This window comes from Vreelandella lutescens (genome assembly GCF_014640815.1).
Taxonomy (GTDB): Bacteria; Pseudomonadota; Gammaproteobacteria; order Pseudomonadales; family Halomonadaceae; genus Vreelandella; species Vreelandella lutescens.
The window spans coordinates 455,094-512,764 of sequence record NZ_BMHM01000004.1 but is presented as its reverse complement, the minus strand read 5'-3'; the positions used below and the strand labels follow the sequence as shown (position 1 = coordinate 512,764).

50 protein-coding genes and 1 pseudogene (2 of these 51 cut by a window edge) are annotated in these 57,671 nt (G+C 57.0%); 32 read left to right on the top strand and 19 right to left on the bottom strand.

The window, feature by feature from the left end; translation table 11 throughout:
• The 4 genes in view from IEW65_RS13005 to IEW65_RS12990 are tightly spaced (at most 13 nt apart) and all read left to right on the top strand, a layout consistent with a single transcriptional unit that may run on beyond the window.
• Positions 1 to 438 carry the 3' portion of a TRAP transporter small permease subunit gene (locus IEW65_RS13005; RefSeq protein ID WP_188639886.1) on the top strand. It extends 84 nt beyond the left edge of the window, so 438 of the gene's 522 nt are visible here — the last part of the coding sequence; its start codon lies beyond the left edge, outside the window; it ends in the stop codon at positions 436 to 438.
• 2 nt (positions 439 to 440) lie between these two features.
• Positions 441 to 1,775 (top strand): TRAP transporter large permease, encoded by a 1,335-nt coding sequence (locus IEW65_RS13000; protein WP_188639885.1) that lies wholly within the window; start codon positions 441 to 443, stop codon positions 1,773 to 1,775.
• 13 nt (positions 1,776 to 1,788) lie between these two features.
• Positions 1,789 to 3,144: a malonyl-CoA decarboxylase gene (locus tag IEW65_RS12995; RefSeq protein WP_188639884.1), complete on the top strand. Its 1,356-nt coding sequence runs from the start codon at positions 1,789 to 1,791 to the stop codon at positions 3,142 to 3,144.
• Positions 3,141 to 4,664, top strand: coding sequence for a malonate--CoA ligase (locus tag IEW65_RS12990; protein ID WP_188639883.1), 1,524 nt, complete (start codon positions 3,141 to 3,143; stop codon positions 4,662 to 4,664). The genes IEW65_RS12995 and IEW65_RS12990 overlap by 4 nt, the downstream gene beginning before the upstream one ends.
• A gap of 144 nt (positions 4,665 to 4,808) precedes the next feature.
• On the opposite strand, the gene IEW65_RS12985 is transcribed toward IEW65_RS12990, so the two are convergent.
• Entirely contained in the window at positions 4,809 to 6,407 is a 1,599-nt protein-coding gene (locus tag IEW65_RS12985) for a solute:sodium symporter family transporter (RefSeq protein ID WP_188639882.1), read from the bottom strand.
• Positions 6,408 to 6,710: 303 nt separating this feature from the next.
• On the opposite strand from IEW65_RS12985, the gene IEW65_RS12980 reads away from it, so the two are divergent.
• Genes IEW65_RS12980 through IEW65_RS12970 form a run of 3 tightly spaced genes read left to right on the top strand, consistent with a single transcriptional unit; the run spans position 6,711 to position 8,929 of the window.
• On the top strand, positions 6,711 to 7,124 hold the full coding sequence (locus tag IEW65_RS12980; protein WP_044630035.1) for a DUF350 domain-containing protein: 414 nt from the start codon (positions 6,711 to 6,713) through the stop codon (positions 7,122 to 7,124).
• 9 nt (positions 7,125 to 7,133) lie between these two features.
• Positions 7,134 to 7,742, top strand: coding sequence for a DUF1190 domain-containing protein (locus IEW65_RS12975; protein WP_229755562.1), 609 nt, complete (start codon positions 7,134 to 7,136; stop codon positions 7,740 to 7,742).
• 20 nt (positions 7,743 to 7,762) lie between these two features.
• Positions 7,763 to 8,929, top strand: coding sequence for a glutathionylspermidine synthase family protein (locus IEW65_RS12970; protein WP_188639881.1), 1,167 nt, complete (start codon positions 7,763 to 7,765; stop codon positions 8,927 to 8,929).
• A gap of 24 nt (positions 8,930 to 8,953) precedes the next feature.
• Here the strand turns inward: IEW65_RS12970 and IEW65_RS12965 are convergent, their stop codons facing one another.
• Positions 8,954 to 9,913: a hypothetical protein gene (locus IEW65_RS12965; RefSeq protein WP_188639880.1), complete on the bottom strand. Its 960-nt coding sequence runs from the start codon at positions 9,911 to 9,913 to the stop codon at positions 8,954 to 8,956.
• Positions 9,914 to 10,196: 283 nt separating this feature from the next.
• Between IEW65_RS12965 and IEW65_RS12960 the strand changes: the two genes are divergently transcribed.
• From IEW65_RS12960 to IEW65_RS12925, 8 genes are read left to right on the top strand one after another with little or no spacing between them, the layout of a single operon-like run.
• A complete protein-coding gene (locus IEW65_RS12960; protein WP_188639879.1) occupies positions 10,197 to 12,239 on the top strand; it encodes a methyl-accepting chemotaxis protein in 2,043 nt (680 codons plus the stop codon).
• A gap of 10 nt (positions 12,240 to 12,249) precedes the next feature.
• The gene (cheB, locus tag IEW65_RS12955) at positions 12,250 to 13,317 is read left to right on the top strand and encodes a chemotaxis-specific protein-glutamate methyltransferase CheB (RefSeq protein WP_188639878.1); all 1,068 of its coding nucleotides are present in this window, start codon (positions 12,250 to 12,252) and stop codon (positions 13,315 to 13,317) included.
• Positions 13,314 to 14,696, top strand: coding sequence for a CheR family methyltransferase (locus tag IEW65_RS12950; RefSeq protein WP_188639877.1), 1,383 nt, complete (start codon positions 13,314 to 13,316; stop codon positions 14,694 to 14,696). The genes cheB and IEW65_RS12950 overlap by 4 nt, the downstream gene beginning before the upstream one ends.
• Complete coding sequence (locus tag IEW65_RS12945) at positions 14,696 to 16,867, top strand: hybrid sensor histidine kinase/response regulator (RefSeq protein ID WP_188639876.1); 2,172 nt, start codon at positions 14,696 to 14,698, stop codon at positions 16,865 to 16,867. Before IEW65_RS12950 ends, IEW65_RS12945 begins: the two co-directional genes overlap by 1 nt.
• 22 nt (positions 16,868 to 16,889) lie before the next feature.
• On the top strand, positions 16,890 to 17,246 hold the full coding sequence (locus tag IEW65_RS12940) for a response regulator (RefSeq protein WP_188639875.1): 357 nt from the start codon (positions 16,890 to 16,892) through the stop codon (positions 17,244 to 17,246).
• A 54-nt stretch (positions 17,247 to 17,300) separates the two neighbouring features.
• Positions 17,301 to 18,989 (top strand): GGDEF domain-containing response regulator, encoded by a 1,689-nt coding sequence (locus tag IEW65_RS12935; protein ID WP_188639874.1) that lies wholly within the window; start codon positions 17,301 to 17,303, stop codon positions 18,987 to 18,989.
• Positions 18,961 to 19,503 (top strand): chemotaxis protein CheW, encoded by a 543-nt coding sequence (locus tag IEW65_RS12930; RefSeq protein WP_188639873.1) that lies wholly within the window; start codon positions 18,961 to 18,963, stop codon positions 19,501 to 19,503. The genes IEW65_RS12935 and IEW65_RS12930 overlap by 29 nt, the downstream gene beginning before the upstream one ends.
• A 3-nt stretch (positions 19,504 to 19,506) precedes the next feature.
• A complete protein-coding gene (locus tag IEW65_RS12925; RefSeq protein WP_188639872.1) occupies positions 19,507 to 19,884 on the top strand; it encodes a hypothetical protein in 378 nt (125 codons plus the stop codon).
• Here the strand turns inward: IEW65_RS12925 and IEW65_RS12920 are convergent.
• The 11 genes from IEW65_RS12920 to IEW65_RS12870 form a co-directional block, all read right to left on the bottom strand.
• Positions 19,873 to 21,078: a molybdopterin molybdotransferase MoeA gene (locus tag IEW65_RS12920; protein WP_188639871.1), complete on the bottom strand. Its 1,206-nt coding sequence runs from the start codon at positions 21,076 to 21,078 to the stop codon at positions 19,873 to 19,875. The genes IEW65_RS12925 and IEW65_RS12920 overlap by 12 nt on opposite strands.
• On the bottom strand, positions 21,071 to 21,589 hold the full coding sequence (moaB, locus tag IEW65_RS12915) for a molybdenum cofactor biosynthesis protein B (protein WP_188639870.1): 519 nt from the start codon (positions 21,587 to 21,589) through the stop codon (positions 21,071 to 21,073). Before moaB ends, IEW65_RS12920 begins: the two co-directional genes overlap by 8 nt.
• Before the next feature lie 3 nt (positions 21,590 to 21,592).
• Positions 21,593 to 21,943: a DUF1244 domain-containing protein gene (locus IEW65_RS12910; protein ID WP_188639869.1), complete on the bottom strand. Its 351-nt coding sequence runs from the start codon at positions 21,941 to 21,943 to the stop codon at positions 21,593 to 21,595.
• Positions 21,944 to 22,061: 118 nt separating this feature from the next.
• Positions 22,062 to 23,156 carry a formate dehydrogenase subunit gamma gene (locus IEW65_RS12905; RefSeq protein WP_188639868.1) on the bottom strand — a complete coding sequence of 365 codons (1,095 nt, stop codon included), beginning with the start codon at positions 23,154 to 23,156 and terminating at the stop codon, positions 22,062 to 22,064.
• Positions 23,157 to 23,167: 11 nt separating this feature from the next.
• A complete protein-coding gene (gene fdh3B / locus IEW65_RS12900; RefSeq protein ID WP_074211440.1) occupies positions 23,168 to 23,782 on the bottom strand; it encodes a formate dehydrogenase FDH3 subunit beta in 615 nt (204 codons plus the stop codon).
• 70 nt (positions 23,783 to 23,852) lie between these two features.
• Positions 23,853 to 26,705 carry a formate dehydrogenase subunit alpha gene (locus tag IEW65_RS12895; protein ID WP_188639867.1) on the bottom strand — a complete coding sequence of 951 codons (2,853 nt, stop codon included), beginning with the start codon at positions 26,703 to 26,705 and terminating at the stop codon, positions 23,853 to 23,855.
• A gap of 24 nt (positions 26,706 to 26,729) precedes the next feature.
• Positions 26,730 to 26,933, bottom strand: a complete 204-nt coding sequence (locus IEW65_RS12890) for a twin-arginine translocation signal domain-containing protein (RefSeq protein WP_188639866.1) — start codon at positions 26,931 to 26,933, stop codon at positions 26,730 to 26,732.
• Positions 26,934 to 27,009: 76 nt separating this feature from the next.
• Positions 27,010 to 27,663, bottom strand: coding sequence for a TorD/DmsD family molecular chaperone (locus IEW65_RS12885; RefSeq protein WP_188639865.1), 654 nt, complete (start codon positions 27,661 to 27,663; stop codon positions 27,010 to 27,012).
• A 4-nt stretch (positions 27,664 to 27,667) separates the two neighbouring features.
• Complete coding sequence (locus tag IEW65_RS12880) at positions 27,668 to 29,383, bottom strand: 4Fe-4S binding protein (protein ID WP_188639864.1); 1,716 nt, start codon at positions 29,381 to 29,383, stop codon at positions 27,668 to 27,670.
• Between the two features lie 211 nt (positions 29,384 to 29,594).
• Positions 29,595 to 30,203, bottom strand: a complete 609-nt coding sequence (locus IEW65_RS12875) for a DUF3306 domain-containing protein (RefSeq protein ID WP_188639863.1) — start codon at positions 30,201 to 30,203, stop codon at positions 29,595 to 29,597.
• A complete protein-coding gene (locus IEW65_RS12870) occupies positions 30,200 to 30,640 on the bottom strand; it encodes a DUF3305 domain-containing protein (RefSeq protein WP_188639862.1) in 441 nt (146 codons plus the stop codon). The genes IEW65_RS12875 and IEW65_RS12870 overlap by 4 nt, the downstream gene beginning before the upstream one ends.
• Positions 30,641 to 30,786: 146 nt before the next feature.
• On the opposite strand from IEW65_RS12870, the gene IEW65_RS12865 reads away from it, so the two are divergent.
• From IEW65_RS12865 to IEW65_RS12845, 5 genes are read left to right on the top strand one after another with little or no spacing between them, the layout of a single operon-like run.
• Positions 30,787 to 31,644 carry a formate dehydrogenase accessory sulfurtransferase FdhD gene (locus tag IEW65_RS12865; RefSeq protein WP_188639861.1) on the top strand — a complete coding sequence of 286 codons (858 nt, stop codon included), beginning with the start codon at positions 30,787 to 30,789 and terminating at the stop codon, positions 31,642 to 31,644.
• Positions 31,641 to 32,261 carry a molybdenum cofactor guanylyltransferase MobA gene (gene mobA, locus IEW65_RS12860; protein ID WP_188639860.1) on the top strand — a complete coding sequence of 207 codons (621 nt, stop codon included), beginning with the start codon at positions 31,641 to 31,643 and terminating at the stop codon, positions 32,259 to 32,261. Before IEW65_RS12865 ends, mobA begins: the two co-directional genes overlap by 4 nt.
• Complete coding sequence (moeA, locus tag IEW65_RS12855) at positions 32,258 to 33,511, top strand: molybdopterin molybdotransferase MoeA (RefSeq protein ID WP_188639859.1); 1,254 nt, start codon at positions 32,258 to 32,260, stop codon at positions 33,509 to 33,511. Before mobA ends, moeA begins: the two co-directional genes overlap by 4 nt.
• Positions 33,508 to 34,500 (top strand): GTP 3',8-cyclase MoaA, encoded by a 993-nt coding sequence (gene moaA, locus IEW65_RS12850; protein ID WP_188639858.1) that lies wholly within the window; start codon positions 33,508 to 33,510, stop codon positions 34,498 to 34,500. Before moeA ends, moaA begins: the two co-directional genes overlap by 4 nt.
• A gap of 3 nt (positions 34,501 to 34,503) precedes the next feature.
• Positions 34,504 to 35,532, top strand: a complete 1,029-nt coding sequence (locus IEW65_RS12845) for a CobW family GTP-binding protein (protein ID WP_188639857.1) — start codon at positions 34,504 to 34,506, stop codon at positions 35,530 to 35,532.
• Here the strand turns inward: IEW65_RS12845 and IEW65_RS12840 are convergent.
• Positions 35,512 to 37,782, bottom strand: a pseudogene (locus IEW65_RS12840) (putative bifunctional diguanylate cyclase/phosphodiesterase); the annotation flags it as partial. The gene IEW65_RS12845 and the pseudogene IEW65_RS12840 sit on opposite strands and share 21 nt — an antisense overlap.
• Positions 37,783 to 38,704: 922 nt before the next feature.
• Here IEW65_RS12840 and IEW65_RS12835 point away from each other — a divergent pair.
• Positions 38,705 to 39,613: a LysR family transcriptional regulator gene (locus IEW65_RS12835; protein WP_188639855.1), complete on the top strand. Its 909-nt coding sequence runs from the start codon at positions 38,705 to 38,707 to the stop codon at positions 39,611 to 39,613.
• 64 nt (positions 39,614 to 39,677) lie between these two features.
• On the opposite strand, the gene IEW65_RS12830 is transcribed toward IEW65_RS12835, so the two are convergent.
• Positions 39,678 to 41,189: an NCS1 family nucleobase:cation symporter-1 gene (locus tag IEW65_RS12830; RefSeq protein ID WP_188639854.1), complete on the bottom strand. Its 1,512-nt coding sequence runs from the start codon at positions 41,187 to 41,189 to the stop codon at positions 39,678 to 39,680.
• A 609-nt stretch (positions 41,190 to 41,798) separates the two neighbouring features.
• Here IEW65_RS12830 and IEW65_RS12825 point away from each other — a divergent pair.
• From IEW65_RS12825 to IEW65_RS12790, 8 genes are all read left to right on the top strand, one after another.
• Complete coding sequence (locus IEW65_RS12825; protein ID WP_188639853.1) at positions 41,799 to 42,665, top strand: nitrilase-related carbon-nitrogen hydrolase; 867 nt, start codon at positions 41,799 to 41,801, stop codon at positions 42,663 to 42,665.
• A gap of 31 nt (positions 42,666 to 42,696) precedes the next feature.
• Entirely contained in the window at positions 42,697 to 44,136 is a 1,440-nt protein-coding gene (gene hydA, locus IEW65_RS12820; protein ID WP_188639852.1) for a dihydropyrimidinase, read from the top strand.
• Between the two features lie 40 nt (positions 44,137 to 44,176).
• Positions 44,177 to 45,556, top strand: a complete 1,380-nt coding sequence (locus IEW65_RS12815) for an NAD(P)-dependent oxidoreductase (protein ID WP_188639851.1) — start codon at positions 44,177 to 44,179, stop codon at positions 45,554 to 45,556.
• A complete protein-coding gene (gene preA / locus IEW65_RS12810) occupies positions 45,553 to 46,896 on the top strand; it encodes an NAD-dependent dihydropyrimidine dehydrogenase subunit PreA (protein WP_229755561.1) in 1,344 nt (447 codons plus the stop codon). Before IEW65_RS12815 ends, preA begins: the two co-directional genes overlap by 4 nt.
• Before the next feature lie 200 nt (positions 46,897 to 47,096).
• Positions 47,097 to 47,954, top strand: coding sequence for an ABC transporter substrate-binding protein (locus IEW65_RS12805; protein ID WP_188639850.1), 858 nt, complete (start codon positions 47,097 to 47,099; stop codon positions 47,952 to 47,954).
• Positions 47,955 to 48,306: 352 nt separating this feature from the next.
• Positions 48,307 to 49,611, top strand: coding sequence for a CmpA/NrtA family ABC transporter substrate-binding protein (locus IEW65_RS12800; RefSeq protein WP_188639849.1), 1,305 nt, complete (start codon positions 48,307 to 48,309; stop codon positions 49,609 to 49,611).
• A 24-nt stretch (positions 49,612 to 49,635) separates the two neighbouring features.
• Positions 49,636 to 50,487 (top strand): nitrate ABC transporter permease, encoded by an 852-nt coding sequence (ntrB, locus tag IEW65_RS12795; RefSeq protein WP_188639848.1) that lies wholly within the window; start codon positions 49,636 to 49,638, stop codon positions 50,485 to 50,487.
• A 15-nt stretch (positions 50,488 to 50,502) separates the two neighbouring features.
• Positions 50,503 to 51,354, top strand: a complete 852-nt coding sequence (locus tag IEW65_RS12790) for an ABC transporter ATP-binding protein (protein WP_188639847.1) — start codon at positions 50,503 to 50,505, stop codon at positions 51,352 to 51,354.
• Between the two features lie 52 nt (positions 51,355 to 51,406).
• Here the strand turns inward: IEW65_RS12790 and IEW65_RS12785 are convergent, their stop codons facing one another.
• The 3 genes from IEW65_RS12785 to IEW65_RS12775 are packed head-to-tail and all read right to left on the bottom strand — an operon-like array spanning position 51,407 to position 54,641.
• The gene (locus IEW65_RS12785; protein WP_229755560.1) at positions 51,407 to 52,294 is read right to left on the bottom strand and encodes an amino acid ABC transporter substrate-binding protein; all 888 of its coding nucleotides are present in this window, start codon (positions 52,292 to 52,294) and stop codon (positions 51,407 to 51,409) included.
• Between the two features lie 12 nt (positions 52,295 to 52,306).
• A complete protein-coding gene (locus tag IEW65_RS12780) occupies positions 52,307 to 53,206 on the bottom strand; it encodes an amino acid ABC transporter substrate-binding protein (RefSeq protein WP_229755559.1) in 900 nt (299 codons plus the stop codon).
• Positions 53,196 to 54,641 carry a GGDEF domain-containing protein gene (locus tag IEW65_RS12775; RefSeq protein ID WP_188639846.1) on the bottom strand — a complete coding sequence of 482 codons (1,446 nt, stop codon included), beginning with the start codon at positions 54,639 to 54,641 and terminating at the stop codon, positions 53,196 to 53,198. The genes IEW65_RS12780 and IEW65_RS12775 overlap by 11 nt, the downstream gene beginning before the upstream one ends.
• A 249-nt stretch (positions 54,642 to 54,890) precedes the next feature.
• Between IEW65_RS12775 and codA the strand changes: the two genes are divergently transcribed.
• Both codA and IEW65_RS12765 read left to right on the top strand, forming a co-directional pair.
• Positions 54,891 to 56,138, top strand: a complete 1,248-nt coding sequence (codA, locus tag IEW65_RS12770) for a cytosine deaminase (RefSeq protein WP_188639845.1) — start codon at positions 54,891 to 54,893, stop codon at positions 56,136 to 56,138.
• A gap of 51 nt (positions 56,139 to 56,189) precedes the next feature.
• Positions 56,190 to 56,666 carry a YbaK/EbsC family protein gene (locus IEW65_RS12765; RefSeq protein ID WP_188639844.1) on the top strand — a complete coding sequence of 159 codons (477 nt, stop codon included), beginning with the start codon at positions 56,190 to 56,192 and terminating at the stop codon, positions 56,664 to 56,666.
• Between the two features lie 18 nt (positions 56,667 to 56,684).
• Here IEW65_RS12765 and IEW65_RS12760 read toward each other — a convergent pair whose 3' ends face one another.
• Positions 56,685 to 57,134, bottom strand: coding sequence for a GNAT family N-acetyltransferase (locus IEW65_RS12760; RefSeq protein ID WP_188639843.1), 450 nt, complete (start codon positions 57,132 to 57,134; stop codon positions 56,685 to 56,687).
• A gap of 170 nt (positions 57,135 to 57,304) precedes the next feature.
• Here IEW65_RS12760 and pcsA point away from each other — a divergent pair, with 170 nt between their 5' ends.
• On the top strand, positions 57,305 to 57,671 hold the start of the coding sequence (gene pcsA, locus IEW65_RS12755; protein ID WP_422822615.1) for a phosphatidylcholine synthase. The gene runs 374 nt beyond the window's last position; the window shows 367 of its 741 coding nt (coding positions 1-367); its start codon is at positions 57,305 to 57,307; its stop codon lies beyond the right edge, outside the window.

Sequence of the window (57,671 nt, the reverse complement as noted above, 5' to 3'; positions counted from 1 at the left end):
GTTTCGGCATACCTTGCTTGCGCCATGTTTGTGGCAGGCGTTCTGGTGATCTGCCAAATGGTGTTTATCCGCTACGCCTTGGGCATGAGCACAAGCTGGCAGACCGAATTCACGATTTTCTCCGTGACTGGGGCCATGCTGATGGGCAGCCCTTATGTACTGATGACCGGTGGCCATGTGGCAATCACCATCGTGCCAGATGCCCTCGGCGGCCTGGCGCAAAAAGCCATGCGCTTAGTGGCCTCGCTGTTTGGCCTTTGCTTTTGCGCGGCGTTGGCCTACGCCTCTTGGGTATACGTCTTTGAAGCACTGCACGGCGAATGGACCACCGGCTCGGTGTGGAACCCGCCGCTCTGGCCCGCCATCTTGCCGATGGCCGTGGGGGCCACGCTGCTCTCGCTGCAGTACGTCGCTGAAATTATGCGTGGGGAGGGCTAATCATGGATCCCATTACGCTTGGCATTATCGTGGCCATTGGTTTAATCGTACTGATGGCGATTGGTACCCCGATTGCGTTCGCGCTTGGCGGTGTGTCACTGCTGGCGCTGCTGTACGACCGGGGCCTGCCGGAACTTACCTACTTTGGCGAAACGTTTTTTGATCGCATCGCGGAGTTTGGCTTTGTGGCCATCCCGATGTTCATTTTGATGGGCGCGGCGGTGGCCTCTTCCCCTACCGGGCGCGATCTTTACCGCTCACTAGACCTGTGGATGGGTCGCCTGCCCGGGGGTCTCGCGGTCTCTAATATCGGTGCCTGCTCTATTTTCGCCGCGCTCTCGGGCTCTTCCCCCGCCACCTGCGCCGCCATCGGCAAAATGGGCATCCCTGAAATGCGCACCCGTGGCTACCCGGATGGCGTAGCGGCGGGCTGTATCGCCGCAGGCGGCACGCTGGGGATTTTGATTCCACCCTCGGTCACCATGATTATCTACGGTATCTCGACCGAAACCTCGATTGGCCGCCTGTTTATTGCTGGGGTGGTGCCGGGCTTTATGCTCGCGGGTCTGTTTATGATTTGGACCATGATTGCCTGCAAGATGGCCGGTGGTTACAACAACCCGCTGGCGGCTTCTGCTGAAAAGCTGAAGGAGAACATCAAGCAGAACGTCGATAGCAACATGAAGGCGCTGGTGCGAGTGCTGCCCTTTTTGGGTGTGGTTGCGGGTATTCTGTTTGCCCTTTACGGCGGCGTGGCGACGCCCTCTGAAGCCGCAGGCGTGGGGGCATTTCTCTGCTTGGCGCTGGCGATTGTGATTTACCGCATGTGGCAGCTAGGCCCCATCAAGCTGATCATGCGCGACTCGCTGCGGGAGAGCGTGATGATCATGCTGGTGATCGCCACCGCCGAGGTGTTCGCCTACGCGCTCTCGTCGATGTTCATCACCCAAACCGTGGCCGCGGCCATTGCCGATTTAGAAGTGAATCGCTGGGTGCTGATGGGCGTTATCAACCTGTTCTTGTTAGTGGCGGGGTTCTTCCTACCCCCTGTTGCCGTCATTGTAATGACCGCGCCTATCTTGCTGCCGATTATTTTGGCGGCGGACTTCGACCCCTACTGGTTCGCGGTCATTCTCACCATCAACTTGGAAATTGGCCTGATCACGCCGCCGGTGGGGCTTAACCTGTTCATCATCAAAGGCATCGCGCCGGATATCTCGCTGCGGGATATTTTGATGGGCAGCCTACCCTATGCGCTGTGCATGGTGCTGGGCATTCTGCTGCTCTGCCTGTTTCCTGGGATTGCGCTATGGCTACCGAACCTGATCATGGGTTAAAGGGGGACGCATCATGAACATGACCTTTCTCCAAGAGATGTTTAACAGCATCACCCAACGGGACGCGCTGTTACGGCGCAAACATCCGGAAACGCTAACGCCCGACCATCATCAGCTGGTCAAGGCCTGCCAAGCGCTGTTGGCCAGTGACGGCGAAGCCTCCAGCATTGCGCTGGCCAGCCGCGCACTGGCGATTTACCAGCGGCTGTCGGAAGGAGAAAAACGCCAGTTTTTTAACCGACTAGCCGACGACTTTGCCGCTGAACCCCAACAGATTGATAGCGCCTACCAAGCCTATCAACAGGCCCGCGACAACCACACGCTGCAGGTACTGTTTGAAGCCTGCGAGCCGCGCCGCCAGGAGCTGTTTAGGCGTTTGAATCTCGCCACCGACGGCACTTACGACTTGGTTAAAATGCGCGAAGACCTGCTGCAACTGCTGCGCGAGGAGCCCAACTTAGCGCCCATCGACGATGATTTTGCGCACCTGTTTGGCTCCTGGTTTAACCGCGGCTTTTTGATGCTCAAGCGGATCGACTGGAATACGCCTGCTTCCATTCTAGAAAAAATCATCCGCTACGAAGCAGTGCATGAAATTCAGGACTGGAACGACCTGCGGCGGCGCTTGGATGCCCGAGACCGCCGCTGTTTCGCGTTTTTTCACCCCGCGATTGGCGACGAACCACTGATTTTCGTGGAGGTCGCACTCCACAAAGGGCTACCCAGCCGTATTCAACCCATTTTGGCAGGCGTTGAGGATGGCTTGGCAGACCCCGATGATGCCGATACCGCCGCCTTCTTCGGTATCAGCAACTGCCAAACCGGGCTGCGCGGCATTTCGTTTGGCAATTTCCTAATCAAGCAGGTGGTGCAGGAACTCAGCCAGGAACTGCCCCAGCTCAAGCACTTCGTCACCCTCTCGCCGGTGCCCGGTTTTGCCCAGTGGCTGGAAGAGCAGCAGCAAAATACCCAGTGGCCCGACACGATTCGCGAAGCGCTGGACGCACTAGCGACGCCCAACTGGCAGCAGGACAAGGCCCGCGAAGAGCGGCTCAAAACCGCCATTCGCCCGCTCGCTGCCCACTACTTGGTCGATCAGAAGAACCGCCATGGCCTGCCGCTGAACCCGGTGGCCCGCTTCCACTTGGGCAACGGTGCCGAGCTGCATCGCATCAACTGGCTGGGCGATGTGTCTGCCAAAGGGATGAAGCAAGCGGCTGGGCTGATGGTGAACTACCTCTACGTGCTCGACGATATCGAGCGCAATCACGAAAACTATACCGCAAAGGCCACCGTTGCCTGTTCAAGCGAGGTGCGCGACCTGGCTCGCCGCGCCCGCAAGCTGGCCAAGGGAGAGACCACCAAATGAACCACAACTTATTTGATACCTTTGCCGCGCGCATGCGCGAGCGTGGCAACGCCCCCTTTATTACCACCCGTGAGGGCCGCCACTACAGTTACCAAGACGCGCTGAATGAAAGTGCCCAGTTGGCCGGTGCGCTGACCGCGCTAGGCGTGAACGTAGGCGACCGCGTGGCGGTGCAGGTGGATAAAAGCCCGGAAGCCATTTTGCTCTACCTCGCCTGCCTGCGTATCGGCGGCGTCTATTTACCGCTCAATACCGGCTATACCGGCGATGAGATCCGCTATTTCTTGAAAGACGCCGAGCCCGCGCTATTCGTGTGCAGGCCTTCAGACATCGACACCGCCCGCGCCATTGCCCGCGATACCGGCTGCCCGGCGGTCGAAACCTTAGGCACCGATGCCGATGGCAGCCTGATGGAGAAAGCGCAGCAAAGTGACCCCAGAGACGACATCGTCACGCTGGGCGAGCGAGATTTGGCAGCGATTCTATACACCTCGGGCACGACAGGCCGCTCAAAAGGCGCGATGCTGACCCATCGTAACCTAGCCTCTAACGCGGAAACGCTGGTCTCGTCTTGGCACTTTAGCGCTGAAGACAGGCTGATCCACGCGCTGCCTATTTTTCATACCCACGGCCTGTTCGTGGCGTGCAACGTCACGCTGATGGCCGGGGCCAGCATGTGTTTTCTGCCCAAATTCGATGCCGATGTGATTTTCGATGAGCTGCCTAAAGGCAGCGTGATGATGGGCGTACCGACGTTCTATACCCGTCTGGTTCAAGACCCGCGCCTGACCCCCGAGATCACCGCCCATATGCGGCTATTTGTGTCAGGCTCGGCACCGCTCACCGCAGAAACCCACGAAACCTTTGAAGCCAAAACCGGCCACGCCATTCTTGAGCGCTACGGCATGACCGAAACCAATATGAACATCTCTAACCCCTACACCGGGGCACGCCGAGCAGGCACCGTGGGCATGCCGCTACCCGGCGTTGAAATGCGCATTACCAGCCGGGAAACCGGCGAAGAGGTGCCGCAGGGTGAGATTGGTATGCTGCAGATTCGTGGCCCTAACGTGTTTATTGGTTACTGGCGCATGCCGGAAAAAACCCGCGAAGAGCTTTTGGAAGATGGCTTTTTCATCACCGGCGATCTCGCCATGGTGGATGAGCAGGGCTACGTGCATATCGTGGGTCGGGATAAAGACTTGGTGATTTCCGGCGGGTATAACGTCTACCCCAAAGAGGTCGAGCAGGTGATTGATGAGCTGCCTCAGGTGGCAGAGTCTGCCGTGATTGGCCTGCCCCACCCCGACTTTGGCGAAGGCGTCACTGCTGTAGTGGTGCCCCAACCAGGGGAACAGGTGGATGAAGCCGCCATTCTGAATCATCTAGAGGGGCGGCTGGCCAAGTACAAACAGCCGAAGCGGGTCTTCTTTGTCGACTCGCTGCCGCGCAACACCATGGGCAAAGTGCAAAAGAACGAGCTGCGCAAACGCTTCGACACCACCTACCACGCCGCTTAGCCGATTCGTTAAAACGCCCCACCCAAAACAGCCACGCCCCGCAGAGCGGGGCGTGGCTGTTATTCTCGAACGCTGCTTTTAAACGCTGGCGTGATTAGGCTCTGCCTGAAAAGTCGGCGAGCGTAGCCAGTTTTCAGACAGAGCCTAGCCGCCTGCAAAGGAGGCGTACATGATCACCACCAAAACCACCAGCACGATACCGGTGGGCAAAGCGCCTTTCCAGGGGGTGAGGTCGACATCGCCGGAGTCTTCCTGCACCCAGTCCGTAGCGCGGGGGCGCAGCTTACCGATCACCAGCATCACCGCCACCAGCAGCACAAACACCGCCGCGACGAAGTGGAACTCGTGCATTACCATGGGCAGTTTGTTGAACGGCGGCACGAAGTAGCCCGCCGCAATCAGCAAACAGCCACCTACCAGCGCTACTTTCGCAGCCATGGGCGGTACGCGCTTCGTCAGCAGGCCTACCAGCACCACGGCGAGAATCGGGATGAAGTAGATCGCGTTCATCTTCTGCAGATAGCCGAACAGGCTATCCTGCCCCGCCAGCAGCGGCGCAATGATCATGGTGCTGACCGCCATAATCCAGCCAAACACCTTACCGGATTTCACCACCTGCTCTTCCGTGGCATCTTTTTTCAGCACGCCTTTATAGATGCCCAGACTGAAGATCGTCGTGGTGCTGTTCAGCGCGGAGTTAAACGAAGAGAGAATGGCCCCAACCATCACGGCGGCAAAGAAGCCCGTCAGGTAAGGCGGCAGCACGTTGAATACCAAGTGGCCATACGCTTCGTCGGCGCGAATACCCTGGTCGGCATACAGGTGGTACGCAATGATACCGGGCAGTACCAGGTACAGCGGCCCCAGTAGCTTGAAGAAACCGGTGAGCAGTACGCCTTTTTGGCCTTCAGCCAGGTTCTTGGCGGCAAAGGTGCGCTGAATAATTTGCTGGTTGGTGGTCCAGTAGAAGAGGTGCAGCAGCAGCACGCCGGTAAAGATGGTTGAGAACGGCACCTGCTGTTCCGGGCCGCCCATGGAGTTGAATTTGCTGGGGTCGCTCTCTTTCAAGATGCTCCAGCCTTCCATCACACCGGTGCCGCCGCTGACCGCCTGTAAGCCGAAGTAAACAATCACGAAACCGCCAATCAACAGGCCTACCCCGTTGAGGGTATCTGATACCGCTACGGTACGCAGGCCGCCAAACAGCGCGTAGACCGCACCAATCAGCCCCACCGCCCACACGGTCGCCCAGAGCAGCGCGGTATTGGACTCAATGCCGGTCAGGCCCTGTAAGTCCAGCATGCCCTGAAGACCGATGGCCCCGGAGTAGAGGATGATCGGCAGTAGCACCACTGCATAAGCAATCAGAAAGATAACGTTAGCGATCAGCTGCGTGCCTGTATCAAAGCGAATCGCCAGCAGTTGCGGCAGCGTGGCGATGCCGCTTTTCAAAAAGCGCGGCAGGAAGAACAGCGCCAGCGCCACCAGCGCAATCACGGCAATTACTTCCCAGGCCATCACGCTTAAACCATCGGTAAACGCGGACCCGTTCAACCCCACCATTTGCTCGGTAGAGAGATTGGTCATCAGCATAGAAGCTGCAATCAGCGGAAACGTGAGCGTGCGGCCCGCTAGAAAATAGCCACTGGTGCTGCGGTGGTCGTCGCGGCGCGTGATGCGCCAGGTGACAAAGGCCACCAGGCCCGTAAAGAACAGAAACGATGCCAGGGTTAGGGCATGCATGGGGGTGAGTCCTTCGATGCGGTCGCATTTGAAGCGGTGCCTAACACAGGCACGAAGAGCGGTATCAAGCGATACGACACGGTGAATTTAGGTAAAAATACCAAGCATCGCGGGATTCTAAGCAGGTGACACGTTTCATCTATTAGCCTTTAGTCGCATAAAAATATTAAAAAGACGTTTTTTAACCACAAGAAAAACAACATAAAGAAACACAGCCTGCGATTCTCGCTACTCCGCTAAGCTATGTCACAATGTCGACTGCTTATTGACCACACGTCATTAACTACAAGGATGCCCATCGCCATGCTGCACTATTTACAGGGATTACCGTCTTTCTTCGCCTACCTGCTGGGCGCGCTCGCGCTGCTGGTGGCCTTTATGTACTGCTATAGCCGCCTGACGCCCCACCATGAGTGGGCGCTGATTCGAGCAGGCAATGCGGCGGCAGCCACCGCCTACGGTGGCTCTATCTTGGGTTTTACCCTGCCGCTTTACAGCGCCATGGCTCACTCCATTAGCTATATCGATTTTATTCTGTGGGGCGTGGTGGCCTTCGGCGTACAAATCGCCACGTTCTTTGGCTTGAAACTGTTCCTGCGCCGTCAGGGAGAGAGTTTGTCCCAGCACATCACCGAAGGTCATCAGGCTTACGGCACGCTGGTGGGCAGCATCTCGATTGCCGTGGGCTTGATTAACGCGGCCTCAATGACCTGGTAACGGAGCGCCATGATGGAAAAGCAGACTCACCCTACTCACCTGCCACGCCGCAAACGCAGCGCGCGCCTATCACTTGCGATGATGGGAGCCAGTGCCTTTGGCTTAACCGCCTGCACCCAGCCAGCGGAAGATGAGCACTTAACCGACGTGCGCTTTGATGAGCCGCAAAGCTTTCAAAGCGTTGAAGATTGCGTGGCGGCCAACGTATACACCCGCAGCGCCTGCGAGGAGGCCTACGATGCCTCTCTGGAGTCTGTGCCGCGCTTCGATACCCTGGAAGCCTGCGAAGCCGAACACGGCGAAGGGGCCTGCGCGGCACCCACCGACGAGCAAGCCCAGGCCTCGGGCGGCGGCGGGGGTTGGTTTATGCCCGCTATGATGGGCTATATGGTCGGCAATATGCTGGCGAACACCAGCCGAGGGCGCTCGTTTGAGCGCGTGTACCAAGAGCCGGTCTATCGCAACCGCCAAAACCAGGGCAACTGGAACACGGCCACCAGCCAAGCAACCCAGCGCGTTAATCAGCGTAATGACGCCATGCGCAGCTCCGTGGTACAAAGCCGCCAAGCGGCCACTCGGCGCGGCCTGGGTACACGCTCTGCCTCTTGGGGATCCTAGCCACTCGTTGCGGAGCCGCTATGCTGCGAATCAACGTTCCTGAACGCCCGCAATGGAAAACCCTGGCCAAAGAGCTGGGGTTTCACTTCCATACCATTGATGGCGAACCTTACTGGAAAGAGAACGCCTACTACCAGTTTACCCTGGAGCAGGTGGAGCAAGAGATCGAAGCGCCTACCGAAGCCCTGCACGAGATGTGTATGGAGCTGGTCGATAAGGTCTGCCATTCCAATGCCTTAATGCAGCGCCTCGCGATTCCTGAGCATATGTGGGACATCATCCACCACTCCTGGCGAACCGGGCAGCCGCCGCTCTATGGGCGCATGGACTTTGCCTATTCTGGCAACGGCCCCGCGAAGCTTTTAGAGCTGAATTACGACACGCCCACCTCGCTTTATGAAGCGGGCTTTTTCCAGTGGGTATGGCTGGAGCAGGCCATTGAGCAAGGCATCCTGCCCCGCCATGCCGACCAGTACAACTCGATTCAAGAGCGCCTGCTCAATGCCATGGCGCATCTGGGCGACCGCTTGGAAAACCGCACCCTCTACTTCTCCTGTGTAAAAGGCAGCGACGAGGAGCGCGCCACGGTTAGCTACTTGCAGGATATCGCCCTGCAGGCAGGCTTACAGGCGCCGTTTATTTACATCGAAGACATTGGCGTTGCGCAGGGAGTCGAGCACTTTGTTGATCTAGACGACCAACCCATCACCGCGCTGTTTAAGCTCTACCCGTGGGAGGAGATGGCGGTAGAAGAATTTGGTGAGGCAGTGACGCAGCTCAACACCCACTGGTTTGAGCCACCCTGGAAAGCCGTACTTTCCAACAAGGGAATTTTGCCGCTGCTGTGGGAAGAGTTTGAAGGGCACCCGAATCTGCTGCCGGCATTTTTTGAGAAAGACATCCACTCGCCGCTGGATCCAGGCTGGGTGCGCAAGCCGTTTTTCTCACGGGAAGGGAGCAATATCAGTTTGGTAACGCCAACTGGGCAGCAAGAAAGTGTAGGCGGGCCTTACACCGATAGCCCATGGATACGCCAAGCGTACCACCCACTGCCGCGCTTTGGTGACAAACACGCATTGATAGGCAGCTGGGTAGTAGGCGACCGCGCCTGCGGTATGGGCATTCGAGAAGACGTGGGGCGTATTACTAAAGATACGTCGTGCTTTATTCCCCACGCCATTTTATAGATCGGTTGTTTGGCTATGCGCTACTTAAGCAGCGCTTGCCCCAGGCCGAGCGTCGTGAAAGGGCACACGCCATGCAGGAGACTCACTTAGCAAGCCGCTTTCAATCGCAAGCGAACGTTGTTCAAACGTCTCAGCACCATCGCTCGGCAGAAAGTGGCGTGCGCCTACCCAGCGCAAGCGTCGAACTAACTGCACCTCTTCAGGAACAGCACCCTTGATCAGCTTCAGCAGGTAGTCGTCGCTCTCGGTTGGATGCCAGTGCGACAGTAGTTCGAACGGGGCCTGCCGGGAGCGTCGCGCTGCCAAAATGCCAAAACCTGGCTGACAGTGCAGTTCAATAATATGAGCAACGCCTTTCGCCAATAGCGCACGGTAGGTGTGCTTATCTAATGGAGATGTCGCTACGGCCGTCATATTCATCGGCAACGAGGGCAACCGCTGCGCTAATTGACGCCAGCGATCTTCGCTGGTGACCATAATGTCGCCCGCATTGAGCTCCCATAGCGCGTTGGCATGGTCAAACAGCGAACGGGACTGCCAATTGGCTAGTTGCGGCAATAGCGCTCCCAGCATGAACCCCGTAGCGCTCTGCGCCGACAGCCAGCTCACCACGGTGCGGCTGGGTTGAGCATCGCCGACGAGCAGCGTTTTCAACGCCTCTGCTTCCTGCATCAGCGAGGCTTCACTATAGCGATGCTGGCGCTGTAACTGATGGCTAAACGCTCCACCTTCAGCATGCTCGAACAGATGGAGATGCGTTATACCACCGCACTCACTTAACGCATCAGCCCACTCTTCTAACGTAATCGATGAATCAGACAGCACAACATCGTCTGTTAATCCAAAGAAGTTTTTTACCGCGTACACAAAGCTATCTCGCTCAGGCGTACCTGCAGCAGGAAGCATATCGCTCTGGCTACTGCTGAAACGGGATGAAATACCGCGTAACACAGTAAGAATGGTGGGTGAGGTCAGTGACAACATGATGCTTCCTTAGCAAATCATCGTTCCATTTGGGTAATAGGCTACTTGCATGTATCACTTTTGTCAAAATATTGGCTCACATATGAGCTTATGAACAACGTTTGTACAAAGAAATTCATTGCGCCGGAAAAGCGTTGGTGTAAATAGTAGACACTCCCCCTAAAAGCCGCTGAAATCGTTGCTATCATGCCTTAGTTGGTAATGACTTAATGCGCCGCTCAAAAGCGTAGTAGATCTCACCCTCTTTACTAGAGTTTTCGTCTCACTTGGAGCAATAGCGATAATGACAGCGCGCTGGAAATCCCTGCCATTACGGCTACGACTGTTTATCTCGTTCGGCACGGTGCTGGCCCTGGCCATGCTCTTGGCGCTGTACTTACAAGCACGCACACATAGCCAGGCACGTCTGGACAACCTGCTGAACGTCGAGCTTCCTGCCCAAGTAGAAGGTCTCGCTAACCGTATCAACCTGCGTTTAAGCCCCGCCTTGGCGGTGTCTGAAGGGTTGGCCAACAGCTATTTTATTGAGCAGTGGGTACAAAATGGCTTTCCTGATGCCCAGCAGCCCGATATAGCGCGCTACCTAGAACGCCTGATGCATCAGCTAGATACCGAACTCTTATTTATCGCGGCTCAAGCCCAAGGGCGCAGCGTTTACTTTCAATACCGTGACGGCGAATTTTTACAGCGCCCGTTACAGCGGTCAGGCGGGGATGATGATTGGTACTATCAGTTCATCGATAGCAACGTCGGGCACAATCTCAATTTAGACAGCGACAATTTTTCTCCTGAAGAGGCCTTTGTATTTGTTAACTTTCGTGGGGATGAAAACGCGGCTAATGGGTTGCCGGTGGTGGTCGCGGGTGCAGGACTTAACCTATCACGCATGGCTCAGCTCATTAAGGATTACCGCCTAGGCGAAACCGGGCGAGCATCGATCTTAAGCGCTGAAGGCGCATTTTTGATCACTAGCAACGAAACGAACATTTCAGAACTACAAGCCCAGGAAACGGACACCCTGCTACGCCCTGACAGCGAGCTTCGCGTCAGAGAAATAGAGCGCGACGGTCAACGCTATTTCGTCACTACGCGCTGGCTACCTGAGCTACAGCGCTTTCTCATGGTGGAAGTCTCCAAAGAGGAGTACACCACGAGTATTCGCGACCGCTTCTTAACCTCTATTGAGCTGGGCCTGCTGATTTTGATCGCAGGGCTGATTCTTCTCTACCCGTTAACCGGCAGCCTGATTCGACCACTCACCCGTTTTCAGCGCCAGCTGAAAGAGATCACCCACAGCCTGGACCTCTCTCGCCGTGTGGAAACCGATGACCGTGCTGAGCTCGGTGACCTTGCTGACCAAACTAATCAGCTGCTGGAACGGCTCTCGCGCGCTATCGCTGCCGTCTCTACCAACGCGCTTGCGCTGACTCAGGTCGCCGACCGCTTAGCGCAAACAGCGGGGCTGTCTGGCATTCAAGGTGGCGACATTCGCCATGAGGCCAACCAAACCATGGCGGCCTCGGTGGAAGAAATGGCCTCTTCTGTAGCCGAAATCACTTCCACAATGGAAGAGCTCTCCACGTCATCCACGCAAATTGCTGACCATTCACAGTCGGTAGTGGATGTGGCCAACCAAACCCTGGAGCGTAGCCGCAAAGGCAGCACCGCCATGCAGCTACTGCAGGCGAAAATGCAGGATATTCGCAGCGACAGCGAACAGAGCCTAACGGAAATCATGACCTTGGGCGCGAAGTCCAAACAGATCAGTAAAGTGATGGAGCTGATCAATACACTGGCCGCCCAAACCAAGCTGATTGCTTTTAATGCGGCACTAGAAGCCTCTAGCGCAGGGGAGTCCGGCCGACGTTTTTCTGTAGTGGCCAATGAGATACGCCGCTTGGCCGATAGCGTGACCGACTCCACTCATGAGATCGAAGGACACACCGACGATATTCAGCAGGCGATTAACCGCCTGGTGGTGGCCTCCGAAAAAGGAGCTACGTCTATCGAGCAAGGCGTTGAGGCAAGCATTAGCACCACCCAAGACCTGGAAGCCGTTTTAAAAGCGGCTAGCCAAACCAGCAGTGCTGCCCAGCAAATTTCACTCTCCACACAGCAGCAAAAAACCGCCAGCAACCAGGTCGTCATCGCGCTTAGGGACATCGATACCGCCAGTGCACGCAACGCTCACTCCGTGCGTAGCATCACGGAAATTAGCCAGGATATGGTGCTGATGTCTGCCGAACTGAATGCGCTCGTACAAGAGTTCACCCTCGATCAGCAGCACGAACCTGCCCCCCAACATCATAAACAACGCCCCTCCTGAGGACGCTTCAATGAGTGTAATTCGGGTAGTGATGGCGGACGACAGTCAGTTAGCGCGGGAAGTATTACGCGAAATACTTACCCGTGATGGCGATATCGAGATTGTGGGCGAAGCCACGAATGGCCAGGAGGCCGTCGAGATGGCCAAGCGGCTGGCCCCTCAGCTTATCACCATGGATTTAACCATGCCGGTGATGGATGGGCTCAGCGCGATTGAAGAGATCATGTACACAAAAGGGGTGCCGATCGTCGTCATTAGTGACCGTTCGGACGCCCAAACCGCGTATCAAGCGTTGGAAGTTGGCGCTTTGGAAGTGCTGCCCAAGCCCGGCCTAGATGATGACGATGCAGAGCGGCTGTTGGCCCGTGTCCGCCTGCTGTCTGGGGTGTCCGTGATCACTCGTCTACGTCGCCGTACATCGGCCGCTCCGACCCCGGCACCGGTGAGGCTGCCAGTGGCAACGCCCTGCCCCAACACATCTCGGGGCTTTCAGCATGTGGTGGGTATCGCCTGTTCCACCGGTGGCCCTCAGGCGCTGGCACGGCTGCTTAGTAAGCTGCCCAAAGGCTTTCCTGCCCCGATTCTCATTGCGCAACATATTAGCCCAGGGTTTATCGATGGCATGGCCACTTGGCTAAGTTCACTGTGTGCACTGCCCGTCAGCGTCGCCCACAGTGGCGAGCGAATACTGCCTGGTCATATCTATCTCTCTCCTCCTGAGAGCCAAGTGGGCGTGACGGCCCAACACCGCTTGCTACTAACGCCAAGTCCATCCGATGCGCTGTATCACCCTAGCTGCGATGCCCTGCTACACAGCGTCGCGAGCATTTACGGCACCGATAGTATTGGGGTCATCCTGACCGGGATGGGGCGCGACGGCGTTAGCGGGCTGCGGGCAATTCAACTCGCAGGTGGCACCACCCTGGCACAAGATGAAGCAAGCTCGGTGATCTACGGCATGAATCAAGAAGCAGTGAACGCAGGCGTAGTACAACAAGTAATGGGGTTAGACGAACTCCCGGCTCGCCTGCTGCGTGAGGTGCGCTTCACGCCCTCCCCCTGGCGGGAGCCGCAATGAGCTCGCTGACACCGTTTAAACAGTGGGTGCATCAACGCTGTGGGCTACATCTCGAAGGCCTCGCAGAAGCACGCCTGATACGGGCAGTCGATGCCCTACAAGCCGAAATGGGCACGCTCAACAGCGAATTGCTCTTAGCGCGTTTAGCTCAAGACAACGCGCTGTTTGACCGTTTTATCAGCCAGCTAACGGTCAACGAAACCTACTTTTTTCGAGAGCCTGAGGCTATTCACTGGCTGGTCGATACCCATTTGCCCCGTCGCTTGGCAGATAAAGGCGGGCCGCTGCGTTTGCTGAGCGCCGGCTGCTCCTCAGGAGAAGAGCCCTACAGTGTGGCCATGGCACTACTGGAGCGCTACGGAGACCGAGCACAAACGCTTTTTCAGATTACCGGTGGCGATGTTGATCAACAGGTGCTGATGAAGGCCCAGACGGGCCTCTATAGCGGCATGGCGTTTCGCGCCCTTCATCCAGCGCTCAAAGAGCGTTTTTTCACACCCGTTGGGCGCAGTTTTCAACTTATCGACACGCTCCGTCAGTGGGTCGCGTTTCGCTCATTGAACCTACTGGCCACCACCGAGCACCCGGTGGGCGGCCCGTTTGATGTCATTCTATTCCGCAATGTCTCGATCTACTTTGATGAAGCAACGCGCCGTACCATCCAGCGCCAGCTGAAGCAGCTCTTGGCACCTAACGGTATTTTACTGTGCGGCGTTACCGAGACGTTAGGGAATGATTTAGGCGTATTCTCCCTCCGAGATGACCAAGGGGTGTTCTATTTTCAAGCCGACACGCCGCCGACAGCCCCCGATTCAGCCAGGAAGCCACCCTCAACGTTTCACACGGATCACGACGCCTATACCAGCGAGCTACCCAGCACCAGCACCTGTATAGAGATGCCCCTTCCAGCGGTTGCTCAGCAAGATACACCCAGCCCATCGCTAAACACGACGCACGAGCAGCTACAGCAGGCGCTGGAGGCGCTTAACCAGAACTGCTTCAGCGACGCCAACCAGCTGCTTGAACCGCTACTGGCTAATGACCCCTGGAGCGTTGATGCGCTGCTGTTAACAGGTTTAGTGGCGCGCTGGCAGCAGCAACCCCAGCAAGCGTTTGACTGCTTTAAACGTGCACTTTACGTTGCTCCCGAGTGCTGGCCTGCGCATTTTTACCAAGCGGAGCTGCTGCGACAAGGCGAATTGCCCGACAACCCCACCCAGCGACAGCGGGGTTATGCCGCCGTGGTGCGTCTGCTGGAAGCATCGCCCCAATCCAGCGGCGGCCTGAAAGCGATCCCGCCGCCGCTACCGCCTGGTGATGCCTGCTTTTTGGCAAAACGCTACGCCGCTGAGCAAACCGCCGCACAGGGAGTGGGCTAATGGCACTGGATATTCGTCGTTTTATTCAGCGGTTTGTGGAAGAGGCCGCAGATCATCTTCCCCGCTTACGCGCAGGTGTCAGCGCTCTGGAGCAGGGAGAGGCTGATAAAGAGCGTATTAATGAGCTGTTTCGTTCCGCGCATACGCTGAAAGGCTCTTCTCGGATGCTCAAGCTTGCGCCCATTACAGCGGTTGCCCACAGCACGGAAGAACTGCTCAGCGCCTTTCGTGATGGCAGCCAAACGCCCTCTCCTGCCAGCATCAGCCTACTGTATGAAGCCACCGACGCGCTGGCCGATTTCGTCAGCCAACTCGCTCAAGGAGCTGCTCCGGAAGCCCTTGCTGACGCAGACCCAGCCCTTTGCCAAGCGCTGGAAGCGGCTGCCTCAAATACCGCTGTAGAGGTCGTTGCCGAGCCTATTCCGGATCAGCCCGATACTGAATCGCCCACCACGCCTGAGCGCCTGCCACCCACCGTTCAGGCGGTGGTAGCAAGCGATAACGAGCCCACAGAAAAAACCACCAGCGCAACGCTGGCATTAAGCGATACCGTTCGTGTCCGTATGGACCGTCTGGATGATGTCATTCGTCTCATGGGGGAGGTGCTCTCAGGACACCATCACTTGCATAGTTTGGTGGAGCAGGCGCAAGGCTTGGAGAGAAGCTTAGAAACGTCGCTACCTGATGAGCATCGAGGCACCTTGCATGCGTTTAGTCGTGAATTTAAAGATAGCGTACTCAGCCATGACGCCCTGATGAGCGATCTGCACGAACGCGCGCTACAGATGCGGATGCTGCCTCTGAGCGTGGTCTTTGACCCGCTGGCCCAGATGGCCCGAGAGCTGGCTCACTCCTTAGGTAAGCGCGTAAACTGCCGGGTGCGGGGCAGCGAAATTGAGTTAGATCGCCAGCTCATTGACCGGCTGTCAGACCCGCTGATTCATCTATTGCGTAATGCCCTGGATCACGGTTTAGAGACCCCTGAGCAGCGACAAGCCGCTGGCAAATCGCCCAAAGGGCTGCTGGTCATAGAAGCGTGGCAAGATGGTAGCTGGGTGGTGGTGGAAATGCGCGACGATGGCGCGGGGATTCACTTGGAGGCGGTGCGTCAAAAAGCGCTGGCCAAACAGCTGCTCACTGAGGAGCAGCTCTTAGCACTGAGTGAGCAGGAAACGTTAGAACTTATCTTTCTCCCCGGTTTCTCAACCAAGACCATGATTACTGATTTCTCGGGGCGCGGCGTTGGCATGGACGTGGTCAAACGCACCATGATGGACGAGCTTAGCGGCGATATTCAGCTGGCAAGCGACCCGGGCAAAGGAACCCGCTTTACACTTCGACTGCCGCTGTCGCTTGCCATGATGCGGGTACTGCTCGTTAAAAGCGGGCAAACCATCTTAGGCGTTACCGCCCCACATGTCGCAGAGCTAGTGGAGTGCCCAACGGAAAATTTCATAGACGCCGCCGGACAGCCGACGCTTATTTTACGCAACGAGTTCGTTCCTGTGGTGAACCTAGCAGAGCTATTAGAGCTGCCCAGTTCCCCAACGCCGCCCACTAACGTGCTGCTATTGGTGGTTCATCAGCGCCAGCAAAAACTGGCTCTCATTGTGGATGCTCTGGTCGATGAGCGCGACATGGTGATTAAACCGCTGCCAGAGCATCTGCGCTATTTACCGCTGGTCTCCGGCATGGTCTCCCAGGGGCGCAATGCGCTGGTCAGCTTGCTGCATGTGCCAGCGCTGCTAGAGCGCGCCAAGCGCCATGCTCACCCGGTGATGAGTGGCGCTGAGCCCACTGATAAGCAGCACCGCGTGCTGGTCGTGGATGACTCGCTCAACACCCGAGAGATCGAAAAAGACGTGCTGGAAGCCTGGGGGTATCAGGTGACGCTAGCGGAGAATGGCCGCGATGGCTTGAACAAAGCGCTCGCTGAAACCTTCGATGCGGTACTCACCGACGTTGAAATGCCCGTGATGGATGGCTTTGCGCTGACCGCGAGACTGCGCGAAAATGACCTTTATCGTCATAAGCCGATTATTATTATCACCTCGCGTGAAAAAGAGGCCGACCGCCAGCGCGGCATGGAAGTCGGTGCCGATGCCTATATTGTGAAAGGCAGCTTTGATCAAAACAACTTAGTGGAGACGCTGAAAGCCCTGCTGGGCTAGGCCTCCCGACTAGAGGATTACCATGCGAATCTTGGTCGTAGACGACGACCCACTAGCTGGGGAAATGATCGGCGCATTATTAGAATTTCAGGGCTACGATGTCCTGTTGGCGAATGATGCCATGGAAGCCATCAGCCAGTTGGATGCTCATGACACTATTGCGCTGATTGTCAGCGACATGCACATGCCTCTGGTGAGTGGCATTGAACTACTGAATATGCTGCGCGAGCAGGGTGTCACGCTGCCGTTTATTTTGCTGACAGGCGACACGCCAGATGAAACGCTGCGCCAAACGCCAGGGCTTAGCGCTTGCCTGCAAAAAGACGCAGCGCTGGACACTTCTCTCGGGCACGCTGTTGCCCAAGCGGTCGGTGAGTAGCCCCATGCGGATTGATGCTCTTCGTACTGCTCGCCCACTCGCACAGGTAGCCTGATGTCACCCTCTGCTCCTTCGCTGCACGATAAACTTAATCAGCTGCGCCAGCGGTTCATCGAACAACTGCCCGCTCGTTTGCAGCATATCACCGAGCAGTGGCAACAGAGCCGTGCGTCAACAGAGGCAGAAGCCCGCCTTGGGCCAGAGCTGCATCGGTTTTTCCACAGCTTAAAGGGTACCGGGCGCTCATTGGGCTTTGAGCGAATTGCGCTGCTTGCCGACCAGGGTGAAACCGCCCTCAACGAGCCGACGCCTTCCGCCCACGTCATTGAGCGAGTGTTTGTTCAACTGGCAGAAGAGCAGCAGCGACTGCAATCTCTGCCTGGCCAACAGCGCGCTTTGGCAGCCCTCAACAGCGTCGAATTTGCCCCAACGCCGATCAAAACCCGCAGCAAGCGCCAGCGTTTAATTTACTTGTGCGATGATGAGCCGGACCAAGTCGGCCAACTTCTGCACCATCTGCGCTGCTTCGGACATGAAGTGGTCCACTTTGAAGATACTGACGCCTTCTTTAATGCGGTGATTAGCCGTCGTCCTGACGCAATTATTATGGATGTCCAGTTTCCTCAAGGGAACACGGCAGGCACCGAGACACTCACTAGCCTCAATAAACTGACCGGCGAGCGACTACCCGCTATTGTGCTTTCTGCCCATGGCGATTTTCACTCGCGACTAAGCGCTGTGCGAGCGGGCTGTAACGGCTACTTTACAAAACCGGTGAAGCCCCTGGATTTGATGTTGGCAGTCGATGAGCTGACAACCCCACTCGATGATGAGCCGTTACGCGTCTTGGTCGTGGATGATGAGCCAGAAGTCGCGGCCTACCACGCGCTCTTGTTAGAGCAAGCGGGCATGGTGGTACAACAGGTTAACCACCCATCAGATGCCTTAACCGCGCTGGAGCGCTTTAGCCCAGACTTGCTGCTGGTGGATGTGTATATGCCCGTCTGCTCGGGGGAAGAACTGGCTAACATTATTCGCCAACAGCCGGAACACGTGGGTCTGCCGATCATTTACCTCTCCAGTGAAACCGACAGCCAGAAACAGCTCTCGGCGATGACCGCAGGGGTCGAGGCGTTTATCACCAAGCCAGTGGTGCCTGAAGAGTTGGTATCCGCAGTCCAGCTGCGGGCCGAGCGCTTGCGCTTGCTGCGTTCGCTGATGACCCGCGACAGCATGACCGGGCTGTATAACCACAGCACCACCACCGACTTAATCAGTAAAGCGCTGGCTCAGGCTCACCGCGATAACACCCAGCATGCCATGGCGATGATCGACATTGACCATTTCAAAGCGGTCAATGATACCCACGGGCACTTGGCCGGTGATCAGGTCATTATCACCCTGTCCAGGCTGTTAAAAACCCGCCTGCGCATGTCAGATATTATTGGCCGCTATGGGGGGGAGGAGTTCGTGGTGCTGCTGAAAGGCGTCAGCGACGAACGGGCCAGCGAGCTGATCGACGGGCTTCGTCATGACTTTGCTCAGGTCGACTTTCACGCGGGGGGAGCACATTTTCGCTGTACCTTTAGCGCAGGGATCAGCAGCTTCCCCATCCAGCCTTCGACAGAGTCGCTGCGCCTAAGCGCAGACCAAGCGCTCTATCGCGCCAAGCATCAGGGGCGTAACCAGGTAGTCACTAGCACGGAGCAGGACGATGACGGATTCCCCACGGCCCGACTCTGAGTCACAGGGCATCACCTTTAAACAAGCGCTCAGCGAACGCAACGACGACTTAACGATTGTCGATGTGGACGAGCCGAGCCAACAGGTGGTGCTCTTTCAGCTATCGGGCCAGCCATTCGCGCTCCCTGGCCATTCCGTCAGTGAAATATTGAAAGGCGACACGCCCGTTTATTTTGTGCCTGGCCTCCCCTCCTCTACTGAAGGGGTCATTCACCTGCGCGGCAATATTGAGTCGCTGATCACACTTCAGCCACTGCTCGGCCTGCCCATTTCCCAGGGGGAGGGCATGCTGTTAATGGTGAAAGGCGCTGGCTTACGCAGCGCGGTACGTATCGACCGTCTTGAGGACGTTTGCGAGCTGCCTATCAGTGCCTTAAAGGTACCTCCAGAAACGCTGACCAGCACACTGCGCCCCTACGTGAGCGCGCTATGGCAAGCAGACGATGAACAGCGCGCAACGGCGCTACTTGACCCGGACGCGCTCTTTCAGGCGTACCAACAGGGGCTGGGCTAGGCCGTGAACTACGTCACCTGCGTCTGCTTTTATGCTGGCGGCTATCGATGGGCGGTGGAAGCGCGCCACGTAAAGCGCATTGATAGCGCAACCCTTCACCCTCGTCACACGGACATGGAGACCCTGCTGCTCAAGCCGCCTAGCCGACCAACGCGCTGGCTCACACTCCACGATGCGCATGGCCCGTGGCAGCTTGGCATTCCCGGCGACAGTGACATCATTCAGCTATCCAGTGCCGTGCTCTTTCCGCTTCCAGCGCTACTGTCTGCTCGCACCCACCATCCGGCGCTCTGCGGTGTCGCAATGGAAGAGAACTCGCTCACACTGTTACTCGACGGCGCACGAATGAGCCCCCCAAACGCCCATCATTCAGTTGGCTAACCATAAGCAGCGTACCAGACTGCCCTTCTCCACCTGGCTATGTGGGTCAATCACCGCCAGCGCATCGGCAGCAATACACGAAGAGAGCACCGCCGAGTTTTGGTCATCAAAGGCATCGGCCTCAATGCCTTTGGCGGTAAAGCGCAGCGCCACCCGCATATAGTGCTGGCGCGGGCCGGTGTCGGTGGCGAAGGTTGCCTTTGCTGTTAAGCACGGAAGCGACGCCAGCGCAGGACAGCCCAATAGCGCCCCCATCAGCGGGCGCAGAAACAGCCACGCGCCCACAAACCCAGACACCGGGTTACCCGGCAGCCCCACAAACCGAGCTTGGCTGCCATCGTCACGGGGCAGGCGGCCCAGTGCTAACGGCTTGCCGGGACGAATCGCCAGCTTCCACATATCAAGTTGGCCAAGGGATTCCAGCGCCGCTTTGACGTGATCCTCCTCGCCAACGCTGACGCCGCCCGTGCTCACCACCACATCCGCCTCAGCCGCCGCATGGCTTAACAGTGCGACCGTTTGGGCATAGTCATCGGGCACACTCACCAACTGCACTACCTCAGCACCGAACGTCTCCAGCAGCCGCTTGAGCATGGGGCGGTTGGAGTTATACAGCTGCCCTGGTTTCAACGGCGTGCCGGGGTCAACGATTTCATCACCGGTGGAAAGCAGCGCCACCCGTGGGCGACGGCGTACGCTCACATGAGTGATGCCTTGCCCTGCCAAATGCCCCAGCGCGGCGGCTTCCAGGCGCTCGCCTGCGTTGAGCAGCAGGTCGCCTTGGCGCACATCGCGGCCCTGTAAGCGAACGTTGTCGCCTTCCGGCACATCCGCTGGCATCAGCGCCTCGCCTTCCTCTTGGACAACCCGCTCCTGCATCACCACACAGTCGGCACCTGCGGGGATCTGGCCGCCGGTGAAGATCCGCGCGCAGGTACCCTCGGCCAGTGGCTGCGCGGTATCGCCTGCAGCAATCCGCTGGCTAATCGGCAGCCGCTTACCTGCATCCATAGCGCGCAGCGCATAGCCATCCATGGCGCTGTTATCAAACGGCGGAACGTCCAGCGTGGCCGTTACCGGTTCGGCCAGCACGCGGCCAGCGGCGTCCTTCAAGGCGACCTGCTCGGCAGAGAGCGGCGTCACGTCGGCCAGCAGCGCCTCCAGCGCCGATTCAATCGGCTGTAAGTCAGCCATGCTGCCCCCGGCCAGGGATCACCAGATTGGCAAAGTTGCAGGGCTTATGGCGACTATCGAGCTGTTCAGCCAGAATGCCGTCCCAGCCGGTACGGCAGGCACCGGTAGAGCCTGGCAGGCAGAACACCACGGTGGCATTAGCGAAGCCGCCCAGCGCGCGACTCTGAATCGTAGAGCTGCCAATCTCATCGCCGCTGAGCTGGCGAAAGCGCTCCCCAAACCCTTCGATACGCTTATCCAGCAGCACCGAAACCGCTTCTGGTGTGGAATCACGCCCGGTAAACCCAGTGCCGCCGGTGGTCAGCACCACCTGCACGCTGGGGTCAGCAATCCACTGAGCCACCACCGCACGGATTTGATACACGTCATCCGGCACAATACGCTTATCCGCCAAGCGGTGGCCCGCGTCAGTCAGCCGCTGCACCAGCGACTGGCCCGAGCGGTCGGTCTCTTCCGTGCGCGTGTCTGAGACGGTGAGCACCGCAATATTTAGCGCTTCCATGGCGTCCATGCGTTACTCCTTATGCTTGCTCTCGGCCTGGGCGTTGGCCTTCTTGTTGGCTTGACGAGCATCAAGGGCGGCTAGCTGCTCTGGCGTTGCCTCACCCTGGTGATGAGCTTTCCACTCGCTGTAGGGCATGCCATAGACGTACTCACGGGCGGCGTCCATTTCAAGCGCAGTGCCACGCTCATCGGCGGCGGTCACTAGCCATTTCGAGAGGCAGTTACGGCAGAAGTCGGCCAGAATCATCAGGTCGATGTTCTGCACATCTTTATTGTCGTCCAGATGCTTGAGCAAGCGGCGAAACGCAGCGGCTTCAAGCTCGGTACGGGTGGTCGCATCCAGTTCATCAAATGTCGACATGGTGATTCCTCTCTCAAAAATCATTGAAGTGCAGCATAACAAAAGACACCGCCCGAAGGCGGTGTCAAAGGGCGTTCACACTATCCATTCACACTATCGATTGGCTCGATAACACGAATCAGCTTGGCTTGGCTGTTGAAGGCTCGCTGCTACCGCCCGCTTTACGCGCCGCCAGCTCTTCTTCGCTGATGGCTTGATCCTTGACCTCTTCGTACCACAGATTGTGGTGCTCTTTGGCCCAAGTTTCGTCGACGTAGCCAGTGGTCATGCCTTCTAATGAACCTTCAGTACCTACGGTACCGATGTAGATATGCCCCAGCGCAACGGCGGTGAGACCCAAAGCACCCACAGCGTGGATGATATTGGCCCACTGCATGGTGTCGCGCCCTTGTCCATAGTTAGGGAAATCAAGCACAAAACCGCTGGCAACTACGATCAACCCTGCAGTGGCAAGCAGCCAGTACCAGGCTTTTTCACCACCATTGGCAAAACCAGCATCCGGGTGGCCTTTGCCGACAAGACCACCGCCTTGCTTAAACCACTGTAGGTCGTGCTTTTTCGGGATATTGTCTTTTAACAATTTCACTAGCAGCACAATCAGCAGAATGCCGAACATTGGACCTAAGTAGTTATGCAACACTTTAGAGGCCGAAATCATCCATGCCCACACCGCATCACCAAACAGCGTGCGGAAGACAAACTTGCCATACAGCAAGTTGAGTCCCGTCAGCGCTAGCGTGATAAACAGGGTGGCCACTGTCCAGTGCAGCGAGCGCATAAACAGCGACCAGCGAAACAGCTTACGACCTGTGCGCGGCTCATCCAGGTGCTTGCGCCCAATGACGAGGTAAAACAGGGTAATCACGCTGGCCATGCCTAAGACGGCAATTAAACCAAACGGAGACACCCAACGGTTGCGCAGAATCCGCCACGTTTCACCGCTAGCGTTGATCAGGTTGTAGTTACTCTCATGACGTGAATCACGATAGTTCGGCCCGGTTTCTCCGCTGCGCACCTGACGCCACTGCTCGGCGGTAATGCCGGGCGCAGCGGTGGTCATTTCGCGGTTTGGGTCTGCTTGTGCAACGGCAAGCTGGGTCACCCCAAGGCTTGCTACCAGCAGCACCAACATTAGGCATAAACGCCAGCAGCGTTGTCGCCAGCTAGGTGCCCGTGAGGGCACCTGTGCAGTTGTCATGGTCAACGTTGTCATGACACGCCTCCTTACCCTTTACGGGCAGCATCGTAGGCAAGGTTGTCAGTGCTAGCCTGAGGATTGTTCGACCATGCTCCATCTTTATGGCCACGGTGTACCACACGCTGACGGAAGATATCGGCGACATCCTGCGCGTCACCGGCCAGCAGCGCTTTGGTAGAACACATTTCAGCGCACAGCGGCAGCTTGCCTTCTGCGATGCGGTTAGAGCCGTACTTTTGGTACTCCTCTTCTTTGGTTTCTGCGGGGCCGCCAGCACAGAAGGTGCATTTGTCCATCTTGCCGCGCTCGCCAAAGGCGTTCTGCTGGGGGAACTGCGGCGCGCCAAAGGGGCAGGCGTACAGGCAGTAACCACAGCCAATGCAGAGGTCTTTATCGTGCAGTACGATGCCGTCGTCAGTTTTGTAGAAGCAGTCAGTGGGGCAAACCGCCATACAAGGAGCGTCGTCGCAGTGCATACAGGCGACAGAGATCGACATCTCATCCGCTTCGCCATCGTTCAGAGTGACCACGCGGCGGCGCTGAATGCCCCACTCGACGTCGTTGGCATTCTTACAGGCAGTGACGCAGCCGTTGCACTCGATGCAGCGCTCGGCGTCACACATAAATTTCATTTGAGCCATGGTGTTCTCCTCTTGCCGATGCGGACGTTGCCGCACCGGCATGCTGTCAGGTCAGGTCGCGCGGTGTAGGTTAGGCACGTTCAATACGGCAAATGGTGCACTTGGTCTCTTGCATCAGTGTCACCGGGTCGTAGCCATACGTGGTCGCGGTATTGGCGGCCTCACCAATCACATAAGGAACAGTGCCTTCCGGGTAGCGGTCATGGAGACTTTCGCCCTGGAACACACCGCCAAAGTGGAACGGCATAAACGCCACTTTGCGATCAACGCGGGGCGTGACCAACGCTTTTACCTTGACCCGCCCGCCTTCGGCACCTTCTACCCATACTTGGTCGCCATCGCGGATACCAATGTCGTTGGCGTCGGCAGGGTTGATCTCGACGAACATCTCCTGCTGCAGCTCAGCCAGCCACGACATGGAGCGCGTCTCTTCACCACCGCCCTCGTACTCAACCAAACGACCTGAGGTCAAAATGATCGGGTAGTCCGCACTGTTGTCGCGGTCCTGAATGGTTTTGTACATCGTGGGCAGACGCATGATGGAGTCAAAATCGTCCCACGTGGGGTAGCGCTCAACCAGATCCCGACGGGTGGTGTAGAGCGGCTCACGGTGCTTTGGAACGGCATCCGGGAAGGTCCACACCACGGCGCGGGCTTTGGCGTTACCGTAAGGGGCACAGCCGTGTTCAATAGCAACGCGCTGGATACCGCCGGAGAAGTCGGTCTTCCAGTTTTTACCTTCAGCAGCCACTTTCTCTTCAGCCGTCAGGTCATCCCACCAGCCCAGGTCTTTAAGCAACTGGTCGCTAAACTCAGGATAGCCGTCGTCGATATCGCCACCGACCGGCGCCGAGCCTTCTGCCAGCAGGTTCACCCCATCGCGCTCAATACCAAAGCGGGCACGGAAGCCCATGCCGCCTTCCATCACCGGAATACTGGTGTCGTAGAGATTGGGCGAGCCAGGATGACGGAACTCTGGCGTTCCCCAGCAGGGCCACGGCAAGCCGTAGTAGTCGCCATCTGAGGGGCCACCTTGGGCACGCAGATTTTCAAAGCTAAAGGTGTGCCAGTTTTGCTGGTGCTCTTTCAGGCGCTCCGGGCTTTGGCCGGTGTAGCCTACCGTCCACATGCCGCTATTGATTTCACGCAGGATATCTTCGATCAGCGGCTCGTCGCCGTTCATTTCAAAGTTCTTAACCAGCTCATCACCGAAGCCCAGCTTGCGGGCAAACAGGTACATGATTTCATGGTCGGGCTTTGATTCGAACAACGGCTCAATCACGCGGTCGCGCCACTGAATAGAGCGGTTGGTGGCGGTAACACTGCCGGTGGTTTCAAACTGAGTGGCGGCAGGCAGCAGGTAAACGCCGTCGGTGCGGTCGTGCATAACAGCGGCAACGGTGGGATAAGGGTCCACGATGACCATCATCTCAAGCTTCTGCATCGCCTTTTGCATTTCAACGCCGCGGGTTTGCGAGTTAACCGCGTGGCCCCAGTAGAACATCGCTTTCAGCGCAGTGCGCTGGGAGATGTTTTCGTCCTCTTCCAGCACGCCATCTACCCAGCGCGATACGGTAATACCGCTGGAGTACATGGGCTTGCCGTCGGCGTACTCGGTGTCATCGAAACGGCCTTTCAACCACTCGTAGTCTACATCCCACACTTTGGCCCAGTGCTGCCAAGCTTCTTCAGCTAAGCCGTAATAGCCCGGCAGTGAATCAGACCCCAGACCTAAATCGGTGGCACCCTGTACGTTATCGTGACCGCGCAGAATGTTAGCACCGCCACCGGATTTACCGATGTTACCCAGCGCCAGCTCCAGAATGCAGTAGGCACGGGTGTTGTTGTTACCAGTGGTGTGCTGGGTACCGCCCATACACCACACGACACAACCGGGGCGATTGTCGGCAAGGCGCTTGGCCACGTCGAACATGTCCGCTTCCGATACGCCGGTAATATCTTCTACAACGCTGGGCGGGAACTGGGCGACTTCTGCCCGCACGTCGTCCATGCCGTAAACGCGTTGGCTGATGTACTCGCTATCTTCCCAGCCGTTCTCAAAGATGTGCCACAGCAAGCCCCAGATGTAGGCAACATCAGAGCCAGGACGCAGACGCACGTACTTGTTGGCTTTGGCCGCAGTACGGGTAAAGCGCGGGTCAGCCACGATAATCTCGCAGTTGTTGCGCTCTTTTGCGATCAGAATATGCTGCATGGCCACCGGGTGGGCTTCACTGGGGTTAGAACCAATGAACAGGATGGCCTTACTGTTATGCATATCGTTGAGCGAGTTGGTCATCGCCCCGTAACCCCAGGTGTTCGCAACGCCCGCCACAGTAGTGGAGTGGCAGATACGCGCCTGGTGGTCGGTATTATTGGTGCCCCACATGGAGGCGAGCTTGCGCATCAGGTACGCCTGCTCGTTACTGAACTTCGCCGAGCCCAGCCAGTAAACGCTGTCGGGGCCGTGAGCGTCGCGCAGCTCAATCAGCTTGTCGCCAATTTCGTTGACGGCAGTGTCCCAGTCCATACGCTGCCATTCACCGGCCACCAGCTTCATCGGGTACTTCAGGCGGCGAGTGGAGTGGCCGTGCTGGCGTAGCGACGCGCCTTTCGCGCAGTGAGCACCACGGTTGATCGGGTGGTCGAAGGCGGGTTCTTGCTTGGTCCAGATACCTTCTTGTACCTCGGCATACACACCGCAGCCCACCGAACAGTGGGAGCAAATGGTGCGTTTAGTTTCTACCGGGGAGTCGAGTACTGGGGTTTTATCGGCTGCTTCAGTGCGCTGCATCATCGGCGCACCCATAAAGCCGACGGCAGCAACGCCACCGGTGGCCACGCCCGTACGTTTCAGAAACTGGCGACGGGAAATACCCAGCCCAGAGGCAGCAGGGGTGTTAGTTTTGCGAGTTAGACGCATGGCAAATCTCCTGGCAGTTCGCCGTCAGTCACGCAGCGAGGCGTAATAAGCACGAATATGGTCGGTCTCGCGGTAGTTCACCGCCTGTTGGTCGCGCTCGACCGGACGTTTATCGTCCGCCTGTGCCAGCGTGACGTGGCCTACCGCAACGGCAGCACCCGCAGCAGCGGTGCCTAAACCAACGGTTTTCATAAACCGGCGGCGCTCAGGGTTATGTGACTTGTGCATGGGGTTCTCCTCTTTCATGCTTTTTTTATGCGTGGCCAGCAGGCCCTTTATTCGCTTACCGCTGCGCACGGTCACGTCACGGTGTGGCTTTGCGCGCTGCACCAGCGTTATAGGAAGCGGGCTCCACTATACGCACTGGCTGATAGGCCGCCTGATCGCTCAAACGTGCCTGTTCGCTCTCTATAAACGCGCCACCCAACTGCCCCAGCGCTGAATAGAAAGCGGTGTCTACTTTTGCAAGGTCATCCCAACAGCGGCGCGCCCACGGGGCGATGTGCTGTTGAAAAAAGGTAAACTGTTCACCATTTTGCGCGGCGATGAGCATGGCCATCACTTCGCACATGGCGGCCAGATGGTCTTCTGGGTCACGGGTATGCTCGCTGCGCTCGAAGCCCAACGCCCGGAGATCTTGGCGCAGCGCGACCAGCGCAGCTTCCATCAGCTCGCCATTTCGGTACCAGGACGCATAGGGAACAACGTCACCTTGAATCACGCCCACCAAGTGGCGGAAATGCGCTCGCTTTAGGCTATCGACATCGCTTTGGCTTGCCGCCTGTGACAGGGCTCCCCAGCACTCAGCAATGCGACTGCCATCTTGTTCAATATCCAGGCTTGCCAGCCACGCCAACAGCTCACTGTCGGGGGCCTGACGCAGCAGGCTGGCGAACAGCTGATAAATGTCCATTCGCAGCGCATCGGTTTCACTTAGCTGAGGCATTGCATCGCTCATTGCATTACACCTTTAATTGCGCTTCAGGATCACGAGCCATGGTTTTCCAAACGTCTTTCACCCGGCAGTCTTCACACATTTCTAGGCGCGACATGGCGTCGCCAGCAAAGTAGGGGTGATTGGCCAGCTTGGCTTTAATCGTCGCCACAGTACTGGCGGTGGCAAACGGCTTGCCACAGCTGATGCACTCGAAAGCGGCTTCTTCATGGCAGATGTGCCGTGTTTCGCGGGCAGGCGCGGCGAGGAAGCCCGGCTCCAGGGTGATCGCATCTTCAGGACACGCTTGTTCACACAAACCACACTGCACACAATCCGCTTCTAGAAAACTGAGTGCCGGCGTGTCGCCACCCGATTTTAGCGCGGGAGTGGGGCAGTTACTGACACAGGCGTGGCAAAGCGTACAGGCGGCGCTATCTACCTTGATGCCACCGTAGGCCGCCCCGGCGGGCATCGCATGGCGTTCACCGCTGGGCACGCCCAGCTCGGCCAGCCGTGCCAGCACTTGGTTCAGGCGTACACGCTTGTTAGGTTCAGTAAAACTTAGCGACGACTCGGTGAGAGGCGTTAGGCTTGGCAGCGCATCGCGCTCGCTATTGGCCCCTACAGGCAATAGTTTGATACGCGCGGTATCGTGTCCCAGCGCGGTTAACAGCGCGTGAGCCTGGGCGATTTGGTGCTCTAAAAATGCGCTTAGCCGGGGCGGCATGTCATCGTGAAGCTGAATGCGCACCTCGGAAGCGCCATTGGCGAGTGCGGTTAGCCATTGGTCGTGACCGGCGGCTCCCAGCTCTTCCAGCGGCGCATCAATCACATGGCCTGGCGTTACATCGCCTGCCTTGCGCTCAGCTTCCAGCGAATCATGGGTAATAAAACGCAACACCGGCACGTCACCACCGGCTTCCCGGTAGGCATTTAGCCAAGCGGCGAGCGTATCTTGTTGGCGACGGGTTTCCGGCAGGCGAAACTCGATGGCCCCCGTAGGACAAGCGCTGGTGCAGCTACCCACGCCCTGACAGAGAAAAGGATCGATCTCGATGCGCGATTCAATACGGCCTTGGATGCTGGAAATCGCATCCGCCGGGCACACATCTAGGCAGCGCGTGCAACCGACGTTGCCACTGGATGAGTGGGCACAAAGATCATTATTTACCTGAAAATAGCGAGGCTTATCAAACTCACCGACCAGCTCTGTCAAGCTCTCCAGGACGTCAGAGCGTTCCGCTTCCTGGCGCTCCCAAGAGAGGCGAAGGTAACCCGGAGGAGGGATCTCCCAAGCAGCAACGTTCAGCGCTTCCGGCTCGGCCATGTCCAACACCACGTCGAACACATCACGCTCAATCAGCGCTTGAGCAAGGTTGAGCACTTCACCATCTTCTTGGGTGACCGTGGCACGAAAAGCACCCAGATGCCCGGCTACATTGAGCTGTGCCTGCTGGCGGGTACTCAACACTTGGCTGATCAGCGGCTCGCTAGTTGCCAGCAGTTCGACGGCGGTATCCGTCGTCAGCAGCGTGAGGGACGCTAGCCCTCGGCCCTGTAGAGCGCTCGCTGCTTGGCTGACCGCCAGCGCGCTGCCTAACAGCAATACGTGCCCGCGGCTATGATAGGTCACGTTGGCTGGCGTTAGGTTCACCGGCCATGAGATACGCTGACGCACCGCTTCTCGAGCGGCAACGTTGCGCTGGTCGTCAATCGACGCCAGTTGGATTCGTTGGTTCATGCATTCTCACGGTCAAGAGGTCGTTTTTGTTATAATTAGACATTAGATTTTGTCACCCTACGGATGACCTTCGGCGTTATAACGACAGATCATTTTTAATCTTGCGTCTTGTATCAGCGTATGGCGCAAACAGCATTTTTGCCACTTCCATTGGTCGTATCGCTGTCAACGCAAGCCAACCAGGCTCTCCCTAAAGCACTGATTAAAAAAGCTAAACGTCTTTTTTTTGCTCTTCCTGAGCGTGACTAGAATAATCAGACTGGTCGTCTAGTGAAGCACTTTGTACAAAACTGTCATCACTTGTGCAAGCGTTGTCATCCTTCGCTACGCTCTCTTCCTGCTCTTTGGCCGCCTGTTCATCGCCTTTCTGGGTAGACTCTTCCAGCTTCTCTAAGCTCTCTTCTGCTTTGTTGGCCCAGCGGCGTAGCTTGCCCGCCAGCTCACTCGCCATGGGTTTTAATTGTTGAGTGTAATCGGCGTCGTAATCATCTAGCCCGTCACGCACATTATAGTTACCCGTAGACCACAGCCTGCGCAGCGCGCGACGGCGTAGAGCCGCACTAACCCCTGGCACCATAAAGGCACTGAAATCGCTGCCTGCAGGTAGTGTGTCTGGGTCGGGTAGCGTGTGGTCCAGGCTGCCTGGGGGCGGCGGAACCGCTTGTGCGCGTTCAGCTTCCGGCGCGGTGGCTTCTTCCTCTTCTACGGCTAGCGCCTGCTCTTCCAGCGGCGGATCCGTGGGCTCTAGCCGCTCTTGATGCTCGACACCTTCACTTTCAAGGCCACGCTTTTTACGCGACCAGCGCTCAAAACGACTCACTGCGGCTGCTCCTTGGTCGGGGTCTCTTTACCGCGCCCGGCCCCTTTACGTTTTTTCTTGCGCGTTTCCACCGGCGCTTCCCCTTGGCGAGCGAGATAATGCTCTATCCATACGTGAATCGCCATCGGCATCGGTGCTTCTAATACCTGCTGTTCGCCATCTAGCCAACCGGCGGCCACATCCTGGCTGGCGGTGATCGCGCTAGGCTTCGGGGTTTGTCCGGTGAACCCGGCACGCACGAACAGGCGCGGCGTCGGCGAGGTGAGGTTAAATCGATAGGCGGCGCGCTCGGTCATATAGAGCTGCAGGTTGAGTACGCACTCCCCTTGATCACCGGGCACAAGCTCTGCAATGCGCCACTGGGTCAGCGTGAAATTTCTTACCTGCTTCGGCTCGGCGACTAAGGTAACGCTTAATGCGCGTAAACTATCACTCATGGGTTTCACCACCTTAGACCTTGAACGGGTAGACAAGTAAGCCTTTTGAGCGCCATCATCGTCAACTCAGACTATTTTACTCAACTATTATTATTCGCCGTGTTTGTTTACGTCACACAGCGTTTTGGTATCAGTGAGGATTGCGGATGCCCGCCCTTCAGTTAAGCCGAGCCCGCTTACCGGCCACGACCACCATTGATGTCATGGATGCCTACGGCGACACCCGCCCACAGGCCATCGCCGCTGAGCGTGCGCTCACGGTGTATCTCAACAAGCGTGAAATTGTCACCCTGATGACGCTGGGCGATGACCCCGAAGCCCTGGTGGTAGGCTATCTGCGCAACCAGGGGCTGTTAAGAAGCGCTGAGGATTTAACCGCGGTGCAAGTCGATTGGGAGGTAGAAGCGGCGGTCATCGTTACCCGTCACCTACCCGAAGACTTAGAGGCGCGTCTGAGTACGCGCACCGTTACCACCGGCTGCGGCCAGGGCACCGTATTTGGTAAACTTCTGGAACAAACCTCGTTTAACGAGCTGCCTAAAACACCGCTGGCGCAATCAACGCTGTATGCATTACTGACCAATTTGAACACCTATAACGAGACCTATCGCAGCGCAGGCGCGGTGCATGGCTGCGCGCTGTGCCATCAGGCTCAGGTGCTGGATTTCGTCGAAGACGTAGGCCGTCACAACGCCGTAGACACGCTGGCGGGGCGTCAGTGGCTCAACCAAGCCGATAGCCGTAGTGCCGATATTTTCTACACCACCGGCCGATTAACGTCCGAAATGGTGCTAAAAGTGGCGCAAATGGGCATTAGCGTGCTGGTATCGCGCTCAGGCGTCACCCAAAAAGGCGTGGAGCTTGCCGAGCGCTTCGGCGTGATGCTGATCGCCCGCGCCAAAGGGAAAGGCTTCCAAGCCATTAACGCCGCTGGCCGCTTAACACTGGACGCTATTCCACCCAAGCCGCCGAGTGCCCGCTCATCCAAGGAGGCAGGCATATGATCGCAACACACGACCTCACGGGCATGATCCTCGCGGGCGGTGAAGGCCGCCGCATGGGGGGCCGGGATAAAGGCCTAGAGCCCTTTGCTGGGCTGCCGCTCGTGGCGCATACCGTTAAGCGCTTCGATGGTCACGTGCATGAGCTGATGATTAACGCCAACCGCAATAGCGATGCGTATGCACTGTTTGCTGACCGCGTTATCGAAGATGCCGAAGGCGGCTTTAAAGGCCCGTTAATGGGTATTTACAGCGGCCTTCGCGCTGCTCAAACGCCGTGGCTGCTGGTCGCCCCCTGTGACTCGCCTGCGCTGCCCCACGATTTGGTGGCGCGCATGGTGGCAGGCATTACCCAGGCGGATGTCGAGCACGATATTGCCGTGGCATTCGATGGTGAGCGCCTTCACCCCGTCGTCGCGCTGCTGCGTACGTCGCTGGCTGACGATTTGGCCGCCACGCTAGCGGAGGGCGAGCGCAAAATCGACCGCTGGTACGCGCGCCACGCCTGGTGCCGGGTGGATATGTCCGACTGCCCTGAAGCGTTTGCCAACCTCAATACCGAAGAGGAGAAAGCCCGCTTGGAACTGGCGCTGACAAAGCCTCCCCAGGAGACACCATGAGCCTGTCGTGCTTTGAGCTGGGCGAGCAGATGCTCAGCGTCGATGCCGCTCGCGAGGCGCTGATGACACTGGTTGAGACACCGGTAGCCGTCGAGCAGGTGCCGTTGAGCCGTGCCTATGGTCGCAGGCTGGCGGTCGACATCACCGCGCCGATTAACGTGCCACAGAATACCAATGCAGCGATGGATGGCGTTGCCCTGGCCTGGCCCAAAGAGCCGCCCTATGAGACGCATATTCAGATCGTGGGCGATGCCTTCGCCGGGCAAGCGTTTGAGGGCAAGGTGCCCACTGGTCAGTGCGTGCGTATCACCACCGGTGCGCCGCTGCCTAACGGCACTGATACCGTGATTATGCGTGAGCAGCTCATTGAGGGTAGCGACAGTGTCACCGTTGATGCGCCCGAGCGGGTCAGCTTTGGGCAGCACGTTCGCCAAGCGGGGGAAGACATTGCCAAAGGAGCCGTTGCACTGACGGCGGGCTCACGGTTGGATGCCGCCAGCATGGGGCTGGTAGCATCGCTGGGCTATGCCGAGGTCGCGGTGTACCAACGCCCTAAAGTGGCCATTTTCTCCACCGGTAACGAAGTCACCCCGCCGGGTGCGCCGCTCCCCAGCGCAGGCATTTACGACACTAACCGCTTCACTCTGATCGGCATGCTTAGCGAGCAAGGGGCCGACGTGGTGGATTTAGGCATTTTGCCCGACGACCCACACGCCATTGAGCAGGCTCTTGCAAAAGCGGCCGCGCAGTGTGACTTAGTCATTACCAGCGGCGGCGTTTCCGTCGGCCACGCGGACTACACCCGCGATGCGCTGGAAAAACTCGGACGTCTGGCCTTTTGGCGAGTGGCACTACGCCCCGGCCGCCCGATGGCCTGCGGCCAACTGGGCGAGTCGCACACGCCGTTTGTGGGTTTGCCCGGCAACCCAGTGGCCGTGATGGTGACGTTTAGCCAGTTTGTGGTGCCACTGCTCCAGCGGCTGCAAGGGCAGCTCCCGGCTGCGCCACCACGGCTGACGGCGATTGCTCAAACGCCGCTGAAAAGCCGTTTGAAACGCACTGATTTTCTGCGCGGCATCTACACATGTGACGACCAAGGAGTGCTGCATGTGCGCAGCACAGGTGCCCAGGGCTCGGGTATTTTGACCTCTATGGTGATGGCCAACTGTTTAATCGAACTTGGCGATGACCAAGCAGACGCACAGCCAGGCGAGGCGGTCTGCATTCAACCTATAACGAGCTGGCAATGACCGAACAATTAATTGATGATTTTGGCCGACGGGTCCGTTACGTACGCATCTCAGTGACAGACCGCTGCGACTTCCGCTGCGTGTACTGCATGAGTGAGGAGATGACGTTTCTTCCCCGCGCCCAAGTGCTCACGCTGGAAGAGCTGGCCATGGTGGCACGCGCCTTTACCGAGCTAGGCGTTGAGAAAATCCGCTTAACCGGTGGTGAGCCGCTGGTGCGTAAAGGCATCGAACAGCTGGTGGACGAGATTGGCAGCCTGCCAGGGCTGGATGATTTTACCATGACCACTAACGGTGCCAGCCTGCGCAAGCATGCCAAGCGGCTGTACGAAGGCGGCCTGCGCAGGCTCAACATTAGCCTGGATTCCCTCGACCCCAAACGCTTTAAGCAGCTGACGCGCACCGGCGACTTAGCCAAAGTCATCGATGGCATTCACGCCGCCAAAGAGGCGGGCTTTAAGCGCATCAAGCTGAACGCGGTGATTTTAAAAGGGCGCAACGACGATGAGGTGATTGACCTTGTTGCCTTTGCCCGCCAGGAAGGTCTCGATATCAGCTTTATCGAAGAGATGCCCTTGGGCGATGTGTCGGACCACTCTCGGGCAGAGACGTTTTATTCCAGCGACGATGTGCAGGCGCTGATCGAAACCCGTTTCCCGCTCACCCCGACCACCGAAACCACGCCGGGGCCATCGCGCTATTTCAGAATGGCCGACAGCGATAGCCGGGTCGGCTTTATCTCGCCCCACAGCCACAACTTCTGCGACAGCTGCAACCGCGTGCGGGTCACTGTAGAGGGCCGCCTGCTGCTCTGCCTGGGCAACGAGCACTCGGTGGACCTGCGCGCCGTGTTACGTCGCCACCCCGGCGACATGCAGGCGCTCAAAACCGCCATTATTAACGCGCTGCCGCTCAAGCCTGAACGCCACCACTTCACCACCGATGGCGACGTGCAGGTGGTGCGCTTTATGAACATGACCGGAGGTTAACCGTTGGCAGCCGCTTCACGCGTACCCGTTCACATCGTCACCGGCTTTTTAGGTAGCGGCAAAACCACGCTTATCCACAGCCTGATTGAGCAAAAGCCGGTGGATGAGAAATGGGCCATTTTGGTCAATGAATTTGGTCAGATCGGCATTGATCAGGCAATGTTCGACACCCGCGATGACGTGGTGGTGAAAGGCTTGCCAGGCGGCTGCCTGTGCTGTCAGCTCGCCTTCGTACTTCAGGCCGCGCTGGTCAATTTATTAGCGCGCAGCAAGCCCGACCGGGTGATTATCGAGCCATCGGGCCTTGGCCATCCGGCGGGGTTGTTAGATCTGCTGCGCGGTGAGGCGTTTCAAGACGTGGTGGCAGTGCAGGATATCATCGCCACGCTTGATCCCCGCCGCCTTGACGACACCCGCGTGCGCGAACATGAAACGTTTCAAGACCAGCTCCATATGGCCGATGCCATCGCCATCACCATGGGCGACCAGGCAAGCAGCGCCCAGCATCAACAAGCCCAGCAGTTTATTGGCGCGCTATGGCCTGCCCGTAAATGGGTGCACACCATTGAGGAAGGCATGTTGCCTGTGTCGCTTATCTTGGGAAGCGGCCAGGCGCGCCAACATGATCAGCCGGCGATGCCTGCCGAGCATCACGCGTTGGCAGCCACTCCTAGCCTAGAAGGCGCTTTTTTCGATTTTCCGCCGCCGCCCGGCCAGCCCCAACAGCAAACTGCCACTGCCCTGGGTTACACCAGCACAGGCCTGCGCTGGCACCCAACCGAGCGTTTCGACCTTGATCATCTCGCCCATTGTGTTGGCGAGCTGCCCGCGACGGCGCGGGTAAAGGGCGTGTTCCACACCACGGATGGCTGGAAGCGGCTCAACCGTGCTGACGGCGCGTTAAGTGTTGCCAGCAGCGCTTGGCGACAAGACTCACGGCTCGAAGTTATTACTCCCGACACCATCGAGCACGAGGCGCTCATCGCATCTCTGCACGCGCAGCTGGCCCGCTCAATGGCGGGATTGCGCTGAGACGGCAGCTTCAATATCGCTGACCGACACCGGCCGCCCAAACAGATAGCCCTGAAAGGCGTGGCAGCCATGGGCCATGAGCCACGCCTGCTGCGCTTCGGTTTCCACGCCTTCGGCAATGATGTCTAGGTTCAGGCTCTTTGCGAGGGCGATGGTACTCTCCACAATCGCTGCGTTGGCCTTGCTCTCTAGCACCTGTTGCACAAACGATTGGTCAATTTTGAGCTGATCCAGCGGCAGCTGCGCCAGGTAAGCCAGCGACGAGTAACCGGTACCGAAGTCGTCCAATGAGAAGCGCACGCCCAGGGCTTTCAGGCTCAGCATCTTATCCCGGGCATCGTCGCGGGCTTCCACAAACAGCGACTCGGTGACTTCGAGCTTGAGCTGTGCCAGCGGCGCTTGGGTGTGGTGAAACACCTGCTCTACGCGGGTAAGAAAATCCGTCTCCCGGAACTGTAGTGGGCTGATATTGACCGATATGGTCAGTTGGCTAAGCTGCGGTGAATACACCCAACGAGCAAGCTGTTGGCAGGCCTCTTCCAATACCCATTCGCCAACATCATTGATCAGCCCCGTACTCTCCAAAAGGGGGATAAATTCTGCAGGCGACACCAATCCGCGTTCAGGATGCTCCCAGCGCAGTAGCGCTTCCACTCCCGTAAACGAACCGTGGCGATCCACCTGAGGCTGATAATGGAGCCGCCACTGCTGGTTCTCCAGCGCCTGACGCAACTCCGCCTCCAGCTTCACTTTGGCATGCAGCGCAGCCTGCATGGAGGGGTCAAAGAAACGCAGCGCTTGACGCCCGCTCCCCTTCGCCTGGGAAAGCGCCATGTCTACCTGCTGTAAGTAGTCATCGGCGCTGCGCTGGCTATCCGAAATAATGGTAACGCCCACGCTGGCAGTCACCACGGCGCTCTCTTCGCCGATGTGGACGGGCTCATCAAGCGCCGCTAACAGTTTCCGGGCAATATGCTCCGCTAACCTTTGCGTCTGACGAGGACTGCCATCCACACCCTCAATCAACACGGCAAACTCATCGCTGCCCAGCCGGGCCAGGGTGTCGGTATCCCGAAGCATCTGACCAAAGCGGAGAGCAACACCCTGTAATAGCTGATCACCCGCATGGTATCCTAACGTGTCGTTAACGTGATTGAAGTTATCGATATCGATCAGCAGGAGCGCGCCGCAGCGCTGATGGCGATTCAGCTCTTTGAGCGCCGAACCCACCCGATCCATAAACAGCCGCCGATTGGCAAACCCGGTCAAGGGGTCGTAAAACGCCAGCTGGTGAATCTCCTGCTCGGCAGCTTTGCGCTCGCTGATATCACTCATGGTGGCCACATAGTGGGTCAGCTCGCCCTCCGCGCCGTAAACCGCGCTAATGGTCAGCCACTCAGGAAACAGCTCGCCGTTTTTGCGCTGATTCCAGATCTCACCTTCCCAGCTTCCGTTGGCAACCACACGTTTCCACAGTCGCCGATAGAACGCTGCGTTATGGTGGCCCGAGCTAAACATACGCGGGTTTTTACCCACCACTTCGTCATCGCTGTAGCCGGTAATACGCTTAAAGGTATCGTTCACTTTTAGGATATTACCCCGTGCATCGGTCACCATAATGCCCAAATGCGCCTGAAACGCAGCCGCAGCAATTTGTAACTCCACCTCAGCTTGCTTCGCGTCGGTAATATCGCGGGTCACGGATAGGACTCCTTCAAACCTTTCAGCTGTATTTGATAGAGGGCTTAACGTCGCATGAAAATAGCGTCTCTCGCCGCTCAGCAGCAGTGGATACTCAAATGTCACTACTTGTCCTGATGCTTGGACTTGGCTAAAAATAGCATCAAAAGATGTGGAGATTTCAGCAGGCAAAACCTCGCGATAATGCCTTCCTAGTACCTTCTCGCTGTCCAACAGCAGTTTATCTTTTTGAATAGCATGGATGTACGTGAACCGCCCCTGGCTATCGAATACAAAAATCAGGTCTTGCAACGAGTTCACCAGTGCTTCCATCTGTGCTTCGCGCGATTGCAACCGATAGGATAACGCGACCCTATTCAGGTAATGCCGTACTCCCCATACAGCAAGCGCCACAATAATGACAAATACACTTAACAGCACCGTCGCGCGCAGCCGCCACTGTGCTAAAAAAAGGTGAGGAGAAACACTAATCGCAACCTTCAATGAATGACCTATCGGCTGAACCAGTAGCCAATGGTCCCTTTGATCGAAAGGTGATACGAACGACAAAGGTGTCACCCCCTCCTGAAGAGGTGTATCGCTTGCAATCACCCTGCCTGGATCAAAATTTTCTCTAGAGCCCACGTGACTTGCCAAAACATGCAAATTCTCATCCAGCAATACAAGATTTTCACCGGGATATGCACGCATAGCGTTTAGAGCGTTAGAGAACACACTAGGCAACAATCTGGCGGCAACATAGCTGCCAGGGGAGTCAAAATCGTTATTAAATTGACGAATGTGATACAGATATAGGCTGCCATCCTCCACTGTTAGCTGCGATGAAAGCACTGTACTACTGCTCTCTGCTTCTGTTGTCAGCCACTGACTCAATGACGGATGACTACCCGGCAACTCCTGCAAAGAGGATCCGCTTAGTGTCAAGGTGCCCTCTGCGTCAAACACATTTATCTGATCAAACAACGGTGAGTTCTGGACGAAGCTAGCGATTGCCTGCTGAACCGTAGCAGGAGGAATTGTCGGCTCCATCTGCAGCACAGCAACATTATGTAGCGCCTGATCACTTTGACGTAACAGCCCCTCTACCCACTCTGTCACGATATGCGCCCGCGCTACCGCTCGACCCTCTGCACTTCTCAGCTCTTGCTCGTACTGGCTTTGAAGCAGCCAAACCATCAAACAACCCACTATTAATAATGCTGCAACACAAAAAGCCGTTACACGGCGTTTTTGTCTTACCAAACCCTCTTCGTAAGACTCCGACGGTTTGATATCGCTTTTGGAAAAGACCAGCATACAAGCAGACCTTATTCAGGCACCCCTGATGTCGTTTCAAAACGGCAGTGGAAGATACACCACCACACTGCCATAGTGGCAGGAATCAATAGTGGCGCGTCGCTTTTTTGATGTATATCAATTTTTAGCAAACCTGATGCATCAATAAGCGCCCTTTTATGGTTAAGAGGCAGTTATGGCATCGTTAGGCCAAATGAGCGACTACGAAATACGCTTAGTGCGTATTTTTAAAACCGTGGTGGAGTGTGGGGGCTTTACCGCCGCAGAAACGACCTTAGGCATTAGCCGTTCGGCCATTAGTCAGCATATGAGCGACCTGGAGAGCAGGCTCGGCTTCTCGCTATGCCAGCGGGGGCGCGGTGGTTTTAGCCTAACAGAAGAAGGCAAAGAGATTTACCAGGCAGGGCTTACGCTGCTAACGGCGCTCGAGACGTTTAAAAGCGATGTCAACGCGCTGCATCACACCATCAAAGGTGAGCTGAATATCGGCATTACCGACAATCTGGTGACGCTGCCCGCCATGGATGTCACCCACGCGCTGGCTGCATTAACCGCTCCTCATCACACGGTCACCGTCAATATTCATATGGAGCCATCGGACGCGGTGATTCGCGGTGTTATGGACGGCCACCTGCATGTCGGTGTGGTGCCCGCGGTAAACCTGCCCACCAGTCTAGAAACGCGGCTGTTGTACGACGAACCCTCTTACTTATACTGCTCCGCCGAACACCCGCTGTTCAGCCTGCCTGATGAAGCGTTGAGACTGCCCCAACTCGCAAGCCACCCAGCCATTCAGCCGCGCTACCCGCTCCCAGACACCGCACGCCAGGCCCACGAAGCACTCAACCTACAAGCCTCTGCATCCGACCGAGAGGGCGCGGCGTTTCTCATCCTCACCGGCAGATTTATCGGTTTTCTACCCGAGCATGTTGCCGCGCAGTGGGTAACGGCAGGCAAAATGCGCGCCCTGCACCCGGCCACCCAACACTACCGTATCCCCTTTGTATTAGTCACCCGCCACGACCGTCGCCCGAATCGCGTGGTGGATGCATTTTTGGGGTTTATTAAACAGCGCGAGCCATAAAACGTAACGCCCAGCTGAGCGCCGGGCGTTACGGTATAGGTCAGCGGTTAAACCGGATGACGACTTACTTAACGACCTCACTTGCCGCGAGAGGCGCAGGCCCTGCCTGGGGCGACGTCGCTAGCGCTTGGCTGGCTAGGTAGTAGATGACCGCTCCCAGCGCGGAGCCCGTAAACCAGCCGTAATCATAAAACCAGTTCATGGTACCGGTAAGCAGCGAGAGCAGCGTTAGCGCGACCGGTACCCCAAAGGCGATAAAACCGGCCATATTAACGGCAGGGTACGTGTGGTGGTCCATATACAGGCTCGGCACATCCAAACGCTGCTTTTTAATCAGGAAGTAATCCACCGCCATAATGCCAGCGATAGGGCCTAACAGGCTGGAGTAGCCCAGCAGCCAGTTAGAGTACATTTGCTCAAGGGAAACGCCGGGCGCGATAACGCCGGCTTTTTGCAACAAGTCATAGCCCATCAGCAGCACCCCGACCGCACCGGTCATGAGCACGCCCCGCGTTTGGTTAATCAACTTCGGCGCAATATTTTGGAAGTCATTCGTTGGCGACACGATATTGGAGGCAGTGTTGGTCGAGATGGTGGCAATAATAATCAGCAGCATGGCCATGATGACCCAGAACGGGCTGTCGATGTAGCCAATCAAACGTACGGGGTCGGCAACCGTTTGCCCTACGAGATTTTCCGACGCAGCGGTCAGCACCACCCCCAACGCAGCGAAGAAAAACATCGTGAGTGGCAGGCCAATAATTTGCCCCACAATCTGATCTTTTTGGCTTTTGGCAAAGCGGCTAAAATCGGGGATGTTCAGCGATAGTGTGGCCCAAAATCCCACCATGGCCGTTAAACCTGCAAAGAAATAGCCGTACACCGAGGCCCCCTCAGGGCGCGACGGCGGCTGTGCCAATAGCTCGGTCATCGACATATTCGGCCACGCCCACATCATAAGCCCAATACCCACGGCTAAGAGCAAGGGAGCCGCCAGCGTCTCCAGCCACTTAATCGACTCCGCTCCACGAATCACCACATAGAGGTTCATAGCGCCGAAAACAAAAAAGCCAATCACTTCCCCCACGCCGCCTAGGGCTGCCCAGTCGGGAATCAGCTCCGACAAGAGCAGGTGAATGGCCAAGCCGCCAAACATGGTTTGAATACCGAACCAGCCGCAGCCCACCAGCGCACGTACTAGGCACGGCACATTCGAGCCCAAAATACCGAAGGATGAGCGCAATACCACCGGAAAAGGAATACCGAACTTAGTACCGGGAAAAGCATTCAGCGTCAGTGGAATCAGTACGATCACGTTGGCGAGCAAGATGGCAAAGAGCGCCTCCCCCACGCTTAAGCCAAAATAAGCGGTTAACACCCCGCCCAGCGTATAGGTGGGTACACAAATCGACATTCCTACCCACAGCGCTGCAATGTTCCACTTGCTCCACGTGCGCTCACTTGCCTGGGTAGGCGCAATATCGTCATTGAAACGAGGACTCTCACGAACGTCGTCCTCAACATGGAGTTCAATCAGCCCCTCTCTGTCTACCATCTGGGTTCTTGAGCCTGTCATTTTATTCTCCTCAGCAGCGACATTGCCGATCGCATTCACGGGTTCAGCTTTCGTTACAGCAATAAACATGCCTAAAAACACCGCATGACGGATAACTTATTGAACAAAAAGCTGACTTAATCGACAGATAGGCAGTCACCGCACTCTCAATTGTTATTGTGTTTTTGAACGCGACGCAAGACCACTAAAAACCTTAGCTGGTTAAAAAAATAACGCACCAAAAAGATACAAAAAAATCATTTAAAACCCCACAGCAACTTCACAAACTGTTGATTTATAAAAATATAAAAAAATCACCAAACATGTGCACGTATTCACCAAATCAGTAAAAACAGGCTCTTTAAAAAACAAAAACATATAAAATCAACAACTTAATATCACACTCAACGGTAGATAAAAAATCCTTGAAAAGAGACGGCATAAAGGACTATGTTCAAAAAGCTGTCAAACATGACAACTTTCAACATAACAATAAACACTCGGCTTTAACGCCGGTGTCACCACACGCCAAGTGACCGTCATCACACTCATAAATATTAGCGATTAGTGTTTTAACTTGCCGTGATGCGCTAGCAAATGGTGAGCGCGTATGACACGAGAGGGCTTTTTATGCAGAAGATGAAAATCGGCCTGATTCAAATGGGCCTGAAAACCAGTACCGACTTAGAACCCGCCGCCATTCGAGACGCGATGAACGAAGCGCATCTGCCGCTGATCAAGCAAGCCGCCGAACAAGGCGTGCAGGTGCTGTGCTTCCAGGAAGTGTTCAATCAGCCCTACTTTTGCCCCAGCCAGGACAGCAAATGGTACGCCGCTGCCGAGCGGGTGCCGGAAGGCCCCACCTGCCAGATGATGCAGAAGCTTGCGGCTGAGCACCGCATGGTGATCATCGTCCCTATCTATGAAGAGACCGAGACCGGCGTTTACTACAACACGGCGGCGGTATTCGACGCTGACGGTAGCTATCTAGGCAAATACCACAAGACACACATTCCCCAAGTGGCTGGCTTTTGGGAAAAATTCTTCTTTAAGCCGGGCCAATCCAACTGGCCGGTGTTCAATACCGCCTACGGCAAGATCGGCGTGTATATCTGCTACGACCGTCACTTCCCCGAAGGCTGGCGAGCACTGGCCCTTAACGGTGCCGAAGTCATCTTCAACCCCTCTGCGACTGTGGCCGGGCTATCCCAATATTTATGGGAGCTTGAACAGCCCGCCTCAGCCGCCGCTAACGGCTGCTTCATCGCTGCCATCAACCGCGTCGGCAGCGAAGCGCCTTGGAATATCGGCGATTTTTACGGCTCCAGCTATATCGTCAACCCACGCGGCAAAATTGAAGCCCAGGCCAGCGAAACGGAAGACGAGCTGCTGGTGCATGAGATCGATTTAGACATGGTGCGCGAGGTGCGCAACAACTGGCAGTTCTTCCGTGACCGCCGCCCGGAAACCTACACCCGCTTAACCGACGGCGAATAAGCCCCTCAGTCAATTACCCCAGGAGTGAATCATGAGTTTATTGATCAAGGGCGGCACCGTCGTCACCCACGCCGACACCTACCGCGCTGACGTGCTCTGCGTCGATGGAAAAATCCACGCCATTGGCACAGATTTAGACGTGCCGGAAGGCTGCGAGATTGTCGATGCCAGCCACCAATTGGTGATGCCCGGCGGTATCGACCCCCACACCCATATGCAGATGCCGTTTATGGGCGCGGTGGCCAGCGAAGATTTCTACACCGGCACCGCCGCCGCCATGGCAGGGGGCACCACGACCATCATCGACTTTGTGATCCCAAGCCCCGGCCAGTCGCTGCTGGAAGCGTTTAACACCTGGCAAGGCTGGGCCGAAAAAGCCGCCACCGACTTCGCTTTCCATGTGGCCATTACCTGGTGGGACGAGAGCGTCAAAGAAGAGATGGGGACGCTGGTGCGGGACCACGGCGTTAACAGCTTCAAGCACTTTATGGCCTACAAGGGCGCGATCATGGCCACCGATGACATTCTGGTGGAGAGTTTTTCCCGCTGCCTGGAGCTGGGCGCTATTCCCACCGTACATGCTGAAAACGGCGAGCTGGTCTACCACATGCAGCAAAAGCTGCTCGCTCAGGGGATGACCGGGCCAGAAGCACACCCGCTTTCCCGACCGCCCCAGGTGGAAGGCGAAGCCGCCAGCCGGGCGATTCGCATTGCCAGCACCCTGGGTGCACCGGTTTATTTGGTACACGTTTCGACCAAAGACGCCGTGGATGAAATCGCTTACGCCCGCCAGCAGGGCCACCCGGTATTTGGCGAGTGCTTAGCGGGCCATCTGGTAATCGACGACAGCGTTTATCAAAACCCCGACTGGGCGACTGCCGCCGCCCATGTGATGAGTCCGCCCTTCCGCCCCAAAGGCCATCAGGAAGCGCTTTGGCACGGCCTTCAATCCGGCAACCTGCAAACCACCGCCACCGACCACTGCTGCTTCTGCGAAGAACAAAAGGCCGCTGGGAAAGATGACTTCACCAAAATCCCCAACGGCACCGCAGGCGTGGAAGACCGCTTGGCCGTACTGTGGGACGAAGGTGTGAATACCGGCAAGCTATCGCCTCAGGAGTTTGTCGCGGTCACCTCTACCAACACCGCCAAGATCTTCAACCTCTACCCGCGCAAGGGGGCGATCCAAGTGGGCTCCGATGCTGACATCGTGGTGTGGGACCCGAACGGTACGCGCACGATCTCCGCTAAAACCCACCATCAGAACGTCGACTTCAACATCTTCGAGGGCAAAACGGTGCGCGGCATTGCTCGTCACACCATCAGCCAGGGCAAGTGGACATGGCGGGACGGTGAACTCCATGCCGAACGCGGCGCAGGACGCTACTTGGAACGCCCCGCCTACCCCGGCGTGTTCGAGCTGCTCGCAAAACGCGCCGAACTGAATGCCCCCGTGGCGGTAACTCGCTAATCCCGGCCCCTACGAAGAACAGAGCAATGGAGAAACGACCGTGACCCATTCACTTGATCATCTGCCTAGCGCAAAAGAGGTCGGCACCTACGACCCAGCGACGTTGGCGCATAATTTCAGCGACCTGCACCCGCCGCTGACACCGCGCCAGGCCATCATTGAAAGCCAGCGCTGCCTGTACTGCTTCGACGCGCCCTGCGTCGAAGCCTGCCCATCGGACATCGACATTCCGAGCTTCATCCGCCAAATCAGTGAAAACAACATTAATGGTGCAGCAGAAACCATTCTGGAAGCCAATATCCTCGGCGGCAGCTGCGCCCGCGTATGCCCCACCGAAATTCTCTGCGAGCGTAGCTGCGTGCGTAACCACGACGCCGAGTGTCAGCCTGTATTAATTGGCCTGCTCCAGCGCCACGCCACCGATCACATGCAGTTTGAGAGCCACCCCTTTAAACGCGCCGCCAGCACTGGCCGCCATGTCGCCGTGGTGGGTGCCGGGCCTGCGGGGCTCTCCTGCGCCCATCGCTTGGCAATGCTGGGCCATCAGGTGACGATGTTTGAGGCCGAGCAAAAGCCCGGCGGGCTTAACGAGTACGGTATCGCCCGCTACAAAATGACCGATGACTTTGCCCGTAAAGAAGTCGAGTTCTTGCTGGAAGTCGGCGGCATCGACCTTCAGTACGGCCAGCGCCTGGGCGACAACCTCACCCTCGACACCCTGCGCCAGCAGTACGACAGCGTATTCCTGGGTTTGGGGCTGGGGGCCAGCCGTATGCTGGGGCTAACCGGCGAGGATGCACCGGGCCTGATGCCTGCGGTGGACTACATCAAAACCCTGCGCCAGACCGATGACCTGGGCAGCCTAGCCGTGGCCAAGCGCTGCATCGTGATTGGCGCAGGTAACACCGCGATCGATATGGCCACGCAAATGGCGCGTTTGGGGGCCAAAGAGGTCACTCTGGTGTATCGCCGTGGCACTGAGGCGATGTCCGCCACCGACCATGAACAGGAGATCGCCAAGGCCAACGGCGTGCGCATGATCACCTGGGCCCAGCCCGACGAGATTCTGCTGAATGAGCAAGGGCAGGTGGCAGGCATGCGCTTTGCTAACACCCGCGATCAAGAGGGGCGATTAACACCCACCGGCGAATTCTTTGAGATTCCGGCGGATGCCGTTTTCACCGCCATCGGCCAAGGCTTCGAGGGCGAAAGCCTACGCGACGCCACTGCCGCGGAGCTTGCCCGCGACGGCGAGCGCATTCACGTCAATGAGATGTTCCAAACCTCACTGCCTAACGTTTATGCTGGCGGCGACTGTGTGAAACCCGGCCAAGACCTCACCGTACAAGCCGTGCAGCACGGCAAGCTGGCGGCTCACGCCATTCATCAAGCGCTCGCCGCCCAGCAGGAGGCCGCATGAACACCACGCCTTTCAACACCCTCTCTTTTCCAGGCAAGAAAAACAGCGGCGACAGCGTGGTGAACGGCGTCGATCTGTCGGTGAATTTTGCCGGTATCAAAGCCCCGAACCCGTTCTGGCTGGCCTCTGCCCCGCCCACCGACAAAGCCTACAACGTCGTGCGCGCCTATGAAGCAGGCTGGGGCGGCGTGGTGTGGAAAACCCTTGGCGAAGAGCCCGCGGCAGTCAACGTCTCCTCCCGCTACTCTGCCCACTACGGCAAAAACCGTGAGGTCATCGGCTTTAACAATATCGAGCTGATTACCGACCGCTCGCTGGAGATCAACCTCAAAGAGATCACCCAGGTGAAGAAGGATTGGCCCGACCGGGCGCTAATCGTCTCCATCATGGTGCCCTGTAACGAGGAAGCCTGGGCCTACATCTTGCCGCTGGTAGAAGCCACCGGCGCAGATGGCATCGAGCTTAACCTGGGCTGCCCCCACGGCATGCCGGAGCGCGGCATGGGCGCTGCGGTGGGCCAAAACCCGGATCTGATCGAAAAAGTCACCTACTGGTGTAAGAAGCACTACTCCAAGCCGGTGATCGTCAAACTCACGCCGAATATCACCGATATTCGTGTGGGTGCCCAGGCGGCACTACGTGGCGGCGCGGACGCGGTCTCGCTGATCAACACCATCAACTCCATCACCAGCATCGACCTGGACAACATGGTCGCCAAGCCCACCGTCGGCCATCAGAGCACCCACGGCGGCTACTGCGGCAGCGCCGTGAAACCCATCGCCCTGAACATGGTGGCAGAAATTGCCCGTGATCCAGCCACACCCACGCTACCTATTTCTGGTATTGGCGGGATATCCACCTGGCGAGATGCGGCAGAGTTTATCGCCCTGGGCGCAGGCAGCGTGCAGGTGTGCACCGCCGCTATGCTCAACGGTTTTAGGATTGTAGAGGAGATGAAAGATGGCCTCTCCCGCTGGATGGCGGAAAAAGGCTACGACTCCATTGAGGCGTTTTCCCGCAAGGCGGTGCCCCACACCACCGACTGGAAGCATCTGGACATCAACTTCAAGACCATCGCCCATATCGACCAGGATCTGTGCATCGAGTGTGGCCGCTGCTATATCGCCTGTGAGGACACGTCCCACCAGTCGATTGCCAAGCTCACCGAGCAGGACGGCGCGCGCCGCTACGAGGTGATCGAAGACGAGTGCGTGGGCTGCAACCTGTGCCAAATCACCTGCCCCGTAGAGAACTGCATCACCATGGTGCCTCAGGAAACCGGCAAACCCTTCCTCGCCTGGGATAACGACCCGCGTAACCCCTTCCGCGTCGCTTCTTAGTCCCTGAGTGCTTATATGACGCGCCACCACGACCGCCTCTACGCAGGCGGTCGCATTTTCTGCAACGTGCCGTTCCCTTTGCAAAACGAGACAATGCCTTAGCTTGCTGCGATGATGAGAAACTATTGCATATAGCTATGTTTCTCAAAAGATAGCTGTATTTCTCAAAAGACAGCTAGGTTTCTCAAAAAGGGACTCCCATGAAAGTAACGACCTTCGCCACTGCGCTACTGCTGGCCAGTACCAGCGCCGCCGCAAACGCCGACCAGCGCATTGCCACGTTTGATTTAGGCAGCCTGGATACGCTGGACGCACTGGGGGCAAGTGAGCACGTAGTGGGCGTGCCCAAAGCCAGCTTGCCGAGCTACCTTGAACAGTATGCCGCCGATGCATACACCGATATTGGCGGCCTGCGCTCGCCGGATATGGCAGCGCTAGCAGACGCCAACCCCACGCTGATTGTGCACACGGGCCGCCAGGCCGAGTGGGCCGAAGAGCTAGGCGAGATTGCCCCACTATTTGATGCCAGCGTGTCAGGCGAGGCGTATCTTGCTGCCGCTGAGCGCAACGTGCGCGAACTGGCCAGCCAGCTAGACGTGGAAAGCGAAGCCGAAGAGGCGCTCACAACGCTGAACAGCGAGATCGAGCGCCAGCGGGAAGCGCTTCAAGATGCCCCGACAACGCTGGTCGTCACGCACAATGGCGGCAACCTGATGCTGAACCAACACCCGGTGGTGCATCAGGTGCTGGGCATTGCCGCGCTGGAGATGCCCGAGAGCGTGACTCCCGAAGTACGCGGTGAACGCACCTTTACGCCGCTTTCCGCTGACGCCATTGCCGAGATCAACCCCGAAATAGTGCTCCTGATCGACCGCAGCGCCGCCATTGGCGATGAGCCCGCAGACGCCGATCAGCTGCGTGCCACCCTAGCGGACGCAGGTGCAGAATCACAGCTGGTGCTGCTGACACCGGCCCTGTGGTACCTCTCTGGCAGCGGCCTACAAAGCCTGGCGCTACAAATTGACGAAGTGGTCAGCGCTCTGGCCACACAGCCTTAACTCCCCCCTAGAACGTGCTCGCCCCAGGGACTCTTTCGCAAAGGCCCGGGGCGTGGCTGTTTTGGTGCATGTTGATCAAAACCGCACCATTTCTACGCTGCGTCGCACAATAAGCCATCGCTGGCATATCCCTGCCCCTTTCCTCCCATTTCTATCAACCCATTGAAAGGTAGACCTTTCCTGCCCTGGGCAAGGCGTATTGGCATACAAGCTGCAAATTGCTTATTGCCTGAGCCAACGTGGGTTCAGCCATAAAAACGATGATTAACAGACAACGGCGTCTGCAATGGTCCTTCTCAGAAGGGCTTAATTGCAGACGCCGTTTTCGTCTCCAAAGGGCAGGAACTGTGTCATGAGCAAAAAAACTTCTTCATCTCACTCACCTGAACGACGTCACTTTCTTAAAAGCTCTGCGGCGGTGGTGGGCGGCTCCGCGCTGTTAAGCAGTCTACCCGTGAGCTGGGCCTTTGCCAGCGGAACGCCGGAGACTACCTCGGCCAAACTCGGCTTTATTGCGCTAACGGATGCAGCGCCGCTGTTTGTCGCGGATGAAAAAGGATTTTTTGCCAAGCACGGCATGACCGATGTGGAAGTCCTCAAGCAATCTTCCTGGGGCACCACCCGAGACAACTTGGTACTCGGTTCTCAACGCAATGGTATTGATGGGGCGCACATTTTGACCCCCATGCCTTACCTGATCGCCAGCGGTGCGATGACGCCCAATAACATTCCCGTGCCCATGAGCATTCTGGCGCGCCTTAACCTCAACGGGCAGTGCATCTCGGTGGGCGATGAGTACGCTGACCTTAAAGTCGGGCTCGATACCCGTGAATTTGCCCAGGCACTGGCAGCAAAACGCAGTGGCGGCAGTGAGGTGAGCGCGGCCATGACCTTCCCCGGCGGCACCCACGATATGTGGATTCGCTACTGGATGGCCGCAGGCGGTATCGACCCTAACCGCGATATCTCCACCATTACCATTCCCCCCGCCCAAATGGTCGCCAATATGCGCGTGGGCAGCATGGACACCTTCTGTGTCTGCGAGCCCTGGAATCAGCAGTTGATTAACCAAGGCATCGGCTACACCGCCAACACCACCGGCGAGCTGTGGAACGACCACCCAGAAAAAGCCTTCGCCATGCGCAGCGACTATGTCGAAGCCAACCCCAACGCCACCAAAGCGCTGCTGATGGCCATTATGGAAGCGCAGATGTGGTGTGAAGACCCCGCAAACCATGAAGAAATGGCGCAGATTTGCTCACGCCGCCGCTGGATTCACGCCCCCTACGCCGACTTGATTGACCGCATTCAGGGCAACTTTGATTACGGCACCGGGCGCGTGGTGGAGAATCATCCGCACATGATGCGCTACTGGGATAAGCACGCCTCCTACCCGTTCAAGAGCCATGACCTGTGGTTTTTGACCGAGAACAAGCGCTGGGGCTACTTACCACAAGACTTCGATAGCGCGGCTTTGATTGACCAAGTCAACCGTGAAGACCTATGGCGCGAAGCCGCTCAAGCCCTGGGTGTGGCCTCTGCGGATATTCCTGACTCCACCTCTCGTGGCGTTGAGACGCTGTTCGACGGCAAAGTCTTCGACCCGGAAAACCCGCAAGCCTACCTCGATAGCCTGGAGATCAAGGCACTGGCCTAAGCCACGCTGCCTGGGAGACTGACCATGACGACATCAACGCGCACAGAAACGCTGGCTAAGCCGGTCCTTGGCACCCACCCCCTGGTTACCCGCCTACGGGACACGCTGGTGAAAAACATCCTGCCACCGGTGGTGATATTGGCAATTCTCATCGGCATTTGGGAGGCGCTATGCTCAAGCCCCGGTGCCGCCCTTCCCGCCCCCTCACAAGTGCTGAGCGATACGTGGGAGCTGATCGTTAACCCGTTCTATGACTATGGCGGCAATGACAAAGGCATGGGCTGGCAAGTATTGGCAAGCTTAGAGCGCGTCGCGTACGGCTACCTGCTAGCCGTAGTGGCCGGTATCAGCCTCGGCGTATTGGTGGGGCAGTCTACCTGGGCACTACGAGGGCTCGACCCCGTGTTTCAGGTACTGCGTACCGTGCCACCGCTGGCCTGGCTGCCGATTTCACTGGCCGGTTTTCAGGACAGCAACCCCTCCGCCATTTTCGTAATTTTCATCACAGCGATCTGGCCCATCATCATTAATACCTCGGTGGGCGTGCGCAACATTCCAGAAGATTACCGCAACGTCTCGCGGGTGATTCGTCTTAACGGCATGGAGTACTTTACCCGCATCATGCTGCCCGCTGCCGCCCCGTATATTTTCTCCGGCCTGCGTATCGGCGTGGGGCTCTCGTGGCTGGCCATCGTGGCCGCAGAAATGTTGATTGGCGGTGTCGGCATTGGCTTCTTCATTTGGGACGCCTGGAACGCCTCCATGCTCAGCGACATCGTGTTAGCCCTGATCTACGTCGGCATTGTGGGCTTTATTCTTGACCGCATCGTGGCCTTTATCGGCAACCGCGTAACGCGCGGCACCACGCAAAGCTAACCGGGAGGTTTGATCATGGCATCACACTACTTAAGCGTTGAGCAGGTGGATATGACCTTTGTTACCAAAGGTGCGACCACCAACGTACTCAAAGAGATCGACCTGGGCGTTGCCAAGGGTGAGTACATTTCGATTATTGGCCATTCGGGCTGCGGAAAGTCGACGTTGCTCAATATTATCGCGGGGCTTACCTCCTCAACATCAGGGGCGGTCATTCTGGATGGCAAGGAAGTCAATGCGCCGGGGCCAGACCGCAGCGTGGTGTTTCAAAACCACTCGTTACTGCCCTGGCTCACCGTCTACGAAAACGTCGCGCTGGCGGTGAATAAAACCTTTGCCCGCAGTAAAACCAAGGCCGAGCGCCACGCCTGGATTCTTAAAAACCTAGAGATGGTGGGCATGTCTCACGCCCTCAATAAGCGCCCCTCAGAGATTTCCGGCGGTATGAAACAGCGCGTCGGCATTGCCCGTGCGCTTGCCATGGAACCCAAGGTGCTGCTACTGGATGAGCCATTTGGCGCATTGGATGCCCTGACCCGCGCCCACCTGCAAGAAGAGGTCATGCGCATTCAAGACGAGCTTGGTAATACAGTCATCATGATTACCCATGATGTGGACGAAGCCGTGCTGCTTTCCGACCGAATTGTCATGCTCACCAACGGCCCGTCCGCGCGTATTGGCGAAATCCTTGAGATTGACCTGCCTCGCCCGCGCAACCGCATTACCTTAGCCGACGACCCACGCTACAACCGCTACCGCCAGGAAGTACTGCGTTTTCTCTACGAAAAACAGCGCAAAGTGGAACATTTGGCCGAACGACGCGAGAAAACAGCGGGTGCTGCCCCGGCCAAAAAAGCGCGCGCTTGATTGCTGTTAAGGCCTGTCATTGCCGCTCTTGGGCGGCTTTTCCAAACACTAACTACCCCTGCGGATTGATAAAATACTGCGCGAGCGTCTCGCTTATGGGCACATTCAACGTGATGCCTTTACCGGGTAACGGCTGCTGGAACCATCGTTCATACAGCTCGAGCATTTCTCCTCGCTGATAAATCTCACGCAGCGCTTGGTTGACCTGTTCCACAAATGGCTGGTCGCCACGGCGCATCAGTAAGCCAAGCGGCTCTTCTGCGGTGATGGCCTCTTCTGAGAGCGCGTAGGCAGAAGGGTCATTGGACGCCGCTATCATCGTGCTGAGCAGAATATCGTCCATGGCAAAGGCGGCAACACGGCCTTCGGTGACTAAATCGAAGGCTTCTTGGAGGGTTTCAACCGGTACGACGGAAAGGTTGAGCTGCTGTTCGCGGTTAGCTTGGTTGATTTGCCCCACATTCACCGTGCCTCGCGCCACACTCACGCTGCGCCCAGCGAGGTCCTGCAAGGTAAAAAAATGATTCTCTTTGAGGGAGACAAACCTTACGGAGACAAAAAAGTGGCTAAGTGAAAAGTCGGCACTGCGCCTGCGCTCCGCATTATTGGTACTGGCATTGCACTCAATATCGATCACGCCGCTGTTTAACAGTTGAACCCGGTTCCCAGGGGTCCGGAAAACGTACTCAATATCCAGTGTCGGCAGGTTAAGCTGCTGCTGTAACTGCGCCGCCACCCGCCGGCATAGCTCAATGGAGTACCCCAGCACATTGCCCTCTTCATCTTCGTAAGAGAAAGGCGCGGTGTCGCCATAACCCACGCGTAGCGTGCCCGTGTCGCTCAGCCGCTGAAGGGTGTTGATCTCTGAAGCCATCGCCGACGAAGCCGCCCAAACCATTATCAGCAGCCCTACCCACCACTGCGCTAGCACTCTATACATATTTCACCCCTTTTAGTCGGCGTACGCGTCTGGGCGCGCCAATATGGCAGCAAGCTCTGCGCTCATCGGCAAGCCAATCACTCGGTTCTCTGGCGGTATGGGCTGCAAAAACCACTGATCATACAGCGTATGAATAGCGCCACTTTGAAAATGCTCATACAGCGCTTCATTCACCACCTCAGCAAACACCGCATCCTCTATCGGCATCATCAAGCCGTAGGGTTGTGGCTCACTAATCGCCTCTTCAGAGATGCGAAAACGCTGGGGCGAGACCGCCGCCGTTACAAGGCTCGCGAGCAAAATATCGTCCATCACAAACGCCGTGGCTTGTCCGTTAGCGACCATGGCGAACGCTTCGTCATGGCTACGGCTTAACATCACCGCGATATTCAGCCCCTGAGTGCGGTTGAGTTCGTTTAACTGCTCGATGTTAATCGTGCCCGTAGTGGACACCACGCTACGCCCAGCCAAGTCCGCTATGGTGCGCATGTCATTGTCTGCCAGTGCGACATAGCGGGTGGCGGTTAGAAAATGAGGGTAGGAAAACGCGGCCTGCTGACGCCGCTCAGGCGTGCTGGTAGTGACGCCACACTCAAGGTCAATCTCCCCCTTGCGCAGCAGAATAAAGCGGTTGACCGGTGTCACAGGCACAAAGTGAACGTCGAGAGGAGCGCCCCCTAGCCGCTCACCAATGCGCTTCGCCACGGCCATGCATAGATCAATGGCATAACCCACGGGCCGCCCGTCTACCAAGTAAGAAAAAGGGACTTCGTTATCGCGATGGCCCACCGTAATGGTCTGGTGTTGGGCAATCCGCTGCAGAGTAGGAGACGCATCCACGGGAAGGGGGGAAGCGCTGGCGTGCATGCTGACCCAAGCAGCCGCCAGCCAGAGCATTGCCTTAGCGATCATGGTGTTCTGCTCCCATGGTCATCCCAGGGCTAAATACTGCGTAGCGACCACGCCCCATCGCCTTGGCGGTATACAACGCCACATCAGCACTACGTAACAGCGTATGACTACTGGTGCCATCTCGAGGAGCCAACGCAATGCCGACGCTCACACCAATGCGAACATCATGGCCATCAATGGCAAAGGGTTCTTGAAGTACCTCCACCAGTTGATGTGCCAGCCGGTTGGCCTTTGCCAAGGCATCACGGTTGGCATGTTGAATAATCGAGAATTCGTCTCCGCCTAAACGCGCCACTAAGTCGTTCTCTTCCAACAGCCCTTGGACTCGTTGGCTCGCTTCTACCAGCAACGCATCACCCGCCGCATGGCCGAGGGTATCATTTACCGCTTTGAAGCGGTCTAGATCGAAAATCATCACGTTAAAGGGGGTGCCATGAGGTACTTGCGTGACCGCTTCCTGCAGCGCGTCGTTAAACTGCACCCGGTTCGGCAACTTAGTTAAGGCATCATGGTGCGCGAGATGTTGATAGCGCAGCGCCTGCTCTTTTACCTCCAACAGATGCTCACGCTCTTCTACCTTTTTGCGCAGCTCTTCAATGGCCTGCGCCATGCAGCCAATCTCATCGCTGCGCTGGGTGTAGGGCGTTCTGTGCTCAGTCTGATTATGGGCAATATGTGTCAGGGCACGTATTAAGCGTGGAACCGGCTTAAACAGCTGCTTCATCAGCATACTCACCAGCAGCGCGGTGGCTAATAGCACCACGCCCAATGACGCCACGACTTTCAGTATCAGGTCACGGTGCACCTGATAAAGCTCACTTTTCAGCCCAATACTAGACACAACCAGGCCGTGCAGATCGCCCTGGGGCGTGATGATGGGTAAAGAACTAATGAAGTGATCCTCGTCCCCGATACGCGCAAAACCCACATAAAACTCGTTAGCCGAGAGGCTATTGGGTAATTCAGACGTGTCTGGAAAAACGATCTCGCCAACGGCACTGTTAAAGGCATCCGCCACTGGTGTGATAGAGCCGTTCGCCTCGCGTGCAAAGAGCCACACATTACGCCGTGTCTGGGCGCTTGCCAGCGCCAGCACATCGATAGGGCTGAAACCAGTGCTTAGCACGGAGTCTTCATCGCCAATGGGCCGTGCAGAGACCAACTGATTCACTTGACCCGTGGAATCGGTACGCACAGCGACAGCGGTATAAATGCGGCGAATGGTGGCACTGACAATCTGCGCGTTGACCTGAGCTTCGCGCCCCCACTGGTCGCGAGCACTACGCTCAACCATCGTAAAGCCCAACATCGCGCCCATCAGGTAGGCAAAAACAACGCCCAGCAGCATAAAGATGGCGACTTTGCCCACCACCGTGCGATGCCACGGAAGCTTAACCTTTGATACAGGCGCGTTGTCAGCACTGACCTCTTGCATGCAGCACGTGTCCTTTAATTGGCATGATGGCCATCCGCACAGAGGCTATAAGCGACCAAAATCTCAAAATAACGTTATCAACCTCTCAGCAACGGCTGCAGGCTCATGGTTTATTAACAAACTATCACTAAATGAACTATTTATAAGCACACTATTTAAACGTTCTACCTCTGAATTACGCCGCTTATCTGGCATGTCTTTTGCTGAAACTTAATGGTTTTAATCTTCAGTGCGAAAAGGAGTACTCCTATGCAAATGATTAACGCACGCCTGCGCCAACGCCCGCAGCTTTACCGGATCGAAATAAGCAACGGTCTATTCACAGGTATCACAGCACAAGATGCACCGCAGACGGCAACCGCTGAACAACTGGATGCCGGCGGCAAGCTTCTCTGCGCGCCGTTTATCGAGCCTCACATCCACCTGGATGCCGCCCTCACGGCGGGCGAGCCAAGCTGGAACCAAAGCGGCACACTGTTTGAAGGGATTGAGCGCTGGGGCGAGCGCAAACCGCTGCTTAATGAGGCCGACATTCGCGAACGCGTGTTAAAAACGTTAAACCTATTGATCGGTAACGGCGTTCAGTTTGTGCGCACCCACGCCGATACCAGCGACCCAAGCTTGGTGGGGCTAAAAACACTCTGCACCTTACGTGATGAGTTGAAGGATAAGATCGACATCCAAGTGGTGGCCTTCCCTCAGGATGGCCTGCTCTCTTACCCTGGCGGCGACAAGCTAATGGAGGAGGCGCTGGAGATCGGCGCTGATGTGGTGGGGGGTATTCCTCACTTTGAGTACACCCGCGAGCTAGGCGTGGCCTCCATGAAGCGGGTGATTGAGCTGGCGATGAAATATGACCGCTTAGTGGATGTGCACTGCGATGAGATAGACGACCCCAACTCGCGCTTTCTGGAAGTGCTGGCCTGCGAAGCCCTGTTCAATGATTTAGGCAGCCGCGTGACCGCCAGCCACACTACCGCGATGCACTCTTACGACAACGCCTACTGCTCTAAACTCTTTCTGTTGCTCAAGCGCTCGGGCATTAACTTTATTTCCTGCCCAACGGAGAGCATTCATCTCCAAGGGCGCTTTGATACCTACCCAAAACGGCGAGGTGTCACCCGCGTGAAAGAGCTTAACGCAGCAGGAATCAACGTCTGCTTTGCAGAAGATTCTATCTTCGACCCCTGGTACTCGTTAGGTAACGGCAAGCTGCTACGCACGCTCGATTTTGGCCTGCATATTTGCCAGATGATGGGTTACCAGGATTTTAGCAGCGCGCTTTCCCTGATTACCGATAACAGCGCCCGCACTATGAATATCGAGTCGCGTTACGGCATAGAAGTGGGCAAACCGGCCAGCTTCAATCTACTAGAGGGCGAAGATGACTACAGCGTGCTGCGTAACCAGGGTGATGTCCTACTTTCCGTGCGACACGGTGAGATCATCATGCAGCGGGAGCCATCACGTATCGTGACGCCACCATGGATTGGCTAACCCCACGCTGGCAAGTTAGATTAGTGATTCCACTTGTCCAAGGAGCCCGTCATGAGCATTGAGACCGTTCGCCAGTTTTTTGCCGAGCACGCGCCAGAGGTGGCCATTGAAGAGCTGGAAACCAGCACCGCTACCGTTCAGCTCGCCGCCGAAGCACACGGTGTTGCCCCTGGGCAAATTGCTAAAACATTGGCGTTTAAAGTGGGTGAGACGCCGCTGCTAATTGTGGCCAGCGGCGATGCGCGAATTGATAACCGCAAAATCCGCGATACCTTCGGTGGCAAAGCCAAAATGCTCGATGCTGATACAGTGATGGAACTGACCAGCCATCCGGTGGGCGGGGTATGCCCGTTTGGATTGGCGACGGATCTTCCCGTCTATTGCGACGAATCCCTCCACGCGTTCGATGAAGTGCTGCCCGCTGCGGGCTCATCGAACAGCGCGGTGCGCTTGAGCCCACAACGATTGGCCGACTTAGTTGGTGCTCAGTGGGTAGATGTGTGCAAGTTGCCAGAGAGCATTAGCTAAGCAGCGGTTAAGAACACGTTACTTAACATCGAGTAAATAGCCATAAAACGCCGTATTTCGCTGCCAGCCCAGCGATTCGTACAAGCGCTGGGCGCGCTCATTTTCGACCTGCGTCATTAATATCAAACGCGCGACGCCCTGTTCACGGGCAAGTTGGGTGGCGGCTTCCATGAGCGCTCGGCCCGTTCCTTTCGCACGACACTCTGGCAGCACAAAGAGGTCGTTCAACGTCCAGCGCGCATTCAAGCCGACGGTGGAAACACCGGGGTAAAGCTGAACAAACCCTGTGAGTGCGCCATCACTGTTTTCACTTACCAAAATGCGGGAATCTGCTTGCCCAAAGCGCTGGCGCAAAAAGTCACGCGCTGCTTGAATATCACTTGGCTGCTGATAAAACTGCCGATAACCGTCAAGTAGCTCGGTTAAAGCGTCGAGATCATGAATCGTGGCAGAGCGGACGTGCGTCATGCGCTATCTCCCTAGTGGATAAGCCACCTTGCTGCGGTCATCCAACAAGGCTGAGTTCAGAGGATACGCCGTGTATTTCCTGACGGCTTTCTTATAGTAGTGTATCGTCTTTTGAACGTTTATTAATCAATCTAACAGCAAGGGGACGACACGTTCCCACTGGGGTTAACGTGGTCCAATCACTCTCTACTCAAACAGAATCCCGAGCGTCGGTTTATAAAGCTTGGAGCGTGCATGTGTTTACCGCCAGCGGCGTGCTGCTTGGCACGATGGCACTGCTGGCGCTGGTCGACAACAACCCGGTGGCCTGCCTGCTCTGGCTGGGGGCGGCGATGATGATTGACGGCATCGATGGCACCCTGGCACGCAAATATGAAGTGAAGACCATCCTGCCCCATTTCGATGGATCGACGCTGGACATGGTGATCGATTACCTCACCTGGGCCTTTATCCCCGCCCTCTTCATTTACTACTTCATTGAATTACCGCCCTACTTAGGGCTGATCTCGGTCTTTATCATTTTGTTGTCGTCGATGT

What these genes read in the sequence shown, in the direction of transcription:
- IEW65_RS13000 (WP_188639885.1), top strand. Translation starts at nt 441, where the DNA reads ATGGATCCCATTACGCTTGGCATTATCGTGGCCATTGGTTTAATCGTA.
- IEW65_RS12995 (WP_188639884.1), top strand. Translation starts at nt 1,789, where the DNA reads ATGAACATGACCTTTCTCCAAGAGATGTTTAACAGCATCACCCAACGG.
- IEW65_RS12990 (WP_188639883.1), top strand. Translation starts at nt 3,141, where the DNA reads ATGAACCACAACTTATTTGATACCTTTGCCGCGCGCATGCGCGAGCGT.
- IEW65_RS12985 (WP_188639882.1), bottom strand. Translation starts at nt 6,407, where the DNA reads ATGCATGCCCTAACCCTGGCATCGTTTCTGTTCTTTACGGGCCTGGTG.
- IEW65_RS12980 (WP_044630035.1), top strand. Translation starts at nt 6,711, where the DNA reads ATGCTGCACTATTTACAGGGATTACCGTCTTTCTTCGCCTACCTGCTG.
- IEW65_RS12975 (WP_229755562.1), top strand. Translation starts at nt 7,134, where the DNA reads ATGATGGAAAAGCAGACTCACCCTACTCACCTGCCACGCCGCAAACGC.
- IEW65_RS12970 (WP_188639881.1), top strand. Translation starts at nt 7,763, where the DNA reads ATGCTGCGAATCAACGTTCCTGAACGCCCGCAATGGAAAACCCTGGCC.
- IEW65_RS12965 (WP_188639880.1), bottom strand. Translation starts at nt 9,913, where the DNA reads ATGTTGTCACTGACCTCACCCACCATTCTTACTGTGTTACGCGGTATT.
- IEW65_RS12960 (WP_188639879.1), top strand. Translation starts at nt 10,197, where the DNA reads ATGACAGCGCGCTGGAAATCCCTGCCATTACGGCTACGACTGTTTATC.
- cheB (WP_188639878.1), top strand. Translation starts at nt 12,250, where the DNA reads ATGAGTGTAATTCGGGTAGTGATGGCGGACGACAGTCAGTTAGCGCGG.
- IEW65_RS12950 (WP_188639877.1), top strand. Translation starts at nt 13,314, where the DNA reads ATGAGCTCGCTGACACCGTTTAAACAGTGGGTGCATCAACGCTGTGGG.
- IEW65_RS12945 (WP_188639876.1), top strand. Translation starts at nt 14,696, where the DNA reads ATGGCACTGGATATTCGTCGTTTTATTCAGCGGTTTGTGGAAGAGGCC.
- IEW65_RS12940 (WP_188639875.1), top strand. Translation starts at nt 16,890, where the DNA reads ATGCGAATCTTGGTCGTAGACGACGACCCACTAGCTGGGGAAATGATC.
- IEW65_RS12935 (WP_188639874.1), top strand. Translation starts at nt 17,301, where the DNA reads ATGTCACCCTCTGCTCCTTCGCTGCACGATAAACTTAATCAGCTGCGC.
- IEW65_RS12930 (WP_188639873.1), top strand. Translation starts at nt 18,961, where the DNA reads ATGACGGATTCCCCACGGCCCGACTCTGAGTCACAGGGCATCACCTTT.
- IEW65_RS12920 (WP_188639871.1), bottom strand. Translation starts at nt 21,078, where the DNA reads ATGGCTGACTTACAGCCGATTGAATCGGCGCTGGAGGCGCTGCTGGCC.
- moaB (WP_188639870.1), bottom strand. Translation starts at nt 21,589, where the DNA reads ATGGACGCCATGGAAGCGCTAAATATTGCGGTGCTCACCGTCTCAGAC.
- IEW65_RS12910 (WP_188639869.1), bottom strand. Translation starts at nt 21,943, where the DNA reads ATGTCGACATTTGATGAACTGGATGCGACCACCCGTACCGAGCTTGAA.
- IEW65_RS12905 (WP_188639868.1), bottom strand. Translation starts at nt 23,156, where the DNA reads ATGACAACGTTGACCATGACAACTGCACAGGTGCCCTCACGGGCACCT.
- fdh3B (WP_074211440.1), bottom strand. Translation starts at nt 23,782, where the DNA reads ATGGCTCAAATGAAATTTATGTGTGACGCCGAGCGCTGCATCGAGTGC.
- IEW65_RS12895 (WP_188639867.1), bottom strand. Translation starts at nt 26,705, where the DNA reads ATGCGTCTAACTCGCAAAACTAACACCCCTGCTGCCTCTGGGCTGGGT.
- IEW65_RS12890 (WP_188639866.1), bottom strand. Translation starts at nt 26,933, where the DNA reads ATGCACAAGTCACATAACCCTGAGCGCCGCCGGTTTATGAAAACCGTT.
- IEW65_RS12885 (WP_188639865.1), bottom strand. Translation starts at nt 27,663, where the DNA reads ATGAGCGATGCAATGCCTCAGCTAAGTGAAACCGATGCGCTGCGAATG.
- IEW65_RS12880 (WP_188639864.1), bottom strand. Translation starts at nt 29,383, where the DNA reads ATGAACCAACGAATCCAACTGGCGTCGATTGACGACCAGCGCAACGTT.
- IEW65_RS12870 (WP_188639862.1), bottom strand. Translation starts at nt 30,640, where the DNA reads ATGAGTGATAGTTTACGCGCATTAAGCGTTACCTTAGTCGCCGAGCCG.
- IEW65_RS12865 (WP_188639861.1), top strand. Translation starts at nt 30,787, where the DNA reads ATGCCCGCCCTTCAGTTAAGCCGAGCCCGCTTACCGGCCACGACCACC.
- mobA (WP_188639860.1), top strand. Translation starts at nt 31,641, where the DNA reads ATGATCGCAACACACGACCTCACGGGCATGATCCTCGCGGGCGGTGAA.
- moeA (WP_188639859.1), top strand. Translation starts at nt 32,258, where the DNA reads ATGAGCCTGTCGTGCTTTGAGCTGGGCGAGCAGATGCTCAGCGTCGAT.
- moaA (WP_188639858.1), top strand. Translation starts at nt 33,508, where the DNA reads ATGACCGAACAATTAATTGATGATTTTGGCCGACGGGTCCGTTACGTA.
- IEW65_RS12835 (WP_188639855.1), top strand. Translation starts at nt 38,705, where the DNA reads ATGGCATCGTTAGGCCAAATGAGCGACTACGAAATACGCTTAGTGCGT.
- IEW65_RS12830 (WP_188639854.1), bottom strand. Translation starts at nt 41,189, where the DNA reads ATGACAGGCTCAAGAACCCAGATGGTAGACAGAGAGGGGCTGATTGAA.
- IEW65_RS12825 (WP_188639853.1), top strand. Translation starts at nt 41,799, where the DNA reads ATGCAGAAGATGAAAATCGGCCTGATTCAAATGGGCCTGAAAACCAGT.
- hydA (WP_188639852.1), top strand. Translation starts at nt 42,697, where the DNA reads ATGAGTTTATTGATCAAGGGCGGCACCGTCGTCACCCACGCCGACACC.
- preA (WP_229755561.1), top strand. Translation starts at nt 45,553, where the DNA reads ATGAACACCACGCCTTTCAACACCCTCTCTTTTCCAGGCAAGAAAAAC.
- IEW65_RS12805 (WP_188639850.1), top strand. Translation starts at nt 47,097, where the DNA reads ATGAAAGTAACGACCTTCGCCACTGCGCTACTGCTGGCCAGTACCAGC.
- IEW65_RS12800 (WP_188639849.1), top strand. Translation starts at nt 48,307, where the DNA reads ATGAGCAAAAAAACTTCTTCATCTCACTCACCTGAACGACGTCACTTT.
- ntrB (WP_188639848.1), top strand. Translation starts at nt 49,636, where the DNA reads ATGACGACATCAACGCGCACAGAAACGCTGGCTAAGCCGGTCCTTGGC.
- IEW65_RS12790 (WP_188639847.1), top strand. Translation starts at nt 50,503, where the DNA reads ATGGCATCACACTACTTAAGCGTTGAGCAGGTGGATATGACCTTTGTT.
- IEW65_RS12785 (WP_229755560.1), bottom strand. Translation starts at nt 52,294, where the DNA reads ATGTATAGAGTGCTAGCGCAGTGGTGGGTAGGGCTGCTGATAATGGTT.
- IEW65_RS12780 (WP_229755559.1), bottom strand. Translation starts at nt 53,206, where the DNA reads ATGATCGCTAAGGCAATGCTCTGGCTGGCGGCTGCTTGGGTCAGCATG.
- IEW65_RS12775 (WP_188639846.1), bottom strand. Translation starts at nt 54,641, where the DNA reads ATGCAAGAGGTCAGTGCTGACAACGCGCCTGTATCAAAGGTTAAGCTT.
- codA (WP_188639845.1), top strand. Translation starts at nt 54,891, where the DNA reads ATGCAAATGATTAACGCACGCCTGCGCCAACGCCCGCAGCTTTACCGG.
- IEW65_RS12765 (WP_188639844.1), top strand. Translation starts at nt 56,190, where the DNA reads ATGAGCATTGAGACCGTTCGCCAGTTTTTTGCCGAGCACGCGCCAGAG.
- IEW65_RS12760 (WP_188639843.1), bottom strand. Translation starts at nt 57,134, where the DNA reads ATGACGCACGTCCGCTCTGCCACGATTCATGATCTCGACGCTTTAACC.